Consider the following 55597-nt stretch of genomic DNA (forward strand, 5'->3'; position numbering starts at 1 on the left):
CGTCAACCGTCCGAACCTGAACTTCCGTGGCTTCGCCGGCACCCTGGCCAGCGGCATCGTCAAGAAAGGCGACGAAGTCGTCGTTCTGCCATCAGGCAAGAGCAGCCGCGTGAAATCCATCGTCACCTTCGAGGGTGAGCTGGAACACGCCGGCCCTGGTCAGGCAGTGACGCTGACCATGGAAGACGAGATCGACATTTCCCGTGGCGACCTGCTGGTCCACGCCGACAACGTGCCGCCGGTGACCGACAGTTTCGAAGCCATGCTGGTATGGATGGCTGAGGAGCCGATGCTCCCGGGCAAGAAATACGACATCAAGCGCGCCACCAGCTACGTGCCGGGTTCGATTGCCAGCATCGTCAACAAGGTCGACGTCAATACCCTGGAAGAAGGTCCGGCCAGTGCCTTGCAATTGAACGAAATCGGCAAGGTCAAGATCGCGCTCGACGCGCCGATTGCCCTCGACGGTTACGACAGCAACCGCACCACTGGCGCCTTCATCATCATTGACCGCCTGACCAACGGCACCGTCGGCGCCGGCATGATCGTCGCCCAGCCACTGGCCCACGGCAACGCCACGCACCACGGCAAGTTGGCCCACGTGGCCACCGAAGAACGTGCCCAGCGCTTCGGCCAGCAACCGGCCACCGTGCTGTTCAGCGGCTTGTCCGGCGCTGGCAAAAGCACCCTGGCCTATGCGGTCGAGCGCAAGCTGTTCGACCTCGGTCGTGCGGTGTTCGTGCTGGATGGCCAAAACCTGCGTCACGACCTCAACAAAGGTCTGCCACAGGATCGCGCCGGACGTACCGAGAACTGGCGTCGTGCTGCCCACGTGGCGCGTCAGTTCAACGAAGCGGGCCTGCTGACCCTGGCCGCGTTCGTTGCGCCAAGCGCAGAAGGTCGCGAGCAAGCCCGTGACTTGATCGGCAAGGAGCGTCTGTTGACGGTCTACGTCCAGGCCTCGCCAGCGGTCTGCGCGCAACGTGACCCGCAAGGCCTGTACGCGGCAGCCGGGGATAACATCCCGGGCGAATCCTTCCCGTACGACGTGCCGCTGGATGCCGATCTGGTGATCGACACCCAGTCCGTGTCACTGGAAGAGGGCGTCAAGCAAGTGCTGGATCTGCTGCGCCAGCGTGGGGCGATCTAAGCCTTAGCGGTTAAAGAAAAACCCGCCGATGAGTGATCATCGGCGGGTTTTTTTGTGTCTCTTGGCTTGCCCGCGATTGGGCCGGTACCGGCGCCTCAGGACTTTGCCGGATATTCTCGATGCATCTGCGCGAGCAGAGCATCCTTGTCCTGCCACAACTGGTTAATCCAGCCCTGGAACTGCAGGCGGTAGTCGCCGTCCTGGTCGTAGTTCTTGCCGATGAACTGCGGAGGGATCTCCAGTTCTTCGAGGTGCACCACCACGTCTTCAACATTGCCGCACAGCAGGTCCCAGAAGCCGGGGCGGCCGGCCGGGTAGTGGATGGTCACGTTGACGATGGATTCCAGTTGCTCGCCCATGGCATCGAGAACGAAGGCAATGCCGCCGGCCTTGGGTTTGAGCAGGTATTTGAATGGCGATTGTTGTTGCCTGTGCTTGCCCTCGGTGAAGCGTGTGCCTTCGACGAAGTTGAAAATACCCACGGGACTGTTGCGAAACTTCGCACAGGTCTTGCGGGTGGTTTCCAGGTCCTTGCCTTTCTTTTCCGGGTGCTTCTCCAGGTAGGCCTTGGAGTAGCGCTTCATGAACGGAAAGCCCAAGGCCCACCAGGCCAGGCCGATCACCGGGACCCAGATCAATTCCTGCTTGAGGAAGAACTTCAGCGGCTGAATGCGCCGGTTGAGTACGTATTGCAGCACCAGAATGTCGACCCAGCTCTGGTGGTTGCTGGTGATCAGGTAGGAGTGCTGGTAGTCCAGGCCTTGCAGGCCGCTGACGTGCCAGCGGGTGCGCCGGACCAGATTCATCCAGCCCTTGTTGAGGCTGATCCAGGCTTCGTGGGTGTGACTCATCAGCCAGCCGGCAATGCGCTGGGTGAATGCGAACGGCAAGGCCTTGACCAGCGCCACGCAGAACAGGAACGAGCACAGCAGGATAGTGTTGAGTGCCAGTAACAGCGCCGCAATCACGCCGCGGACAGGAGCAGGGAGAAAATCCAGCATTTAGACATCCACAGGTCGGTTGGCGGCTTGAATCGCGGTCAGGGCGATGGTGTAGACGATGTCGTCGACCTGGGCGCCGCGCGGCAAGTCATTCACCGGTTTGCGCAGGCCTTGCAGCATCGGGCCAAGGCTGACGCAATCGGCGCTGCGCTGCACGGCCTTGTGGGTGGTGTTGCCGGTGTTCAGGTCCGGGAAGATGAACACTGTGGCGCGACCGGCCACCTGGCTGTTGGGCGCCAGTTGCCGGGCCACGTCGGCATTGGCGGCGGCGTCGTACTGCAGCGGGCCATCGATCAGCAGGGTACGTTGCGCCTCATGGGCCAGCAGGGTCGCTTCGCGGACCTTCTCGACTTCCTCGCCACTGGCGGAATCGCCGCTGGAATAGCTGAGCATCGCCACCCGTGGGCTGATGCCGAACGCGGCTGCAGAGTCGGCGCTTTGCAGGGCAATTTCCGCCAGTTCGCTGGCGCTCGGGTGCGGGTTCATGATGCAGTCGCCGTAGACCAGCACTTCTTCCGGAAACAGCATGAAGAACACCGACGACACCAGGGTACAGCCGGGCGCGGTCTTGATCAGTTGCAGCGCCGGGCGAATGGTATTGGCGGTGGAGTGGATGACCCCCGAGACCAGGCCGTCGACCTCATCCAGCGCCAGCATCATGGTGCCGATCACTACCGGATCTTCAAGCTGCTGTTCGGCCATCGGGGCGTTGAGGCTCTTGGTCTTGCGCAGGGCCACCATCGGCTCGACATAGCGCTCGCGGATCAGGTCCGGGTCGAGGATTTCCAGCCCAGGTGGCAATTCGATGCCCTGGGCGCGGGCCACCGCTTCAACGTCGGCCGGCTTGGCCAGCAACACGCAGCGGGCAATGCCTCGGGCCTGACAGATCGCCGCCGCTTGCACGGTCAGTGGTTCGCTGCCTTCAGGCAGGACGATTCGTTTGTTCGCCGCCTGGGCGCGCTGGATCAACTGGTAGCGGAACACCGCTGGCGACAGACGCATCTCCCGCGGCGTGCCGCAGCGCTGGTGCAGCCAGTTGGCGTCGAGGTGACTGGCGACGAAATCGGTGATGATTTCCGCCCGCTCGCGGTCGTCGATCGGGATTTCCTTGTTCAGGCCGTTCAACTGGTTGGCGGTGTCGTAGGAACCCGTGCTCACCGACAACACCGGCAAACCGGCCTGCAGGGCTCCACGGCACAGCTCCATGATGCGCGGATCGGGCAGGGTGTCGCTGGTCAGCAACAGGCCGGCCAGGGGTACCCCGTTGAGTGCAGCCAAGCTGACAGCCAGGATAATGTCGTCGCGATCGCCCGGGGTCACCACCAGCACGCCGGGCTTGAGCAGCTCCACGGTGTTGCGCATGGTTCGAGCGCAAATGATGATCTTGGTCATGCGCCGTGTTTCGTAGTCGCCGGCATTTAGCACTTGCGCGCCCATCAGGTCGGCCACGTCGCGGGTGCGCGGGGCATTCAGTTCCGGCTGGAACGGAATGCACCCGAGCAGGCGGAAATCACCACTGCGCAGCAGGGGCGAGTGTTCTTTCAGGCGTGCGGCGAAGGCTTCCATGCTTTCATCGGTCTTCACCTTGTTGAGGATCACGCCGAGGACTTTCGGGTCTTTCGGCCCGCCGAACAGTTGCGCCTGCAATTCAACCCTGCCGGACAGCTCGGTGAGCACTTCGTTTTCCGGGGCCGAGACCAGGATCACCTCGGCATCCAGGCTTTTCGCCAGGTGCAGGTTGACCCGCGCGGCGTAACTGGCGCTGCGGGTGGGCACCATGCCTTCGACGATCAGCACGTCTTTGCCGATCGCGGCTTGCTGGTACAGGGTGACGATTTCTTCCAGCAACTCATCGAGCTGGCCGTCGCCGAGCATCCGCTCGACGTGCGCCAGGCCCAGGGGTTGCGGTGGTTTCAAACCGTGGGTACGAGCCACCAGTTCGGTGGAGCGTTCCGGGCCAGTGTCGCCGGGGTGCGGCTGGGCAATCGGTTTGAAGAAGCCGACTTTGAGGCCCGCCCGTTCGAGGGTGCGCACCAGTCCGAGGCTGATGGAGGTCAGGCCCACACCAAAGTCGGTGGGTGCAATAAAAAAAGTTTGCATGCGAATTCTCTGCGGGTGCATGGCAAGGTGTCGGCCCAAGCCTGGCCGACGACCGAAATTCAGACGACAAGGTTAGCGCTAACCGCGCCTTGAGCGCACCAACCGCACGCGAAGGGCTGGCCAATTTTTTCCTGGCGTTGCAGCGGGTCTTCGACCCAGGCCCGGGATTGCCAGGGTGGCTGGTGCCGAAGGTGCTGGGTGTGGCCGCAGGATAGCTCGGCCACCCAGTGGCCTTCTTCGTCCTGATGGAAACCGGTGATCATCGATAGGGTCGACGCGGGCCGTTGGTCCGGGTTCCGTTCGCTTTCGGGCGATTGCTTCGCTAAACTTGTCCATTCTTTATTCTTCTGCAAAAGGTCTCGCCCCATGCTGATCGCCGCCAATAAGGCTGTCTCCATCGACTATACCCTGACCAACGACGCTGGTGAGGTCATCGACAGCTCCGCCGGCGGCGCACCGCTGGTCTACCTGCAAGGCGCAGGCAACATCATTCCAGGCCTGGAAAAAGCCCTGGAAGGTAAAGCAGTCGGCGACGAGCTGAAAGTGTCCGTTGAGCCTGAAGACGCTTACGGCGAGTACGCTGCTGAACTGGTCAGCACCCTGAGCCGCAGCATGTTCGAAGGCGTCGACGAACTGGAAGTGGGCATGCAGTTCCACGCTTCCGCGCCGGACGGCCAGATGCAAATCGTCACTATCCGTGACCTGGACGGCGACGACGTCACCGTTGACGGCAACCACCCATTGGCTGGCCAGCGCCTGACGTTCGAAGTCAAGATCGTGGCTATCCGTGACGCCAGCCAGGAAGAAGTGGCTCACGGCCACGTTCATGGCGAAGGTGGTCACCACCACTGATATCTGCGCTAAGCTCAGATATCTGGAGAGGCGCCCGAGGGGCGCCTTTTTAGTCGGCGACGTTCAACGGACGCCGGAGCATAGCGTGCTAAGGGCTTTTCGAGAAAAACACGGGATATCTGGAGTTTGCCATGAGTGCTTTTCACGACCTTACATTGAAAACTCTGGACGGTGCGGCATTGCCGCTGGCGCCTTTCAAAGGCCATGTCGTACTGGTGGTCAACGTCGCGTCCAAGTGTGGTCTGACCCCACAATATGCTGCTCTGGAAAACCTCTATCAGCAATATAAGGGGCAGGGTTTCAGCGTCCTCGGTTTGCCGTGCAACCAGTTTGCCGGGCAGGAGCCGGGCACTGAGAGCGAGATCAAGGATTTTTGCAGCCTCAACTATGGCGTGAGCTTCCCGTTGTCGAGCAAGCTGGAGGTCAACGGTCACGAGCGTCACCAACTGTATCGGCTGTTGGCCGGCGAAGGAGCGGAATTTCCCGGGGACATCACCTGGAACTTCGAAAAATTCCTGCTGGGTAAAGACGGCCGCGTTCTGGCGCGTTTCTCACCGCGCACTGCTCCGGATGATCCTACGGTGGTGCAAGCTATCGAGAAGGCGTTGCGCTAGTTTGCCTTTGCTGGCGCCGGGATCCCGGCCCAGCAAATTCTCCCTTCGTTTTAAACCTTAATCATTCAAATCAATAGTGCTACCCAAAGCATTCATCGCTCCATATTATGCTCGTCATAAACCTCGCGTCCCTGTGGAGTGCCGCATGCCTGTTCAAGCCTTGTTCAAACCTTTCCACCTCGCCAATCTTGAGCTGCCTACCCGTGTGGTCATGGCGCCGATGACCCGTTCGTTTTCCCCGGGTGGCGTGCCGAATTCCAAAGTGATCGAGTATTACCGTCGTCGTGCGGCGGCTGGCGTGGGTTTGATCATCACTGAAGGCACTACGGTGGGTCACAAGGCAGCCAATGGCTACCCGAACGTTCCGCAGTTCTATGGCGAAGCGGCTCTGGCCGGCTGGAAGAAAGTCGTCGACGCGGTGCATGCCGAAGGCGGCAAGATCGTCCCGCAACTCTGGCATGTCGGTAATGTGCGACGCATAGGCACTGAGCCGGACGCCAGCGTTCCAGGCTACGGCCCGTCGGAAAAACTCAAGGACGGGCAGGTCGTGGTGCACGGCATGACCCATCAGGATATCCAGGACGTCATCGCGGCCTTCGCCCAGGCGGCCAAGGATGCGCAAAGCGTCGGCATGGACGGCGTGGAAATCCACGGTGCCCACGGTTATTTGATTGACCAGTTTTTCTGGGAGCAGAGCAACCAGCGTACCGATGAATACGGCGGCAGCCTGGCCAACCGCTCGCGCTTTGCCATTGAGCTGATCCAGGCGGTGCGCGCTGCGGTGGGCGAAGGTTTCCCGATCATTTTCCGTTTCTCACAGTGGAAGCAGCAGGACTACAGCGCGCGACTGGTGCAGACGTCCGAGGCACTGGGTGAATTCCTCAAGCCGTTGTCCGACGCCGGTGTGGACATTTTCCATTGCTCGACACGGCGTTTCTGGGAGCCGGAATTCGAAGGATCTGACCTCAACCTCGCTGGCTGGACTCGCGTGCTGACCGGCAAACCGACCATCACCGTTGGTAGCGTTGGTCTGGACGGCGAGTTCCTGCAGTTCATGGTCAACACCGACAAAGTCGCGCAACCGGCTAGCCTGGAAAACCTGCTGGAGCGCCTGAACAAGGACGAGTTCGATCTGGTGGCGGTGGGGCGTGCGCTGCTGGTCGACCCGGATTGGGCACAGAAAGTCCGTGACGGACGCGAAGGCGAGATTCTGCCATTCAGTCGCGAAGCGTTGATGACACTGGTGTAAGCGGCGTCTCAACGGACGTTGGCGCGGGGCCCTGGCAGGCGCCGCGCAACTGCCCCTCGAACTGCTCGATGATCGCCGCCCAGCCCTGACGGCTGGCGTGCTGGCGGGCATTGAGGCGGATGCAGCGCAGGGTTTCCGCTTGTTCCAGCATCCAACTGGCGGCGTCGCAAAAAGCTTCTTCATCACCCGGCATCGCCAACACCCCGTTGTAGCCATGGCGGATGTGCTGCGCGGCGGCGGCCTGATCGTAGGCCACCACGCCCAAGCCTGAGGCCAGCGCCTCAAGCACCACATTGCCAAAAGTTTCGGTCAGGCTGGGGAACACAAACACATCCCCCGAGGCGTAGTGGCAAGCCAGCGCTTCGCCACGTTGTGAACCACAGAAGATTGCCTCTGGCAGTTCTTCCTCCAGCGCCGCCCGTTGCGGACCATCGCCCACCACAATCAGCTTCATCCGCCGTTGTGGATAACTCGCGAGCAGGTGCTCGTAACAGCGTTTGAGCAACCCCAGATTCTTCTCCGGTGCCAGTCTGCCGACGTGGATCACTGCGATATCGTCAGCGCCAAGCCCCCAACTTTCCCGCAACGACGCCAGCCGTTTGGCCGGATGGAACAACTGACTATCGACACCTCGGGACAGCAGCGACAGGCGCTCGAAATGCCGCCGTTCCAGTTCCAGTTGCTGGCTCGCGCTGGGCACCAGGGTCAGGGCCGAGCGATTGTGGAACCAGCGCAAATAGTGGGTCAGCAGGCGCGTCAGCAAACCGAAGCCATATTGACTGGAGTACTGCTGGAAGTTGGTGTGAAAGCCGCTGACCACGGCGATTCCCAGGCGCCGTGCGGCGCGCAACGCAGACAGGCCCAATGGCCCTTCAGTGGCGATGTACAGCACGTCCGGACGCTGACGTTTCCAGCGCCGCAGCAACTTGTGCATCGACGACTGGCCCCACTGCAGACCGGGGTAGCCCGGCAGTGGCCAGCCTCGGCACAGCAAAACGGCATCGTCGCTGGTGGCTTGTTGGTCGCAATCCTGGCGCGGGCGGACCAACTCTACCTGGTGTCCCCGCGCGCGCAAGCCATCGCACAGGCGGCCCAGAGTGTTGGCCACGCCGTTGATTTCCGGTGGAAAGGTTTCTGTGATCAGGGTGATATGCAGGGCTGTCGTCATGACCTCAGTGTCGGCTGAGGCCATGTCGTCATTGTGACGAGGTGATGACGAATAGGTGACCGACTCAGCGCTGGCGAGCGACCAGATTCTCCGCCCCACGCTCACGCACCCAGAACAGCGTGGCCCCGGCCACGGCCGCCGGCATCATCAGGATGTTCACCACCGGAATCAGCAGCACCAGGTACACGCTGCCGCCAAAGCTCATGCTCTGCCAGCGTTTTTCCCGCAGCCAGGCGAGCATCTCGTTCCAGCCCAGTTTGTGGTTGTCTGCCGGGTAGTCGATGTACTGGATCGCCATCATCCACACGCCGAAGATCAGCCACAGCGGCGCGGCGATCAGGTTGACCACCGGGATGAACGACAGGATGAACAGCGCCAGCGCCCTGGGCAGAAAGTACCCCAGTTTGCGCATCTCGCGAGCCAAGGTGCGTGGGACCATGGCCACCAGTTCACCCCAGCTGAAGGCGGGGAAGTCATCGGTGCCACGCACCACCACTTCGACTTTTTCCGCGAGAAAGCCGTTGAACGGTGCAGCGATGATGTTGGCGAGCATGGTGAACGTGAAGAACACCATCAGCAGCACCAGCACCACGAACAGTGGCCACAGCACATAACTGAGGAAGCTCAGCCAGTCAGGCAGCGATGGCATCAGCGTATCGACCCACAGGCTGAACTGATGACCGGCCAGGTAGATCAATCCGACGAACAGCAACAGGTTGATGACCAGCGGCAATAGCACGAACAGACGCAGGCCGGGACTCAGGACCAGCTTCAGGCCTTCGCGCAGATATTGCGGGCCGGACAGAACAGGGGCGGGCATAGGGTGCTCCGGGCAATGGGAAAACGCGCCGACCTTACCGGCTTTGCCCAGCAGGCGAAAGCACGGCAGCGGGATCGACATTAACTGTAACAAAGGCGCCGTGAATTCGACCTCCAGCACATAGAGACCGCCTATGAGCTGGATTGTTAATCCGTATTTCCTTAATCTTCGCCTCCTCGATACGCTGCACCCATTATTTTTCAGGGCTGTCCTACTACAGCGCTTCCCCAAGTGCAGGCACGGTCCTTTTTTATTCCAGCCGGCAATCCGGCAATCCGCGCCCGTTAACAGCGGCCGGTCGACAGGAGTGAGTCATGTCTGATGTACGTCATTCGCGTGTAATTATTCTCGGTTCCGGCCCTGCCGGTTACAGCGCTGCGGTCTATGCTGCCCGCGCCAACCTCAAGCCGCTGCTGATCACCGGCATGCAGGCAGGCGGTCAGCTGACCACCACCACCGAAGTCGATAACTGGCCGGGCGACGTCCATGGCTTGACCGGCCCGGCGCTGATGGAGCGGATGAAAGAGCACGCCGAGCGCTTCGAGACTGAAATCGTCTTCGACCACATCAACGCCGTCGACTTCGCTGCCAAGCCTTACACCTTGACCGGTGACAGCGGCACTTACACCTGCGACGCACTGATCATCGCCACCGGCGCCAGCGCGCGTTATCTGGGCCTGCCGTCGGAAGAGGCCTTCATGGGCAAGGGCGTTTCCGCCTGCGCCACCTGCGACGGTTTCTTCTATCGCAACAAGCCAGTGGCCGTGGTCGGTGGTGGCAACACCGCGGTGGAAGAGGCGCTGTACCTGGCCAACATCGCTAGCACCGTGACCCTGGTTCATCGCCGTGAAACCTTCCGCGCCGAGAAGATCCTGATCGACAAGCTCAACGCTCGTGTGGCTGAAGGCAAGATCATCCTCAAGCTCAACGCCAATTTGGATGAAGTGCTGGGCGACAACATGGGTGTGACCGGTGCGCGCCTGAAAAACAACGATGGCAGCTTCGACGAGCTGAAAGTCGACGGCGTGTTCATCGCCATCGGCCACACGCCGAACACTTCGCTGTTTGAAGGTCAGTTGACTTTGAAAGACGGTTATCTGGTTGTGCAGGGCGGCCGTGATGGCAATGCTACTGCCACCAGCATCGAAGGTATCTTTGCTGCCGGTGACGTGGCTGACCACGTTTACCGTCAGGCAATCACCTCGGCTGGCGCCGGCTGCATGGCCGCACTGGATGCCGAGCGTTATCTGGATAACCTGAAGAACGCTTGAGTCTGAGCGAAAGAAAAAACCGGCCTTGGCCGGTTTTTTCTTGTCCGCGATTCAGGGCTCAGCGGCGAGTCAGGGGCTGGGTGGTGAACTTCACACCGGCCAGTCCGTGGGCAATCAGCGCGCGGATGTTGCCGTGGTCGGTGCCTTCTGGCGTCGCCAGTACCGAGCGGTAGTGTTCGCCGAACGCCAGCAGGGCCTCTTTATCGCTCAGGCCTTCGAGCAGGGCCAGGCCCAGAGTCTTGCATGAGCCTTCGTTCTGGCCGGCGGCGTTTTCCACGCCGCCGTTGTTGAAGGCTTGTGGCTGGTAATCGTAGCCTGCAGCGATAAACGCCAAGGTATCGGCAAATGCATGTTCGCCGTTGTTGAGGCTGGCGCGCAGGGTGTTCAGGTCAGTCATGGGTTTTTCCTTTGGCGAACGCCGCCTGTTGTTCGGCGCTGGCTTCTTGCTGGTATTGGGCTTTCCACTCGGCGTACGGCATGCCATAGACGACTTCGCGGGCATCATCGAGGCTGACCTCGATCTGGCGCTCGTCAGCTGCGGCCTTGTACCACTTGGACAGGCAGTTGCGGCAGAAGCCGGAGAGGTTCATCAGGTCGATATTCTGCACATCCTTGCGGCTGTCCAGGTGGGCGACCAGCCGGCGAAAGGCGGCGGCTTCGAGTTCCAGTTGTTCTTGGGGTGTCATGGGGAGTCCCTGGGACAGCGGCAAGCTTCAAGCTTGAAGCTGCAAGATGGGTGGCGGTGGCTACTAGCTTAAAGCTTGAGGGCTATAGCTCCAAGCTCAGCGGCTCGCCGCGAGCGTAATCGAAACCGACTCGGCAAAGCGCAAGGCGTGAGGTTTGTCGACTTCAACTTCGGCGTACAACACGCTCTGGTTGGCCATGACCAGGTCGAGCAATTCCTGGGTCATGCGTTCGAGCAGGGCAAAACGGTTGCCCTCGACATGGGCGATGATTGCCTTGGTGATGGTGCGATAGTTCAGCGCGTGGTCGATGTCATTATCGCGCACTGCTTCCTGGGCTGCGTAGAGGATGGTCAGGTTGATCAGCACATCCTGCTTGTTGAGGATTTCGTCCTCATTGATGCCAATGAAGGTCCGCAAACACAGGTCTTTTACCCGGATCCGGGCCATTCCCGGTTGAAGTTGTGGCATTGCTACTTGCTCCGTCCAATCAATTGCAGGAACTCCTGGCGCGTGTTGCTCGAGTCGCGGAAGGCGCCGAGCATCACCGAGGTGTTCATGGTCGAATTCTGTTTCTCGACGCCGCGCATCATCATGCACATGTGCCGGGCCTCGATCACTACGGCTACGCCGGCGGCGTTGGTGACACCTTGCACCGCCTCGGCGATCTGCCGGGTGAGGTTTTCCTGGATCTGCAGGCGCCGCGCGAACATGTCGACGATTCTGGCGATCTTCGACAGGCCCAGCACCTTGCCTGTAGGAATATAAGCTACATGGGCCTTGCCGATGAAGGGCAGCAGGTGATGTTCGCAGAGTGAGTAGAGTTCGATGTTGTCGACGATCACCATTTCATCGTTGTCAGAGGCGAACAATGCACCGTTGACGATCTCTTCGACGCTTTGCCCATAACCATGACACAGGTACTGCATGGCCTTCGCCGCGCGTACTGGCGTGTCGAGCAGCCCCTCGCGATCGGGGTTCTCACCCAGGCCAATGAGGATCTCGCGGTACTGCTGGGGCAGGGTCGAGCTCATGCTGTTTCCTCGCGAGTCGGCTTACTTGACGTGCCGGCCGCCGTTGACGGTGAGGGTGGTGCCCGTGACATAGGGGTTGTCCAGCAGATAGCGCAGGCTCTGGTAGACGACCTCGCTGCCGGGCTCGAAGCCCAGCGCCGACTTGGCCAGGGCCTTGGCGCGGTAGGCCGCGTCGTCGTCAGCATTGAACAGTAGCAGGGCCGGGGCGATGCCGTTGACCTTGATTGCCGGCGCATAACGAGCGGCGAACGACAGGGTCAGGCTGTCTAACCCGGCTTTGCTGGCGCAGTAAGCAATGTGCTTGCTGCTGCCCTTGCGGGTCACATCGTCGCTGATGTGAACGATGTCGGCCGGGCTTGAGCGCTGCAGCAGCGCGGCGCAGTGCAAATTGATCAGGTAGGGCGCGAGCATGTGGACGTTGACCATCTGTGCGAAGGCGGCTGCTTCGTTGTCAGGTGTTTCCGCAATCCATGCCGAAGCGTTATGCACAATGGCGCGCAGGCAGGGTGTATGGCGCTTGAGTTCATCGATGAACGCGATAATTCCGGTTTCGCAGGAAAAATCCGCATACAAGGTGATGGCCCCCTGTTCACGCAAGGTCTGCACGCCCGGGCGCTCGGTGCGATAGCTGATGATCACCGAATGGCCGTCTTCCAGCAGGCGCTGCGCGCAGTGCAGGCCGACGCGCTGGCTGGCGCCGGTGATCAGGATCGGGGCAGGGGAGGAGGTCATGGACGGCTCGCTTCGCAGGTAGGGCAAAACTATACCAGTGCCGCGAGCCGGTTACCTCAAAGGCTGGAGTCAGTGATTTTGCGGTGCAACTTCGGCCGGCATTGACCGTGCAGGTGCACGGTGCAGCCAGTTGGCCAGCAAGCGGGTCGACAGTGGAATGAAAAAATAGACCATCAGCGGTGTCAGGGCCAGGGTGCTGATTAACACCCGTGCGAGCATGTCCAGTTCACCGAGCAGCGGACCCAGGACAAAGTTGAATAGCAGCGACACCGGGAAGAACGCCAGCCAGATCGCCACGGCCTGCTTCCAGCGTGGAGGGCGTTGATCTGCCGCGCCGAACCAACCGTCGATGCCGCTGACCCGGTGCTCCGAGGGATGGGCAAACAAGTCGCTGCCGCGTTCCAGCCATGCGGTACGCGAGGCGGAGTGCTCCCAGGCATGCAGGGTGTGCTCATCAGCGAAGCGGAAGATAATCTGGAATTCGTCATCACCGGGCGGCGGGGCCAGCACGCCGGAACCGAGATAACCGCTGAAGTCGGTGGCCAGTTGTTCGCCTTCGCGTAACCAGGCGATCAGGTCTTGATAGCGCCCGCTGGCAACGCGGCGCGCCACCATCAGGGTGACGGGGGAGGTCGACATTTTATATCTCCGTAGGACTCGCACGTGATTCCGGGTAGGAAGCGTGCACAGCGCAGCGCCGGGGTAGTGGGCTGCACCTTGGGACAAGCAAGGAATATTCCAGATTTTAGCAAAAAATAGCGTCGATATTCGTCGGACGTGCTGCCTACTTGTGTAGGAGGTAGCATTGCCCGCTAAAATAGGATCCAAATCGCTCCAGAGTTTTTCTCTCATGCCTGAAATCATTGAGCCTGCCGGATTGTCGCTCGAAGATCGCGCAGCCAGACAAGTGAATCTGGTTCCCATCCGAGATGTCGCGCGCTTGACCGGTGTTAACCCGGTGACCTTGCGTGCCTGGGAGCGACGTTACGGCTTGATTCAGCCGACACGCACCGAAAGTGGTCACCGGCTCTATAGCGAGAGCGATATCCGTGCGATTCGCAGCATTCTCGGCTGGATTGCGCGGGGTGTACCCGTCGGCAAGGTGGGCCAGATCCTGGCGCGGACTCAGGTCAATGAGGCGTTGTCGGACTTTATTCCCGATGAGTTGGTTCAGGCGGATTACGCGCAGTGGCAAGGACAGATTCGCACAGCAATGGTCAATTATGACGACCTTGAACTGACACGCATCTACGGTCAGGTGTTCTCTACCTATGCTGCGCCTGTGGTGTTCCAGAACATTTTCATGCCGGTCTGGAGTCAGGCTCTGCAGCACAAGGATCATTTTGCTCGAGCCAGTGAGTGGGTGATGCTTGATGCGTTCCTGCGTTCCCGGGTGATGCAGCGCCTGATGATAGCGCGGGGACCGAAAACCGCGCAGGTGGCAGTGGCCGGGATTGAAGGGCATTGTCTTGAGTTGGAGTTGTTGCTGGCCGGCTTGTATTTGAGCAGTGAGGATATTACGGTCAGGGTCCTGGCGCTCGGTAACCCCATTGATGAGTTGACGCTGATCTGTGAAAAAATCCAGCCGCAGGCGTTGGTGCTGGTTTCCAATCGCGCACCCGCTTCCGATTTCATGCGGCGCTTGAACCGCCTGGCAATGAGTGTGGATTGCCAAACGCTGTTGGCGGGGTCGGCTTCGGAATTGGCGCAAGACAAGCTGGCCGGTTCGTCGATCGGCTGCCTGGGTAATGAAGGGATGGGGATGCGCCAGCGTCTGCAGCACTTTCTCGGCGGAACGCTGGATACTTGATGCTCAGAGGTGCAGGGCGGGATGGCTCAGGCGATGCTGCTGGAGAATGTACTGGCGTAACCGCTCGGTTTCGCCGGTATTGCCCTGATTGAGTCGGTACGCATAAAAGCCTTGCTCGTTCTGCCGTTCGAAGGTCCCGCGCAACGCAATGCGCTCATACCCTGAAGGACTGAACCACAGCGAAAAGCCTTTCGGCGGCTTGGTGCGATTGCGCACTTCCAACAAGACACCCTTGAACGAAATTTCGTGCACCCACAATGCGCTTGGCTGACCTTTGGCATTTTCCAGGGCGACCGGCTCTTCAAGTGCCAGGCGCCAGGGTCGCACCATCGGCCCACCTTCATAAATGCTGGGCACGCCCAAGCGTAAATGCAGCGCATGAAATTCATCTTCTTCCAGGTGCAGGGGGAAGGTGATCTGCTGGTTTTCGAATTGCGCCTGGATAGTGACTTGTTCATTTGCCGCCAGACGGGTGAGCAGATCCCGGATTTGCGAACCGCCATTAACCAGCAGGCTCGACGTCGCATCACGCACGTTGAGCTGCGGGTTGTGTTGCATGGTTCGGATGAAGTCCAGCTCATCCTGGGTCAGGAGGGCGTCGCGCTGCATGGCTAGCTCGAAGGATATAGTTACAAAGTTATTGGTGATTGTAGTTAGTGACCATTAATTCGCTAACTGGTTCTGACCGCTGGTCGCCTTCAGTGCGCGAATTTCCGCCTGGGCTTCAGCCAGTTGTGCTTCCAACTGAGCAACACGTAACTGGGCCTTCACCTGCACGGTCACATCTTTTTGAACGCCGACAAAATATGTCTGACCGTCGCTCTCGTTGTAAACCGAGGAAAGCGACAGCTCATTCCAGAATGGTGTGCCGTCCTTGCGGTAATTGCGCAGGATTTCGCGGCACGAGCCATTGCTCTTAAGGGTTTCACGAACCGTATCGAGCGCCCCTTGCTCACGATCACCTGACTGTAGAAAACGACAGTCCTGGTAAAGAATTTCTTCAGCGCTGTAACCCGTAAGCTTTTCGAACGCCGGATTCACGTAAATCAGAATGGCGTCTTCGCCTTCCTTTTCAGAAATCACTATCCCGTCGTTCGAAGCATTAATCACCATTTGCAGCAATTGCGCATTGATCATCGGGGCATCCACTGGGGGTTGAAGGGTGCCATTTATTTTAAGGCATGGCCGACGGCTGTCCACATGCCATCAGTGCTCGTTGAGACTCAATCGCAGTTTTTTTTTGCCAGCTGTTAAGATCGCCGGTCTTTGACTCAGCTTCAGGATCAGATTGATGAAAGTCGCCATCCTTTCCGGCTCGGTGTACGGCACAGCAGAAGAAGTTGCCCGGCACGCGTGCAAGTTACTCAATGATGCAGGTTTTGAGGGCTGGCATAACCCGCGCGCCAGCCTTGCCGATGTGCAGGCGTTTGCCCCCGAGGCTTTGCTTGCCGTGACCTCTACCACCGGCATGGGCGAGTTGCCTGACAATTTGCAGCCACTGTACTCGACGCTGCGTGACCAACTGCCGGGCGCCTTGCGTGGGCTGCCCGGGGCGGTGATCGGTCTGGGTGATGCCAGCTATGGCGATACCTTCTGCGGTGGCGGCGAACAGATGCGTGAGTTGTTCGGCGAATTGGGCGTGCGCGAGATCCTGCCGATGTTGCGTCTGGATGCCAGCGAAAGCGTGACCCCGGAAAGCGATGCCGAGCCGTGGCTCAATGAGCTGATCACGGCATTACGCGACTGACCGGGTATTCGCGCAGCAGCGCGAGCCAGGCCTGGGCGGCTTTCGACAGATAGGCGCCCTGCCGCCAGATAAAGGTAATGTCCCAGCGCAGATAGTCAGGCGCCTGCAGGGCCAGGCGCGCGACACCTGGACGTTGCAGTGCGCGTGCAACCACCCTGGGCAGCAACACTACGCCCTGACCGGCCGCCACCAGGGCCACGAGAAAATCCGCCTGGCCGCTGCGGCCGCCTTCCTTGGGCGTGAAGCCGACCTGCTGGCAGGCCTGGAGCAAGCGTTCATTAAGCACGAAACTGCGCTGATAAAGCAGAAAGGGAGTCTCTGCCAACTCTTCCAGTCGCACGCTGGTATTGCTGGCCAATGGGTGTTCAGTCGCTGGCTCTATAAACGCAGCGGACGTTACCTGCTGTCACCCTTGATTCTGGTGCCCGCCATCCTGCTGCTCACGGCTATTGCGCTGCACGCGACCTATAGCGAATACGCAAAAAATATCCATTGGCTGATGGCCGTGCTGGGTCCCGTCACCGTGGCCTTTGCGGTGCCGATCTGGCAGCAGCGACAGAGGTTGATTCGCCATTGGCCAGCATTGCTCCTGGGCATGCTGGCGGGCAGCGCTGCTTCAATGGGCAGTTCGTTTGCCCTGGCTCGTGCACTGGCGCTGGACAGCTCGGTGACCCTGTCGTTGCTGCCGCGCTCGATCACTACGCCCTTCGCCATGCCCCTGGCCCATGACCTGGGCGGCGTGCCGGAGTTGACCGCGGTGTTCGTGATGTTCACCGGGGTGTTTGGGGCCATGCTCGGTGGGATCCTGCTCAAGTGGCTGCCGCTGCGCAGTGCGCTGGCGCGTGGCGCGTTGTTCGGCGTCGGCGCCCACGGTGCTGGCGTCAGCCGTGCCCATGAAGTGGGTGGCGAAGAAGGTTCGGTGGCGGGTCTGGTGATGGTTCTGACCGGCTTGCTCAATCTGTTCGCGGCGCCGCTTTTAACCCATTGGTTGTGATCCGCATCACGTCATATGAGACTTATCAGCTGACTGACTCGTTGGGTCAGTAAGCTGGCTGCCAATGCAACTACCCTAATCAACACTCCTGACTAGACTGCGATCACTGCCAGAAAATAATAAGAATCTCGAGGTCCTTGCCGTGAGCGTAGCCCCCGTCCAGAGCGTGAAAGACCAGGTCAGCGCCGCTGAATGGCAAGCCCGTGTGGACTTGGCTGCCTGTTACCGGCTGGTGGCCGCCCATGGCTGGGACGATCTGATCTTTACGCACATCTCGGCCAAGGTGCCAGGCACGGAAGATTTCCTGATCAACCCCTACGGCATGATGTTTCACGAAATCACTGCCTCGAGCCTGGTCAAGGTCGATCAGGCCGGCAACAAACTGATGGACAGTCCCTACGAAATCAACCCAGCCGGCTACACCATCCATAGCGCGGTTCACGAAGTGCGGCACGACGTGGTCTGCGTGCTGCACACCCACACTGCAGCCGGCGTGGCGGTGTCCACGCAGAAGCAGGGCGTATTGCCGATCAGCCAACAGGCGCTGTTTGTGCTGTCGAGCCTGGCCTATCACGGTTACGAGGGGGTTGCGCTGAATCATGAGGAAAAGGCCCGGCTGCAGGCCGACCTCGGTGACAACAACTTCCTCATGCTGCACAACCACGGCCTGTTGACCTGCGGTGCCAGCATCGCCGACACCTTTCTGATGATGTTCACCTTCCAGCGTGCCTGCGACATCCAGGTCCTGGCCCAGAACGGCGGGGCTGAACTGATTGCCATCGAGCCGCAGATCCTTGCGGGCGCCAAGGCGATGATCGCTGGTGTGACCCGCAGCGCACAAGGCATGGGCGGCGCACTGGCCTGGCCGGCATTGCTACGCAAGCTGGATAAACAAGACCCGGGGTACAGACTCTAATGCCACTCACCGAGATACCGCTATGCGTCTGGCGCAAACGCAGCCAGAGTCTGGTCTTCCGTGGTCATACCATTCGCTATTGGGTGGCCGGGCAGGGTGAGCCCCTGCTGTTGATCCACGGCTTTCCTACCGCCAGTTGGGATTGGCACTACTTGTGGCAGCCCTTGGCCCAGCACTATCGGGTGATCGCCTGCGACATGCTCGGTTTTGGCGATTCGGCCAAGCCCCAGGATCATGACTACTGCCTGCTGGAACAGGCCGACTTGCAACAGGCATTGCTGGCGCACCTGGGAATAGACCAGGGGGTGCACGTGCTGGCACATGACTACGGCGACAGTGTCGCTCAAGAATTGCTCGCCCGGCATGTCGAGGCGCGTGCAGAGATTGCCAGCTGCGTGTTCCTCAACGGCGGCCTGTTCCCCGAAACCCATCGGCCGGTGTTGATGCAAAAACTGCTGCTCAGCCCCTTGGGCTGGATGATCGGGCGCGCCTTTTCGCGTGATGCGCTGGTCAAGAGCTTCCGCCAGATCTTCGGCCCGCAGACTCGCCCCAGCGAAAGTGAGCTGGATGATTTCTGGAGTTTGATCGACAGCAATCGCGGCACGCGGGTGCTGCACAAGTTGATCAACTACGTGCCGCAACGCCGTGCCCAGCGCGACCGCTGGATCAGTGCAATGCAGTCGGGAGGCGTGCCGATGCGGGTGATTGACGGTGAAGTGGATCCGGTATCCGGCAGTCATATGGTCGAGCGTTATCGGGAATTGATCCCCAAAGCCGACAGCGTGCTGTTACCCGGTATCGGTCATTACCCGCAGATCGAAGCACCGGCGCAGGTGCTCCGGCATTACCTGGCGTTTCGTGATCAATTGGACTCGCCGTCGCTGAAAATCGCCTGCTCTTGATCGTCAGTCGCGGCCGCAACGGCCGCGACGGCGCAATCATCCCTGTACCTTATTGCCCACCATTCAGCCCCCGCCCAGTTGATTGTCGGCCCCCGTCCGGTGCCTGACACTGAGGTCACTGTCCCTTGGCCTGCTGGAGTTGGGTAATGAATGAGTCTGTGCGCTTTGAAGATAAAGTCGTGATCGTCACCGGTGCCGGTGGTGGCCTGGGACGGGCCCATGCCTTGTTATTCGCCAAACAGGGGGCCAGGGTGTTGGTCAACGACCTCGGCGGTTCCACCCAGGGCGAGGGCGCCAACGCCTCGGCGGCTGACCGGGTGGTCGCCGAAATCCGTGAGGCGGGCGGCACCGCCGTGGCCAACCATGACTCGGTGACTGATGGCGAGAAAATCGTCCAGCACGCCCTCGACGCTTTCGGCCGTATCGACGTAGTGGTCAACAACGCCGGCATCCTGCGGGACAAGACGTTCCACAAGATGGACGACAGTGATTGGGATCTGGTTTACCGGGTCCATGTCGAAGGCGCCTACAAAGTCACCCGCGCCGCCTGGCCGCACATGCGCGAGCAGAACTACGGGCGGGTGATCTTCACCGCGTCCACTTCGGGCATCTACGGCAACTTCGGCCAGTCCAACTACGGCATGGCCAAACTCGGCCTGTACGGTCTGACTCGCACCCTGGCCCTCGAAGGCCGCAAGAACAACATCCTGGTCAACGCCATCGCCCCCACCGGCGGCACGCGCATGACCGAAGGCCTGATCCCGCCGCAAGTCTTCGAACAACTGAAACCGGAACTGGTCAGCCCGCTGGTGGTGTACCTGGCCAGCGAAAACTGCCAGGAAACCTCGGGTCTGTTCGAGGTCGGCGGCGGCTGGATGGGCAAAGTGCGCTGGGAGCGCAGCCTCGGCGCCGGCTTCGATCCACGCGAAGGCTTCTCCCCGGAAGACGTCGCCGCCCACTGGCAACAGATCTGCGACTTTGAGGGCGCGGCGCATCCAAAGGACAACATTGAAGCGTTGAAAGAGATGATGGGTAATTTGCAGAAGTATGCGTTGTAAGCGGGGGCCTGGATCGAGCGCAAGGGAGGGCTTGCGCTCGATGTTTTTTACGATAGATCGTCGGCTTTGAAGCCCGGTTTGTTGTTGGCTGCACGCCAGGTTTTTATCGCGTTGAGTACGCCGGCGGGACTGTCTTCTACGCCTTCTTCCGGGTAGTACAAAACGCCGTTTCCGTAAGGGTGCTCGGAAGTTCTCGCGATGTTTTCAACAAATGAGTCGCGCTCTTCTTCGGACGAAAAGCCCCCCTGGAACAAGCGTTCTATAAGGCCCAGGTATTCGGCTTCTGTGTACTCTTCAAGTTTCTGTTTGAATTGCATTTCACTGCCCTCCCTTGTTTGAGTGGGTTTCGATGTGCTGCTTGGGTGTTAGCAGGCGAAGATTGTCCATATCGTAAACCTGGCCCCCTCCACTGATCTGTTCGACGTGATGGATCTCGAATTTTGTCCGCCTTCCCACTTGCTCAGACGGAGGGGCAAAAGGAGAGTGCCCCTCACTCATACCGATTTTGTTAAGCCTAGTAAATTGGTCTCTCAGTAATGCATCTTCAGCTATCGCTTTCCAAAAAGCCTCTCGAAAAGCCCGAAACGTTTTGAACTCCCGCCCTTTTAGCTGAGCTGCAATCTGCGATGGCACCGCCGCGCCTGCCGGCTGTGATGCTGTTCCCAACCATGCGCCGGACACCTCCTGTCCACTGCCGCTTGCGACACCCGGCTCGTTCCGTCGGTCCCTGAACATTGTGTAGATCGGCGGGATACCGGAATCGCTTGGGAATACGGTGATGAATCCGCCGAAGTTGTATAGATCCAGTTGCGGGAACTCATCGACCTGTCCTTGTGCCGGGGTGGCGATGGCGCCTTGGTAAATCTGCGGGTCTGTTTCGGCGACAGGAAAGGCAGTCACTACCCCCGGCACGTCGACCAGAGGTGTCCAGGTCAGCGTGATGGACTGCGGACCGGTACCGGTCGAAACGTAGAGGTTTTTCTCCGAATCAAACTGCGCAAGTCGCACCGGCACATCGGCAGGCACGGATACACCGTCGGTAGTCGCGACAACGAACTGGGTTTGATTGCCCGTTGTGCTCGAACCCAGTGCCACCTTCAATGTGATGTGCCCTTGAGCTGCCGCAGCTTCGTGCAGGTTGTTGGGCAGTCCGGGGTTCAGGTCGGACAGCGGAACACTCAGCGAGTAAAGGTCGCTATTACCCAATGGCGAAGGCGCGAGGAGTGCGGCGAAGCCGGCGATAATCGGCGTTGCCGAGGTGGCAAGTGCGGTGAGTGCACCGGACACTGCGGTGCGCAGTGCATTTTGCAGTGCGAGGGTCGTAACAGGGTTGGCAAGGACGCTGCCTGCCGTGGTGGTAAAAACCGGACCCACTGCCGACATCGCGCCCGATTGAGCGAAGGTGGGTGATTGCTGATGAGTCTGCTCCTGTAGGCGTTTTTGCGCTTCCTGATGCTCTCTTTCCAGGCGCAGTGTCTCGGCTTGGCGTTGCGCTTGTGCCAGCAGTTCAAGGCGAGCCTGTTCTGCGGCTAACTGCTGCGCGGCGGCTGCAGCGGCTAATTCGGCCTGTTCGTTGGCCAGTCGCTGAGTCTCTGCCAGCGCTGCAAGTCGAGCTTGCTCCCGGGCTTGGGCTTCTGCCTGTTCAGCGGCAAGGCGCTGTTCGTTGGCCACCTGCTGTTCAACGACGATGCGCCGTGCTTCAGCCTCTGCTGCCATACGCGCCAACTCCGCAGCCACCCGTTGAGCTTCCTGCTCCGAAATCAGTCGCGCCTGTTCGTCCGTTTGTACGGCTGCAAGAAAGTTCTGTACCGCAATCTGCTGCTGATTCAAACGTTGGATGGTTTCTTGAAGCAGGCGTGCTGACCATGCTGCTTTGTACGATCGAGTCCATTGCTCGACAGCTTGTCCATTAGGTGTCTGTACAGCGGCGAATCTTTTGGCTTTGGCGAAAAAGTCCGTTCGACCTATAGGGTCTGCGCCGTAAAACGCGTTGGCAAGGGCGGTTTGAACGTGGTATTCGGCGGTTTTGCGCAGCAGCAGGGTATTGCGAACCTGTAGCTCCCGTTGAATCGCTTGAACGGGAGGCAAGGGGTGGGTTGTGCCTTCGGTGCGAACCGCCGCAAGGTCATCTTCGATTGTTTGGGCGAGGGTTTGGAGTTTGACCTCGTGCTCCTGAAGGACCGTTTCAACCGTTGCATCCAGTGCGTCAGCTGTCAGCTTCGTCAGATGCTTGTGGAGAGGTTCCATGGCGCCTGGCGACGGCGAAAATCTGGGGCCAGAGTTGTTGCCGAAGCCTCCCCCTATTTCATCCTTGCCCGGGGAGGGTTGGGCTCCGATATAAGTAGCGGGCAGATACAACGTTCCTTGTTGATAACTCATGTATTCATTTCTCTCGTTCGAGCTATTTGCGGTGTGCTCAGTCACGGTTTAGTGGGGCGGCTTTTTCGTTTTTAAGGTTACAGAGAATTTCATGTTGCTTGGGCGCAGAGAGTTGTGCGAAATATCAATGAATTTCGTATGTTTTCGGGAATGGTTAGAGATATTTCGTAATTTGTTCGCGGGTTCTTACAATAGGTTTTGCTGAATATAACTAAAACTTAATCACTGAGTTTGCAGTGATTAAGTTTGTTTTTTTGCGGCAAATAGTGCGTCGTGCTCAACTCACGTATTTGCTCACCAACGCCTCCAGACGCGCCGCCGTTTCCGCATCCATTACCCCGTCATATTTCTCCGCGCGAAAGTGCAATTGAAACCCGCGCACCAACTGTTTGAACCCAGCCTCGGTAGTCGCCCCTGACGTGTCATAGCCATAGTCCTTGAAGCGCTTGAGCAAAGTCGCTCGATCCGGCAAGCCGGATTGCCGGTATTGCGCCAGGTAGCGGTCGCGGCAGGCGTCGTCGAACCAGGCACCGATGCCCTTGAGGTACAGCGCATGCCAGGGGAAGGCGGCGCCGGGGTCACTTTTACGCCCGATGGAAATGTCCGAGTGGCCGACGACGTTGCGTGGGCCGATGTCCGGGTAGCGTTTGAGAATGTCCTTCGCCAGTTGCTCGATGGCGGCGATCTGATTGGGTTCATAGCGCGGGAAGGTAAATTGGCCGCCATTGTCGATGGCCACATTGACGATCTCGATACCAATGGACGTGTCGTTGAGATTACTGCGTCCAGCCCACTGGCTGACGCCGGCATGCCAGGTGCGTTGTTGTTCATCAGCCAGTTTGAAAATTTCCAGGTCACGAAATCCGGCTTGCCGATAGCTATCGTCTCCGGTGTCCGGAATCAGATAGTGAGCGCTGACGGCAGGGCCGGTGAGGGCGATGATCGAACTGGAAAAGTTGGCGGCGGTGTAATGGAAGACCAGGAAGCGGATACGTTGATTGACGGCCTTGGCACGATACTGAGCGTTGATTGCGAACATGGTTGAATTCCCTTTCGTTAGTTGAGTGGTGAGTGGCACGTCACCAACTATCGGAAGGTAGCAACCCGGTCAGTATTGAGTTGTCGTGTCTTTCTGCAAGTTATGTAGGACAACATCGCCGCGTAACTGAGTAAATTTTTCCATAAAAAAGGCCGCTGCACAGGCAGCGGCCAAAGTAAGACGTTGGATCAAGGAGCTACAAATCAACGTCAGTGAACAGCGGGAGACGAATTGAACAATCAGCGTGCAACCCATCGAAATCGGCTGGCGGGGCAACTTGCCGCGACCACCAGTAAAGCTTAAGTCCTTATCGCCAAAGGAAAAATAGCGATTCGCGACATGCACTGTTACGTCATCGGCAACAGTCGGCCGGATCATCGGTTTGATTGATGCCCCTCCATCCAGCCAATCCATACCCGGCGCAAAGCCACGCCCGCTACGGGCATTCACTCTTTGGAGCGACACCGCGAATACCTCCTTGGTGCGCTTATCGACCCTGATGGGCGGCAGTAGGGTGTGGCCTTCAGTCACTCACCGGGGAAGACGCATGACAAAAACAACAATGCGCGCCATCTTCACGCCGCACGCGCTCGCCGTGGCGGTGGCCTTGGGCTTCTGCGCCCAGGCGCAGGCGGTTGATTTCAATCTGGGGGAAATCGAGGGCACGTTCGACTCCTCGCTGTCGATCGGCGCGAGCTGGGGCATGCGCGACGCCGACAACGCGCTGGTGGGCACGGTCAACGGCGGCTCCGGGCAGTCATCGACGGGTGACGACGGCCGCCTGAACTTCAGCAAGGGTGAAACTTTTTCGAAGATCTTCAAGGGGGTCCATGACCTGCAACTGAAGTACGGCGACAGCGGTGTATTTGTCCGCGGCAAATACTGGTACGACTTCGAACTCAAGGACGAGAGCCGGCCATTCAAAGACATCAGCGACCACAATCGCAAGGAAGGCGCGAAATCTTCCGGTGGGCAGATCCTCGACGCGTTCGTTTATCACAACTACTCGATTGCCGACCTGCCAGGCACCGTGCGCGCCGGCAAGCAAGTGGTCAGTTGGGGGGAAAGTACCTTCATCGGCAACTCGATCAACAGCATCAACCCGATAGACGTGTCCGCGTTCCGCCGTCCGGGCTCCGAGATCAAGGAAGGCCTGATTCCGGTCAACATGCTGTTCGCCACCCAGAGCCTGACTGACCGCTTGACGGTCGAGGGCTTCTATCAGTTGGAGTGGGACCAGACCGTTGTGGATAACTGTGGGACCTTCTTCGGCAACGACGTGGTCGCCGACGGCTGCGTCAACAATTACACGGTCGCCAGCCCGGCGATCCGTCCGCTGCAGCCGATTGCCGCAGCCTTTGGCCAGGGTTTCGAAGTGACCTCGGAAGGCGTGGTGGTACCCCGTGGTGGCGACCGTGACGCGCGCGATTCGGGGCAGTGGGGCACCGCGTTGCGCTGGCTTGGCGATGACACCGAGTACGGCCTGTACTTCATGAATTACCACAGTCGTACGCCCACGGTCGGCACGGTGACCGCAGGGCTGTCGACGCTCTCGGCGTTGCCTGGCATCGTCGGCACGGCCAACGCGATTGCCCCCGGCACCGGCTCGGCGCTGGCGCAGAGCGTGATGCTCGGTCGCGGCCAGTACTACCTCGACTACCCGGAGGACATTCGCCTGTATGGCGCGAGCTTCTCCACCACCTTGCCCACCGGCACCGCCTGGACCGGTGAAATCAGCTACCGGCCCAATGCCCCGGTTCAGGTCAGCACCAATGACTTGACTCTGGCCCTGCTCAACCCGATTGCCGGCGGCGCCTTGTCGCCGATCAGCACCACGCCAGGAGCCGACAACAAGGGCTACCGCCGCAAGGAAGTGACCCAGGTGCAAAGCACCCTGACGCACTTTTTCGACCAGGTCATGGGTGCCCAGCGCCTGACCCTGGTGGGTGAGGCGGCGGTGGTGCGGGTCGGTGGTCTGGAGTCGCGCAGCAAACTGCGTTACGGGCGTGACTCGGTTTACGGCCAGTACGGTTTTGGTGGCGACACCGATGGCTTCGTGACCTCCACCTCCTGGGGCTACCGCGCCCGGGCGATCCTCGATTACGCCAACGTGATCGGCGGGATCAACCTCAAGCCCAACCTGTCCTCGTCCCACGACGTCGCCGGTTATGGCCCCAACGGTTTGTTCAACGAAGGCTCCAAGGCGGTCAGCGTCGGCGTCGATGCCGACTACCGCAACACCTACACCGCGAGCCTCAGCTACACCGACTTTTTTGGTGGCGACTACAACACCCTTGAAGACCGCGATTTCCTGGCCCTGAGCTTCGGCGTGAACTTCTGATCTGGCTGAAAAGGATGACCTTATGCGCAAGATGATTCTGCAATGCGGTGCCCTGGCCTTGACCCTGCTGGCGGCCAACGTGATGGCGGCAGTGTCGCCGGAAGAAGCCAACAAGCTCGGCACCAGCCTGACCCCACTGGGTGCGGAAAAGGCCGGCAACGCTGACGGCTCGATCCCGGCCTGGACGGGTGGTCTGCCGAAAAATGCCGGGGCGGTGGACAGCAAGGGCTTCCTCGCCGATCCGTTCGCCAGCGAGAAACCCCTGTTTACCATCACCGCGGCCAACGTCAACCAATACAAGGACAAGCTTTCCGAGGGCCAGGTGGCGATGTTCAAGCGCTACCCCGAGACCTACAAAATCCCGGTCTACCCGACTCACCGCAGTGTGGCGCTGCCGCCGGAAATCTACGAGTCGGCCAAGCGCAGCGCGCTGAATGTAACCAGCATCAACGACGGTAACGGCCTGGCCAACTTCACCGGCAATCGCTACTACGCCTTCCCGATTCCGAAGAACGGCGTCGAGGTGTTGTGGAACCACATCACCCGTTATCACGGCGGCAACCTCAAGCGCATCATCACCCAGGTGACCCCGCAGACTAACGGCGCCTACACGCCGATCCGCTTCGAAGAAGAAATCGCCGTGCCGCAACTGATCAAGGACCTGGATCCGGAAAAAGCCGCCAACGTACTGACCTTCTTCAAGCAGTCGGTGACCGCCCCGGCGCGCCTGGCCGGTAATGTGCTGCTGGTCCATGAGACCCTTGACCAGGTCAAGGAACCGCGCCTGGCCTGGATCTACAACGCCGGCCAACGCCGGGTGCGTCGCGCGCCACAAGTGGCCTATGACGGGCCGGGCACGGCGGCGGACGGACTGCGCACCTCAGACAACTTCGACATGTTTTCCGGTGCGCCGGATCGCTATGACTGGAAGCTGATCGGCAAGAAGGAAATGTACATCCCGTACAACAGCTACAAGCTCGATTCGCCGAGCCTGAAGTACGACGACGTGGTCAAGGCCGGGCACATCAACCAGGACCTGACCCGCTATGAACTGCACCGGGTCTGGGAAGTGATTGGCACGGTCAAGCCGAGCGAGCGGCACATCTATGCCAAGCGGCACATGTACCTCGACGAGGACAGCTGGCAAGTGGCGCTGGCCGATCACTACGACGGGCGCGGGCAACTGTGGCGCGTCGCCGAAGGTCACGCGCAGTTCTACTACGACCACCAGAACCCGGCCTACACCCTGGAAGCGCTGTACGACATCATTGCCGGCCGCTACATCGCCCTGGGGATGAAAAACGAAGAGAAGCGCAGTTTCATATACGGCTTCGAGGCCAGGGCTGCGGATTACACGCCGGCGGCGCTGCGGGCGGAGGGGGTGCGTTAAGCCTCGTGTTCCCGGTTCAGGCCGGGATATTTGTGGCTAGCTTTAAACCCCTGTGGGAGCGCCGCCCGGGCTGCTCCCACAGATTCAACAGTGGCATCGCTCACGTGGCTGGCAGGACAAATGGCGACCCACCGGTCGCCATTTTTTATGGCACTCGATCAGCCTGCTGAATCTTTCTCAACAAGGCCACGGTTGAGGGCTAGGGTGGCGGCACAACTATAAAAAGGTCCGCTGCAATGACTGCCATGACACGCTGTCTGGATCGCCCGGGATCGGTGCCACGTTTGTCGGCCTTGCACGTCAATCGCGCGCGCCTGGCGCAGCCGCTGCTGAACTCGTCGGCGCGGGTGAAATTACTCTGTGCCCCGGCAGGCAGCGGCAAGAGCGCGCTGTTCGCCGAGTGCCTGGCGCAAGCTCCCGCAGGGTGCACGGTGCTCTGGCTGGCGCTGCATGGCATTGCGCAAAGTCCGGAGCAATTGTGTAGCGCGCTGGCCCAGACGCTGGGGCTGGAGGCACAGGACGAAGTACAGTTGCTGGCCAGCCTGGCGCAGCTGACGACCCCGGCCTGGTTGTTTATCGACGACTACTGCCGAGTTCCGGCACCTGAACTGGACGCCTTGCTCGATCGCCTGTTGAGCGCCAGCAGCCCGGCGCTCACCTGGTGGCTGGCTGGTCGGCGGCGACCACACTGCAATTGGCCCCGCCTGTTGCTCGACGACGACTTGTACGAGGGGGCGGCGAGCGAGCTGGCCTTCAATCGTGGCGAGATCCAGCAGTTGATCGCGCAACTGCCCCATGACCTGTGTGCCAATGCCTGCGAGCGGATCTTCCAGCGCAGCGGTGGCTGGTGCGCGTGCGTCAGGGTGGCCTTGCAGGACAGCAATGGCCGCAGTGCCGATGAACTGAAGAGCGGTCGCTCGGCAATCATGCTCGATTATCTGCACCATGAATTGTTCAGCAGTCTGTCGCCGGAACTGGCCCAGGCCTGGCGCGTGCTGGCGCACCTGCCGCGATTCAACCTGGGCCTGTGCGAGCACTTGTTCGGCGCGGGCGAGGGCGGGCAATGGCTGCGCGCCTTGCAGGAACGGGGGTGTTTCATCGAACCCTGGGAGCAATCGGATGACTGGTTGCAAGTATTCCCGCCACTGGCGCAACTGGTCCGCGACGATGGTTGGGAAGCCGGACGCTCCTGGCATCGACGGGCTTGCCAGTGGTTCGTCGCCCAGCAGGATTGGCAGGCAGCGTTCGACCAGGCGCTGCAGGCCGAAGCGTTCGAGATGGCGATCAGTCTGCTGCAGCATTTCGGCTTCGAGCAGCTATTCGAGCAGCGCAACGCTGTCCTGCTGTTGCATCTGTACGAACAGCAGGGCGCCGATCTGTTGCTGTGCAGTGCCCACCTGATCGGCCTGGTGACCGCCGCCTTGTTGTTTGCCGGACGCTTCGAGGAAGCCGCGGCGTGCATCGAGCACATGGCCCGATTTTCCCCGCAACCCACGGCTGATACCCAGCACGAACTGGTTGCACGCTGGCAGGCGCAACAGGGCTGGCTGCTGCACCTGCAAGGGCGGATGGCGCCGGCGCGTGAGCACTTCATCGAGGCGCTGGAGGCGTTGCCGACTCACGCCTGGCCGGCGCGCTTGCTGTGTTTGTCGGGGCTGACTCAACAAGCCTTGCTGTGTGGCGAACTGGAGGTTGCCCAAGGCTTGAACCGGGATGCACTGTGCCTGGCGCGCGCCCAGGGGGCGTTGTTGTTCGAAGGGCTGCTGGAGCTCGACCACGCGCAAATCCTCGAGCAGCGTGGTGCCCCCCATCGAGCGCAAAACCTGCTGGATGGGATCCAGCAGTTGCTGGCCCGCCAGGCCGGTTCAGCGACGCCGCTGCTGGGACGGATCGCCCTGCGCCGCGGCCGGTTGGCCTTGAGTCTGGGGCAGGACGACGAGGCCGCCGAGTTTTTCGAGGCGGGACTTCAAGAGTGTCTGCGCAGCCATGACAAGCGGGTGCTGTACGGCTATCTGGGGCTGGCAGAAGTTGCGGCCAATCGCAGCGATTTCGCCCAGGCTTTCGTTTACCTGCGTGATGCCGAGCGGATGATGCAGCGCCGGCATATTCCCGAAACGGTCTACCGTGGCGTCCTGTTACAGGTCAGCAGCGACTTCTGGCTGCAGCAAGGGCGTGCCGAACTGGCCCTCGAGGCGCTGACCCGAGTGCTGCGTCACTTCCACGGGGCACAGGCCCGGCAAGCCCCGCCGGCGACTCTCGAACTGATCCCGCGCCTGCGCTATCTGCGGGTGTTGGCCGAGGTGCAGCTCAAGCAGGCGAGCCAACCTTTGGCCCAGCTTCAGACGCTGCTGCAAGAAGCCCGGCAATCGGCAATGCTCGGGCTGGAGGTGGAATTGCTGCTGATCATCGCGCAGGTGACCTGGCTGCTGGAGCGTCCACTTGAGGCACGGCAAGCGTTGCAGGAGGCTCGACAACTGGCCGAGCGCTGTCACCTGCAGCAACCGCTGAACGCCTTGCAGCGGCAAGTGCCGGGTTTATTCGCGGCCGTTCAGCCGGTGCCGGCATCGAACCAGGCCTGTCGCGGCGACAACCCGCTGAGTCAGCGCGAGATGGAGGTGCTGCAGTTGATTGCCCAGGGCAACTCCAATCTGCAGATCGCCGAGCACTTGTTCATTTCCCTGCATACCGTCAAGACCCACGCCCGGCGCATCAACGGCAAGCTCGCGGTGGAGCGGCGTACCCAGGCGGTGGCCAAGGCCAAGGCGCTCGGGTTCTTCGCCTGAGATCAGCCCTGGCTGGCGATGCCGTCGTGGCCCATGCGCCAGCTCACTGCCCGGGCCGCCGCCAGCAGGCGCCGGGCTGCCGGACCGTTTTCGTCGGCGTGAAACAACGAGGCCGGGCCGACGATGGTCAGCACTGCAGCGATCTGTCCGACGGCGTTGAACACCGGCGCCGACAGCGCATCCACGCCGGGCATCAGCAAACCATGCACATGGTGCAGGCCGCGTTCACGAATCTGTTCACACAGGCTCGCGTAGGCCTGTGCACTGGCCAATGGATGGGGCGCTGAAGCGGCGACTTCCTGTTCCCGCAGTTCGTCGGTTTCGCGATGCGGCAGGTAGGCGCCGAACACCAGTCCGGTGGATGAGCTGAGCAGTGGCAGCACCGAGCCCAACTGAGTGACCACCGTCACGGCGCGCACCGCCGGTTCGATGTGCACCACGGTGGCGCCCTGATTGCCCCAGACCGCAAGGAAGCAGGTTTCATTCAGTTCGTCGCGCAACTCCGAGAGGGGCAGGGTGGCGACTTTCAGCACGTCCATGCTGTTCAGCGCAGCCAGGCCGACGCGCAACGCCTCACGACCGAGGCCGTAGTGGTTGGTCGCCGCGTTCTGCTCGGCAAAGCCGCTGGCAATCAGCGCCTGCAGGTAGCGGTGGACCTTGCTCGCGGGCATCTGCACATGTTCGGCCAGGCGCGACAGCGAGGTCGACGGTGACAACTCGGCAAGCGCCTTGAGGATGTCGGTGCCGACCTCGGCCGAGCGGACTTTCTGTTTGCCGGTGCTGTCGGCGGTAGGGCGCGGCTTTTCCATGGTTCGGTCATGTCTGCAGATGAATGGGCGTCTTTATAGCTTGACGGTCAATACCAATCAAATTACGTTATGCGTAATTGGATTACGACAAAAATAACCGGGACGTGCCGAAACCCTGATCAGTGGGCGCGAAGGCCACGGTCCTCTCCCTGTTCAGGAGGCTCCATGAACCCCGATTCAACGACGCCAGCGCTGGCCTATCAGTCAGGCTTCGGCAACGAATTCAGCAGCGAGGCCTTGCCCGGTGCATTGCCGGTCGGCCAGAACTCGCCGCAGAAAGCCCCATACGGTCTGTACACCGAGCTGTTCTCTGGCACCGCGTTCACCATGGTCCGCAGCGAAGCACGGCGCACCTGGATGTACCGCATCCAGCCGTCGGCCAACCACCCGGCGTTCGTCAAGCTGGAGCGTCAGTTGGCCGGTGGCCCGCTGGGCGAAGTCACGCCCAATCGCCTGCGCTGGAACCCGTTGGATATCCCTGGCGAGCCGACCGATTTCATCGATGGCCTAGTGAGCATGGCGGCCAACTCGGGCGCGGAAAAACCGTCCGGGATCAGCATTTATCACTACGCTGCCAACCGCTCGATGGAGCGCGTGTTCTTCAACGCCGATGGCGAGTGGTTGCTGGTGCCGCAACTGGGGCGCCTGCGTATCGCCACTGAACTGGGGGTTCTGGAGCTGGAGCCGCTGGAAATCGCCGTGCTGCCCCGAGGCTTGAAATTCCGCATCGAATTGCTCGACCCGCAGGCCCGTGGCTACCTCGCGGAAAACCATGGCGCGCCACTGCGCCTGCCGGACCTGGGGCCGATTGGCAGTAACGGCCTGGCCAATCCGCGGGACTTCCTGACGCCAGTCGCGCACTACGAAAACCTGCAGCAACCGACCACCCTGGTGCAGAAATTCCTCGGTGAATTGTGGGCCTGCGAGCTGGACCATTCGCCGCTGAACGTGGTCGCCTGGCACGGCAACAACGTGCCGTACAAATATGACCTGCGTCGCTTCAACACCATCGGCACCGTCAGCTTCGATCACCCGGATCCATCGATCTTCACCGTGCTGACCTCGCCGACCAGCGTGCATGGCCTGGCCAACCTCGACTTCGTGATCTTCCCGCCGCGCTGGATGGTGGCCGAGAACACCTTCCGTCCACCGTGGTTCCACCGCAACCTGATGAATGAATTCATGGGCTTGATCCGTGGCGAATACGACGCCAAGGCCGAAGGCTTCCTGCCCGGCGGCGCCTCGCTGCACAGCTGCATGAGCGCCCATGGCCCGGATGGCGAGACCTGCACCAAGGCGATCAACGCCGAGCTGGCACCGGCCAAGATCGATAACACCATGGCCTTCATGTTCGAGACCAGCCAGGTGCTGCGCCCAACGCGCTTCGCCCTGGACTGCCCTCAATTGCAAAACACTTATGACGCTTGCTGGGCTTCGCTGCCCGCCACTTTCAACCCGAATCGGAGATAACCCATGACCCAGATCACCCCCACTCGTAGCTGGGTTGCCTCCGCCAACGGCCACGCCGATTTCCCCCTGCAGAACCTGCCGCTGGGCGTGTTCAGCACCCAGGGTTCGGCCCCGCGCAGCGGCGTAGCGATTGGCGAGCACATCTTCGACCTCGAGGCGGCGCTGGCGGCCGGCCTGTTTGAAGGCGCGGCCCGCACTGCCGTGGAAGCCACCCGTGGCGGCCAGTTGAACGCCTTCTTCGAGCTCGGCCGCAGCGCCCGCGTGGCCCTGCGCGAGCGTCTGCTGGAACTGCTGGCCGAAGGCAGCAGCCTGCACGGCAAGCTCGAAGCCCAGGGCGCGAAACTGCTGCCGTTGGCGGCCAATTGCCAGATGCACCTGCCGGCCCGCATCAACGACTACACCGACTTCTACGTCGGCATCGAGCACGCGCAGAACGTCGGCAAACTGTTCCGTCCGGACAACCCGCTGCTGCCGAACTACAAATATGTGCCGATCGGCTACCACGGCCGCGCCTCGACCATTCGCCCATCGGGCACCGAAGTGCGCCGCCCGAAAGGCCAGACCCTGCCGGCTGGCCAGACCGAGCCAAGTTTCGGCCCTTGCGCGCGTCTGGACTACGAACTGGAGCTGGGCATCTGGATCGGCCAGGGCAACGCCATGGGCGACTCGATCGCCATTGGCGATGCGGCTGAACACATTGCCGGTTACTGCCTGCTCAACGACTGGTCGGCGCGTGACATTCAGGCCTGGGAATACCAGCCACTGGGGCCGTTCCTGTCGAAAAGCTTCATCACCAGCATCTCGCCCTGGGTCGTGACCGCCGAAGCCCTGGAGCCGTTCCGCCGTGCACAACCGCCGCGTCCGCAGGGCGATCCGCAGCCGCTGCCGTACCTGCTGGACACGCGTGACCAGGCCGCCGGTGCCTTCGACATCGAGCTGGAAGTGTTGCTGCTCACCGAAACCATGCGCGAGCAGAACCTGCCGGCCCACCGCCTGACCCTGAGCAACACCCAACACATGTACTGGACCGTGGCGCAGATGGTCGCGCACCACAGCGTCAACGGCTGCCAGTTGCAGGCCGGCGATCTGTTCGGTTCGGGCACCTTGTCCGGCCCCGAGAATGGTCAGTTCGGCAGCCTGCTGGAAATCACCGAAGGCGGGAAAAAGCCGATCGAACTGGCGTCCGGCGAAGTACGCAAGTTCCTTGAAGATGGCGATGAAATCATCCTGCGCGCCCGTTGCAGCCGCGAGGGGTTCGCCTCCATCGGCTTCGGCGAGTGCCGTGGCAAGATTCTGCCGGCACGCTAAGGGGGCAGGGGCATGGAACTCTTTACCTACTACCGCTCGACCTCGTCGTTTCGGGTGCGGATTGCCCTGGCACTCAAGGGCCTGGATTACCAGGCACTGCCAGTCAATCTGATTGCTCCGGCCGGCGGCGAACACCGTCAGCCGGCGTACCTGCAGATCAATCCACAAGGCCGGGTGCCGGCCCTGCGCACCGACGACGGCGAGTTGCTGATCCAGTCGCCGGCGATCATCGAGTACCTGGAAGAACGTTATCCACAGGTGCCGCTGCTCGCCGAGGACCTCGCCCAGCGTGCCCATGAGCGGGCCGTGGCGGCGTTGATCGGTTGCGACATCCATCCGCTGCACAACGTCAGCGTGCTCAATCAGTTGCGCCAGTTGGGTCATGACGAAACCCAGGTGGTGCAGTGGATCGGGCACTGGATCAGCCAGGGGCTGGCGGCGGTCGAGCAGCTTATTCGTGACGAGGGCTACTGCTTCGGCAGCGCGCCCGGGCTGGCGGATGTCTATCTGATACCGCAGCTTTATGCAGCTGAGCGCTTCAACGTCGATCTGCAGGCCTATCCACGAATTCGTCGGGTAGCAGCGCTGGCGGCGGAGCATCCAGCGTTCGTCAAGGCGCATCCGGGCAATCAGCCGGATACGCCGTGAACCTCAGTGGACGATCGAGTTGGGCGGCAAATGGCCCAGGCGTTCGGTCAGGCGTATGCGCTGGATCGGATCGTCACTGAGCAGCAGGGCGTGCTCCAGGTCGAAGCGTTCGGCATTGGGGCACTCCAGCCGCTGGTAAATGCTGGCGCGGGCGAGATAGTCGCTGGCGCTGCCATTGCCCAGTTCAAGGACTCGCTCGGCATCGATCAAGGCGCCGATGCAGTCGTCGTTGGCCAGGTGTAACTGGCGCAGGTTGCGGGACAGGCGCTGGAGCATCTGCAGCGGTTCGCTGGTCTGCAGATGTTCGGCGTTGAGTGACATCTGTGCGCCGTACTGGCGATGCAGCAGTTCGCGGCAATCAGCAGGATACAAGCGGCGACCGCCGCAGGGGTCGAGCAGATGGTCGGCGCCCGGTACGCGCAGCAGAAAGTGGCCGGGGAAATTCACCCCGACCATGGGAATTTCCAGGCGCCGCGCCAGTTCCAGAGTAATCAGACCCAGGGCCAACGGCTGTCCTCGCCGTCGTTCCAGTACCTTGTTCAGCAGCGCCGCCTGCGGGCGCAACGGTGTCGCTTCGTCCTGTTGATAACCCAGGTCGTTGAGCCGACGCAGCAACGGCTGTCCCAACTCGTTGACCGGCAACATCGGCAGGCCACTGCTGACACGCTGCTCAAGTTCCTTGAATTGTGCGAGCACGGCCTCTGGCCTGACCTCGGTATCGTGCTCGACAGCAATCCACAGCGCCGCCTCGAAGAGCGCCGGTGGCGAGTGTTGCAGGCAGGCGAAAAAGGCTTGGCGCGGCTTCATCGAAATCTCCGGTGAATGCCTCGTTTTAGCCCTGTCGCAAGCGTTCGTCCAGTGCCGCAAGCAGCGCCGTTGAAGATATGTCACAAAGCGTTGGCGGCGGCCTTTGCTTATTCCGGTGCGCTTCAGCAATTTTCAGCCGCACGCCTATACTGGCGACTACTGGAAGTGATTCGGGAGCCTTACGATGTTCGCTCTCATGCAAAGCACCCGCCTTGAATCGCTGCACTTGAGCGTTGACCCGGCAACCGGGTTGAAGGCGGTGATCGCCATTCATTGCAGCCGCCTGGGACCTGCCCTCGGCGGATGTCGTTACCTTGCTTATCCCGACGATGAAAGCGCCGTGACCGATGCTGTGCGCCTGGCGCAAGGCATGAGTTACAAGGCGGCCCTGGCCGGCTTGCCCCAGGGCGGCGGGGTGGCGGTGATCGTGCGCCCGGCCCATGTCGAAAGTCGCAGCGCATTGTTTGAAGCGTTTGGCCGTTGTATCGAGCAACTCGACGGTCGCTACATCACGGCAATCGACAGCGGCACTTCGGTGGCCGACATGGACTGCATTGCCCAGCATACCCAGCACGTCACCAGCACCACCGTCTCGGGTGATCCATCGCCGCATTCGGCCATGGGCGTGTTCACGGGTATTCGCGCCACCGCGATGGCGCGCCTGGGCAGCGATAATCTCGAGGGCTTGCGGGTCGCGATCCAGGGCCTGGGCAATGTGGGTTTTGCCCTGGCCGAGCAACTGCATGCCGCCGGAGCGGAGTTGCTGGTCAGTGACATCGACCCGGGCAAGGTGCAGTTGGCGATGGAGCAGTTGGGAGCGCACCCGATTGCCAACGAAGCGCTGCTCAGCACGCCTTGCGACATCCTCGCGCCCTGCGGCCTGGGGGGCGTGCTCAACAGCCACAGTGTTGCGCAACTGCGGTGTGCCGCAGTGGCCGGCTCGGCCAACAATCAACTGACCCACCTCAGCGTGGCTGATCAACTGGAGGGGCGCGGCATTCTCTACGCGCCTGACTATGTGATCAATTCCGGCGGGCTGATCTATGTGGTGCTCAAACATCGCGGAGACGAGTTGTCGAGCATCACCGGGCACCTGTCGAAAATCGGCTCGCGCCTGACCGAAGTCTTCGCCCACGCCCAGGCGGAAAAACGCTCCCCGGCTCGAGTGGCCGACGAGTTGGCGGAACGCCTGCTGTACCGTTGAACCCCTGTGTATGAAAAAGGCCCTGACTCAATGAGCCAGGGCCTTTTCATATCAACTGCCGTTTACTTCGCAGCCTTGACCGTCTTGGTCGGCTTGATGGCCTTGACCGGTTCGGCAGGCTCGTCTTCAGTCGCCGGTTCAGCCACTTCGACCTCGGGTTCAACCGGCGCCGGCGCACTGAGCAGCTCGGACAGGGCGTCCGGCTGGCTCTTGAAGGCCTTGGCGAAGACATCGCGGTTCTTCGCCATGTAGATGCCGGCCTCTTCTACTTGCTGCTCGGTCAGCGACGGCACCGCTTTTTGCAGCACTTCAGCCAGCAATTCGGCCAGCTCGAGCATTTTGTCATGACGGTCAGCTTCGGCTTTATCCATGAACAAGCGCTCCAGATCTCGGCTGCTGCGGTATACCACTTCGACGGCCATTTACCACCTCATATGCCTTCACAATAGTTGTCTTTTGCGACCACTGTATTTATATACAGCAAAAAGGATAAGCGAATCTTGTCGCTTTGGGTAGTCGCTTTTTAATCTAGACCGGTTTCGGGGTTTGTCAGCCGTCAGGCAGTGGCAACGTGCCTCATCGACGCCGGCCATCATCTCAATCGATGATCACTGGCCTTTTTTCTGCATGCAGAACAACCGTCACGTCCAACTCGCATTATTCGGTCGAATCGACCTAAGGAAGAACCACCGTGAAAATCCATTGGGCGGAGCGTCTTCGCCAGAACGTGCATGAGCTGGCCGAATCCCTGGGCAACCTGTTCGTCGAATCCTTCCACTACCTCGCCCTGTTCGCCATTGGCGCTGTCACGGCCTGGGCAGCGGTGATGGAATTTCTCGGCATGCTCGAGAAGGGCCACATAAAGATCGACGACATTCTGCTGTTGTTCATCTACCTGGAACTGGGGGCGATGGTCGGGATTTACTTCAAGACCAACCACATGCCGGTACGGTTTCTGATCTACGTGGCGATCACCGCATTGACCCGCCTGCTGATCTCCAACGTCTCGCACCACAATCCGCCGGACGTGGGGATCATTTACTTGTGCGGCGGGATCCTGCTGCTGGCGTTCGCGATTCTGGTGGTGCGCTATGCCTCTTCGCAGTTCCCGTCGGTGAAGATCGAAAACCCGCAGCGCAAGGTGGGTGCGGGTTCGGCGGAACATCCGGAAGTCGAGAAAGGCGAGCTCTAAGGCCGGGCTGACAGGGCGTTCGGGCGCTTGCGGATCGGCGGTGGCAACTCGAGGTTGGCACTGTCGGTCATGGCTTCGAGGATCGCCATGGCACTGTGGCCTTGCTCGATGGCAATGCCGAACTGGATGCTTTGCACCAGCCGTTTCAGGCGCTGCGGATCGTTGCGTTGCTGGGCGCTGATCATGCGCTTGGCAACCACCCGGCCGGCGTTGGACAGGGTCAGCATGATGCCGCCGTCGAGTCCCTGGATGCTCAGGTTGATCTGATAATCCTCGGCGAAGGCGTCGGTAATCAGTTGGAAAGGATTGTCCATGATGCGTCACCGCTTGATTGGCTCGTGCATGCATTGACCGGCCGTGGCCGGGATTGGTTCGCTTTTCCAGACCGTCGGCGGCTGGTGGGCTGCACACAGGACAAAGCAAAGGACATGCCGGGATGCCACCTGCCGCAGGCGCAGGCGTGGCAGCACCTGCGGCGGGTGGTTGACTGAGCTATTTCAGGGCATCACGGAATAGATGATCGCAGACAGTGCGATCAGTCCGACCAATACCACGAACACGTTCGACGCCTGACCCGAGTACTGGCGCAGAGCTGGCACGCGTCGAATGGCATACATCGGCATCAGGAACAGCAGGCAGGCGATCACCGGCCCACCGAGGGTTTCGATCATGCCCAGGATGCTTGGGTTGAAGGTCGCCACGGCCCAGCAGCTCAGAATCATGAACAGCGCCGTGGCCCGGTTCAGCCAACGGTTGGACACCACTCGGCCACGGCCGCGCAAGCTTTTCACAATCAAGCCCTGGAAGCCTTCGCTGGCACCGATGTAGTGGCCGAGGAAAGACTTGGTGATCGCCACCAACGCAATCAGTGGCGCGGCGTAGGCAATGACCGGGGTCTGGAAGTGGTTGGCCAGGTACGACAGGATCGAGATGTTCTGTGCCTTGGCCGCTGCCAGGTCGGTGGGCGACAGCGCCAGCACGCAACTGAAGCAGAAGAACATCACCGTCACCACCATCATGCCGTGGGCAGCCGCGAGGATGCCGCTGCTCTTCGCCTCGGCCTGGGCGCCATAGCGTTGTTTCTGATCGACCGCAAAGGCCGAGATGATCGGCGAGTGGTTGAACGAGAATACCATCACCGGGATCGCCAGCCACAGGGTCTTGAGGAACACCGGCATGGCCATGCCCTCACTGGCGGAGGCGAAGAATGCGCCGTTCCAGTTGGGGATCAGGCTGAGCGCCAGCAACAGCAAGGCCGCGACGAACGGGTAGACCAGCACGCTCATGGCCTTGACGATCACGCCCTGGCCGCAGCGCACAATGGCCATCAGACCAAGGATCAACGCCAGCGACAATACCGCGCGTGGTGGCGGGGTGATGTGCAACTGGTGCTCCATGAAGGAGCCGAGGGTGTTGGTCAGCGCTACGCTGTAGACCAGCAGGATCGGGAAGATCGCAAAGAAGTACAGCAGGGTGATCAGCTTGCCGGCGCCGACGCCAAAGTGTTCTTCCACCACTTCGGTGATGTCGCCGGAACGTCCGGACAGCACAAAACGGGTCAGGCCACGGTGGGCAAAGAAGGTCATCGGGAAGGCCAGCAGCGCCAGGATCAGCAACGGCCAGAAGCCGCCGACGCCAGCGTTGATCGGCAGGAACAGGGTGCCCGCGCCGATGGCCGTGCCATAGAGGCCGAGCATCCAGGTGCTGTCGTGCTTGCTCCAGCCTTTGTGGCTGATGTCGGTGGTACGGGTCAGATCTACAGCAGGGTTTTCGGCAGCAGGTGTACGTGCATCGGTCATCGTAAAGGCCTCGTTATTATTGTTGCTCGGGCTCACGTGGGACAGGTTGGTGCGGTTTAACCACACCGACCTATCAGGGACAATCAGGCAGTGCTCCTCAGCACTCCACCCAGCTCACAGCCAGGCCGCCCCGTGAAGTTTCTTTGTATTTGTCGTGCATGTCGGCGCCGGTATCGCGCATGGTGCGGATCACCCGGTCGAGGGAAATGAAGTGCTTGCCGTCGCCGCGCAAGGCCATCTGGGTGGCGTTGATCGCCTTCACCGCAGCAATTGCGTTGCGCTCGATGCACGGGACCTGCACCAGCCCGCCGACCGGATCGCAGGTCAGGCCGAGGTTGTGTTCCAGGCCGATTTCGGCAGCGTTTTCCAACTGCTCGGGAGTGGCGCCGAGGACCTCGGCCAAGCCGGCAGCGGCCATGGCGCAAGCGGAACCGACCTCGCCCTGGCAGCCGACTTCGGCGCCGGAGATCGAAGCGTTCTTTTTGCACAGGATGCCCACGGCCGCAGCGCCGAGGAAAAACGCCACGACGTCGTCCTCCGACGCCTCTGGGTTGAACTTCATGTAGTAATGCAGCACCGCCGGAATGATCCCGGCGGCACCGTTGGTCGGCGCAGTCACCATGCGCCCGCCGGCAGCGTTTTCTTCGTTCACCGCGAGGGCGTAGAGGTTCACCCACTCCATCGCCGACAGGGTAGAACTGATGACGTTCGGCTTGCCGATTTCCAGCAGGCTGCGGTGCAGTTTCGCCGCGCGTCGTGGCACATCCAGGCCACCGGGCAAGATGCCTTCATGGCGCAGGCCTTGCTCTACGCACTCGCGCATCACCGACCAGATATGCAGCAGACCCTGGCGGATCTCGGCGTCGCTGCGCCAGGCCCGCTCATTGGCCATCATCAGTTCGCCCACCCGCAGGCCGTGCTGCTTGCACAGCGACAACAGTTCGGCGGCGCTGGAAAAGTCGTACGGCAGTTGCACCTCCGCTGTAGCCGGCGCACCCGCTTCGACTTCGGCGGCTTCGACGATGAACCCGCCGCCCACCGAGTAGTAGGTTTGCTCGAACAGTAGGCCGTTTTCGCCAAAAGCACTCAGTGCCATAGCGTTGGGGTGGTAAGGCAGGCTCTCGTCGAGCAGCAGGACATCTCGCTGCCAGTCGAAGGCAATGCTCAAGCGTCCACCGAGCAGCAATTCGCCACTGTCGCGCAACTGTTGGATGCGCGGGTTGATGCTGGTGGGGTCGATGCTGTCGGGCCATTCACCCATCAGGCCCATGACGCTGGCGCGGTCGGTGGCGTGGCCGACGCCGGTGGCAGACATCGAGCCGTACAGGCGGACTTCGACGCGCTTTACCTGGCCCGCCAAATCCTGGTCGAACAGGGCCTGGACGAAGGTCGCGGCGGCGCGCATCGGGCCGACGGTGTGAGAACTGGACGGACCGATGCCGACTTTGAAGAGATCAAAAACACTGATAGCCATGCTAAAGCCTTACAAGCAATGGAGTAGGAATCGCTGCCATTTTTTGTAGGACAAGCGCAATGTCGGCGATACTGCCTACCATGGTCCGCGGTGACCAACGAAACTTCCTAAGACAGGCTTTAGCAGGACTAAACGATGAGTCGTCAATTTCACGCCCAGACTTATGTTTGGCTGCATGTGTTTTCCTGCGCGGCGCGGCATCTGTCATTCACTCGCTGTGCCGAAGAGCTGCACATCACCCCGGGGGCGGTGAGCCAGCAGATTCGCCAGTTGGAGGAGCGCCTGGGTTTTCGCCTGTTCCATCGCCGCGCGCGCGGGGTAGAACTGAGTGCCGAAGGCCAGCGCCTGGCCCTTACCGTCAGCGAAGCCTACGGCAGCATCGACGCCGAATTGCGTCGGCTGGACGCCGGGATGATCAGCGGCATTTTGCGTCTGCGCTCGATTCCGTCGTTCCTCGGTAAATGGCTGACCCCGCGCTTGCCGCGCCTGCAACAGCGTTACCCGGATATCCAGTTGCGCCTGGTGGCCGAAGACAGCAGCGTGGCTTTGCACGAAGGCGACTTTGACCTGGCCATTGACCTGAACGACGGCAGCTACCCTGGCCTGTTATCCACAGCCTTGCTCGATGAGCAGATCTTTCCGGTGTGCGCGCCGAGCCTGTTGCGCGGCCGTCCGCCGCTGCACGGCCCGGCCGACCTCGGGCACTTTGCGTTGTTGCACGACATCACCGCCTGGCGGGGCAGCTACGAATACGCGGAGTGGGAGTTTTATCTGAATGCCATCGGCTTCGACGGTGCCGATGTACGGCGTGGGCACACCTTCAATCGCAACCACCTGACCATCGAGGCGGCGATTGCCGGCATGGGCGTGGCGATTGCCCGGCGTACCTTGCTCAACGATGAACTGGAGCGTGGCACTTTGATAGTGCCGTTCGGGGTCGCGGTGCCGAATCACAAACGCTACGTATTGCTGTATGCCCCCGGTGCTTTAAGCCACCCGGGCGTGCGTGCGGTGCATGATTGGCTGGTGGAAGAGGCGGAAATCTTTCGTGGATTGCACCCCTTGGGTGAGGGGCAGTTGTGAGCAATTGTTGCAGTATTACAAGCCGACCCAACTCCCGACCTTACCAGCGCTTTTACCCTTTGTCCGGCTTTTTCGCCGTCGAAAATTTATCTTTTTTTAGGGGTTGAATTGTTTCCGGATCTGCCCAACTCTGTAAGTAAGAGGTCACGGTAACTGGGTTTTTCGAGACCACCCCGGACCTCTCGCGAGCTAGCTGAAATAAGGGATGAACTATGCAAATCCAAGTCAACAGCGATAACCATATTGAAAGCAGCATCCGACTGGAGGAGTGGGTACGTACTACCATTGAGAGCACGCTCGAACGTTATGAAGAAGATCTGACCCGTGTTGAGGTCTACCTGCGGGATGAGAACGGCGACAAGCCCGGTCCCCACGATTTAAGTTGCCGCCTGGAAGCACGGCCAAAAGGCCATCAACCACTGTCGGTGTCCGCCAAGGGCGATACCCTGGAACAGGCGATTGACAGCGCGGCCACCAAACTGGAACACGCGTTGGAACATCTGTTTGGTCGACTGCAAGGCAAGCCACGCGCTGCCGGGAAAAACCAGCCAATCAACAAAGTGAATGAAGACGCACTGGAGCAGGAATTCCTGGAAAACGAAAATGCTGTGATCAACGGCTGACCGGTTTTTCATCCTCTACAAGCGGGCCTGCATTTGCAGGCCCGCTTTCATTTAGCTGCGTCGGAAAAAATACCGACTCAGCAGCGCCAGCCCACACGCACCCAACCCTGCAAACAACATCGCCCAACCGGCGCCATGGCGCAGTGCTGCCTGGGCATCGTTGAGTGCCAGCCCCGGCGAATCCAACTTACCCGCTGCAATGTTTTGGCTGATGGCCGGCCAGTCCAGTGCAGTGCTCGCAGGCAACACCTCAGCCAGTTGATGGCTGATGCCCAGCAACAGCACCAGGCCCATCAGCGCGATGTTGATTGCCAAGGTAATTAATCGTGCGCTCAGGTCGATGCCCGACGCCATGCCCGCGCGGTCGGCGGACACCGAGCCCGTGGTGGTGTTGGTAGTGGGCGAGTTGGTCAGCGCCAGGCCCACGCCCGTCAGCACGCAGCTAGCCAGTATCAGCCTGATATCCGGGTGTTCGGCCATGTTGATGGCGGCCATGGCCAGAAACCCAATAGCCATCAGTCCCAGACCCAAAGGGATGACGCCTTCGGCGCCATAGCGCAGGGCGAGGCGCTCGGCCAGCGGCGGAACCAGCAGGGTCGGCAAGGTGTAGGCAAGCAGGGCCGCGCCAGTGGTCAGGGTGTCGTAACCCAGGCCGGCCTGGAAGTACAACGGCAGGTAGATCATGAAAGGCCAGAAGCTGAAGTTCATGCCGATCGAGCCCATCAGCGCACCGTTGAAACGGTGGATGCGAAATACCGCGAAGTCGAACATCGGGTGCGCGCTGCGGCGCTCAATCACGATAAACAACAGTAACGCAGCCAGCGCCAGGCCGGCCCAACCCGTTACAAAGCCATTTTCGCTGCCTTGGGTGATGAAGTAGACCAGTGCAAACACCGACAGCGTCAACGTCAGCATGCCGGCGATATCGAGGCGATGAGTGGCCGGGTCGCGGGATTCTTCCACGCTGACGCGCAGCAGTACCAAGGTGAACAATGTCAGTGGCACATGCACCAGGAACACCCAGCGCCAATCCGCCACGGCCAGGATCAACGCGCCGACCATCGGCCCGAAGCCGAGACCCACGCCGGCAATCACGCCCCATATGGCAAATGCCCGCGCCCGCGCTGCCGGGTCGCGGAACAGGTGCGAGAGGATGGCGAACTGACAAATCATCATCGCCCCACCGCCAATGCCCTGGACAAACCGCGCGACAATCAATGTGGAGGCGCTGTCGGTCAGCCCACACACCAGCGAAGCCACGGCAAATACCCATAGGCACAACACCAGCATGCGTCGACGGCCAAAGCGGTCGGCCAATGTGCCTGCCGCCATCAGCACGCTGGTGCAGGCCAGGGTGTAGGCGTTCATGATCCATTGGGCGTCCTGGAAACCGGTGCCCAGTTGCTGTTCCAAGGTGGGCAGGATGATCGGCACGCTGGAAATTTCCAGGCCGAACATCAGTGCCACCAGGCACACGGCGGTGAGGGCCAGGTTGTTTCTGGCGGTGCTGGGTGTGCTGGCGCCCGATAAGGTGGCGGCGGGTGGCATGGGATTCTCCTGTGGATAAACGATGGGAGTCATTCTCGCGGGAACCTGGTTCTTTATTCGTGATAAGTTTTCTTTGCATAGGGGACTCAAGGGCGACAATTGCACCATGGCCACACCACGTTTTGATGGCGTTGAACTCTTTCTGCAGATCGTCGAAAGCGGCAACCTGACCGAGGCCGCCGAACGGCTCAATCTCACGCGCTCGGCGGTGGGCAAGGGTTTGGCGCGGCTGGAGGCGCGGCTTGGCACGTGCCTGTTACAGCGTTCGACCCGTCGCCAACGGCTCACCGAAGACGGCCAGGTCTATTACGAACATTGCCTGCGCGCACTGGCGGAACTGGAGGCAGCGCAATCCGTCCTGGAAAGTGGTCGCCAACAACCGCGGGGACGCTTAAGGGTGAGTTTGCCGCTGGCATTCGGGCATCACTACGCGGCGCCCGCACTGTGGGGCTTGATGGCGCGTTATCCAGAGCTGGAAATCGAGATTTGCTTCGCCGACCGGCTGGTGGATCTGGCCCAGGAAGGCTTCGACGTGGCCGTGCGAATCGGCCCGCTGCCCGACACCGACCGCCTCAGCGCGCGCCGCCTGGGTGAGCAGTCCGTGTGCCTGGCGGCTGCGCCGGCGTATTTGCAACGTGTGGGGCCAATTGAATCGATCGACGACCTCGCCGGCCACCGAGGTATCGCCTATCGCAGCAACACCCCACACCGTTCCCGGGTGGTTTCGCTGCTGCTGATGGACGACCTCCAGGCCGTGGCCGATGCCGCTATCGCGGGCGTGGGCCTGGCCAGATTGCCGAGTTGGCTGGTGGCGCACTATGTGCTGCGTGGACAACTGGAAGCCGTGTTGCCCAGCTACCGTGAGCAGCCGTCACCGATCCATGTGATCTGGCCCACGGCGGCCCATATGCCGGCCAAGACGCGCTGTGCCATCGACGCGTTGGTGGCCGGCACGCCGTCGTGCCTGGCGGGCAGTTGATCAGAACGCGATGGACGTCTGCACATACACCGTACGCGGCTCACCCACGTATTTGCCCTTGTTGTTGTCGTCGAACGAGCGCGTGAAGTACTGGGTGTTGAAGACGTTTTTCACGCCGACCGCGACCGTCAGATCCGACAGCTGTGGGCCGAAATCGTAGGCGGCGCGGCTGCTGAACAGCATGTAGCCGGGGATCTTGCCAGTGCTGCCGTCGGCGCTTTCGGTGCCGGTGTTGGCGTTGTCGGCGTACTGATTGCTCTGGAAGCTGCTATCGACATTCAGCTGCCACGGACCTTCGGTGTAGCCGACACCCAGGGTGCCCTTGTGTTTGGAAGAGAAGGGCACGCGGTTGCCCTTGTTCGGGCCATCTTCGCGAATGGTTGCATCGACGTAGGCGTAGGTGGCATAGACATCGAAGCCGGCCAGTGCCGGATTGAGGCCCTCAAGCGCATAGTTGACGCTGGTCTCGATGCCTTGGTGGCGGGTCTCGCCACGGGCAATCACCGAATCGTTGGTCTGGTTGCTTTCGTACTGGTTGTCGAAGTTGATCAGGAAGGCGCCAATTTCTGCCCGCAGGTTGCCGCCGTCATAGCGGGTGCCGAGTTCCCAGGTCCGGGCTTTCTCCGGTTTCACTTCGCCGCTGGTTACCCGGTTGGGCATCTGGCTGTACTGCACGCTGCCGAAAGAGCCTTCGGTATTGGCGTACAGGTTCCACTCGTCGGTCAGGTGATACAGCACATTCAAGGCCGGCAGCGTGGTGCTGTAGTCGCCCTTGTACTTCACATCGGTCAGGTTGTTGGATTGCTGCGAATCGATCATCTCGTAGCGCACGCCCGGGGTAATGGTCCACTTGCCGATATCGATGCGGTCGTCGACGAAGAATGCATTGGCCTCGGTGCCGCCACGGGTATCGCGGTCGTTGCGGCTGTCGGTGGTGGGCAATTGCTGGTTGGCGCTGATCGGCGTGCGGTAGCGCAGTTCGTGACCGGCTTCGTTGATGTAGCGGTAGCCGACGCCGACCTCATGGCTGCTCTGGCCAAGGTCGAAACCCTGGGCAAAACGGGTTTCCAGGCCACGCACCCAATACTCGCGGGGTGACAGCGAGAGGAACGAGCCCTGATCCAGATAACCGCTGCGCAGGGTCTTGGTGAAGAAGCTGTTGACGGTGAATTCGCGGCGATCCTGCTCATAGCGGTAGCCGACGTTGAACATCGTGCGGCGGCCCCAGAACTTGTCGTAGGGACGGGTCGACTGGTACGGATCGGCATCGTAGTCCGCAACGTTGAGGCCGCCGGGCATGTCGGCGTTGCCTTCGTAGTACTGGGCCATCGCATTGAAGCTGTTGGCGTCGTCGAGCTGGTATTTGCCCTTGAGGATCAGGTCGTCGATTTGCGTGTCGCTGTGCTCGCGCCAGTCGCCGCCACGGGTGCCGGAGTACAGGAGCGCGCCGCCCAGGCCGTTATCCGCGGTACCGCCGGCCAATAGATTGCCAGTGCTTTTGAAGCCATCATGGCTGGAGGACGGACTGGTCTCGGTCTGCAACCCGCCTTTGACGGTCGGTTCGTCGGGAATCGCCCGGGTCACGAAGTTGACGATGCCGCCGACGTTCTGCGGGCCATAACGTACCGCGCCGCCGCCACGCACCACGTCCACCGCGTCCATGTTGCCCATGCTGATCGGCGCGAAGGACAGTTGTGGCTGGCCGTAGGGGGCGAACGGCACGGGAATGCCGTCCATCAGTACCGTCGAGCGCGAGGCCAGGCGCGGGTTCAGGCCACGGATGCCGAAGTTCAGCGCCATGTCGTGACTGCCGGTGCCGTTGTTGTCCGGGGCATTGACGCCGGGGACGCGGTTCAGCACGTCGCGGGCCTGGGTCGCGCCCTGGCGTTCGAATTCTTCACGGCGCACCACATCCCGCGCACCGGGGTGTTCAAAGACGTTGATCGCCGCCGCATCCCCCAGCCAGTCGCCGACCACACTCGACTCACCGAGCTCCAGAGTCTGGGGCGCGACCGGGTCAGCGGCAGGCTGCAGGCTGAACGCGTTATTGCCCTCGGCGCGGGCTTGCAGGCCGGTGCCTTCGAGCAGTTCGTGCAAGCCGTTTTCGGCGTCATAGCTGCCGCGCAGGCCCTGACTCTGCAAGCCGCTGGTGACCTGGGAACCGAATGAGATCAGCACCCCGGCTTCACGACCGAACTGATTCAGCGCGCTTTCCAGCGACGTCGGGGCGATCTGATAAACCTTTGTCTCACTGGCCAGTGCCATCGGCAGGGCGGCGAAGCTGAGGCTGGCGCCCAGAACAAGCTGGCGCAACGAGCGGGCGAGGGGAGTCAGGCGAGTAGCAGGGGTGGACATGGGGACGATCCTGAGAAGGGGCAATCAAGGTGGCTTTCCTTCTCTGTCACGCCAGATCTGAAAAACAGCTCACACAGATTCAAAATAATGTTGCGAGGCGAGGGTTACGCTCGCGCCTGCACCGTCACCCAGTAGCGGGTAAAGCGCTGCACTTTCACCGGCAGGCTGATTTCCAGCAGTTCGAGGACGCGCTCACTGTCGTCCAGTGGGTAGCTGCCGGAGATCAGCAGGTCGGCGACTTGTGGATCGCAGTTGAGCTGGCCGCGTCGATAGCGGCCCAACTCGTCGAGAAAGTCCGCCAGGCGCATGTGAGCCGCCACCAGCATGCCGTCGGTCCAGGCGCCGCTGTTGGCATCCAGGGCGCGTGGCGCGTCCCAGTGCTGGTCGGTGAATGCCAATTGCTGGTTGGGCCCGATCGACAGCGAAGCACCGCTGTTGGCAGTGAGCTCGACACGCCCGGCGAATACCGCTACCTGGGTGCTGTTGCGCAGCTGGCGCACGTTCAGTCGCGCCGAATCGCTGCGTAACAGGCCCTGGGCGGTTTGCAGGTGCAGGCTTTTGCTTGCGGTCAGCATGATTTCGCCGTCGAGCAGGCGAATCAGCCGCTGTCCGGCCTCGCTACGCACGTCCACCGAAGTATTGGTGTTGAGTTGCAACTGGCTGCCATCTTCCAGTTGCAGCTTGCGCCGCTGGCCGATCGGGCTGCGGTAGTCGGCCAGCATCGGCATCAGCGGCTCGCGCAGGCCCCAGGTCGCGGCACAACCGGCGCCAAGGATCAGCAGCAACTTGAGCGCCTGGCGCCGGCTGCCGGACTTCGGCGCATTGAGGGCCGTGTGCGCCAACGGCGACGATAAGCCACGCAGGCGCTGATTGACCCGTTGCATATGATCCCAGGCACGCTGATGTTCGCTGTGGGCGTTCAGCCACTGTTGAAAGGCGTGCTGTTGGCGCGGGCTGAGGGGGCCGTTCTGGATTTCCAGGAGCCAGTGGACCGCCTGCTCGGCGACCTGTGCAGAGAAGTCAGCAGCGCTATTTATACCCGCCATCATTGGGCGAAGTAGCAGCGCATGGCTGCCATGGTCAGGTGGCGTTTTACCGTGGCGATGGAAATCCCCAGCTCCTGGGCAATTTCGCGATGCTTCAGGCCATCGACCTGGGCCAGCAGGAACGCACGTTTGACCGGGCGCGGCAGGCCGTCGAGCAGTTGGTCGAGTTCGACCAGGGTTTGCAGGATGATCGCTTTTTCTTCTTCGCTGGGAATGACCTGCTCCGGCATCTGCGCCAGCGCATCGAGATAGGCGCGCTCAAGGTCCTGACGGCGGTAGTAATTGAACAGCACGCGCTTGGCGACAGTAGTGAGGAATGCACGAGGCTCGATGATGGGGCTGGCCTCGCGAGCGGTCAGAACCCGGATGAAGGTGTCCTGCGCCAGGTCGGCGGCGTTGTGCGGGCAGCCGAGCTTGCGCCGCAACCAGCCGGTGAGCCAGTTGTGATGGGCGTGGTAGAGGCTTTCAACGGTATTGGCTGGAGGCAACGCGACCACTCCGCAAACATGCAGATGCTTTAGAGAACAAGAATTGTTCGCATTGTAGAGGGCGATGCTGTCATTCGGCAATCAGCGCTGACCGAAGGCGGTGGGCTTTTTCATCGGAGTATTTTGCACATGAGAATATTTATCATTATTATCGCCGTCTGTTGACCCTGCGCTGGCACGGACCGCGCGCAGATTCCCTTCCGTTTCAAGGTCGAAACATGAAAAGCCTTCCCATGTCCTATCGCCTGGCTGTCACTTCACGAGTGCTGGCCGCCTTGTTTGGCGGCTATCTGCTTGCGGCACTGGCCAGCATCTGCCTGAGCCTTTGGCTGCCGATGCCCCGTGCCGAAGCGGTGGTCAGCGGCATGATGACCTCGTTCCTGGTGTACCTGGTCGCGGTGCTCTGGTGCTTCGCCAGTCGCAGTGCCTGGCAGGCCTGGTTTGGATTGGCGGTGCCGGGCCTGGTGCTGGCCGCATTCGGCGGTTTGGGTTACTGGCTGGGGCAATCATGAAAGAGGGCTTTCGTCAGGCAATGGCCTGGCTGCACACCTGGACCGGCTTGATCTTCGGCTGGATTCTGTTCGCGATTTTCCTCACGGGTACCCTGTCGTATTTCAAGGACGAGATCAGCCACTGGATGCAGCCGGAAGTGCCGCTGCGCTCGGTCAGCAGTGAGGCCAGCCTGACGTTGGCCCAGCACTATCTACAGCAACACGCCGCCGATGCCGGGCGTTGGGTGATCAGCCTGCCGAGCGCGCGCGATCCGGGGCTGTCGGTGTCCTGGCAGATGCCCGGTAACGAGGGCCGGCGTGGCCCACGGGAGAATCGCCAACTCGACCCGCTGAGCGGCGAAGAGATTCAGGTCCGCGATACCCGTGCCGGCGATTTCTTTTACCGCTTCCACTACCAGTTGCAGATGCCTCATCCCTGGGGACGCTGGTTGGCCACAAGCGCCGCGATGCTGATGCTGGTGGCGCTGATCACCGGGATCATTACCCATAAGAAGATCTTCAAGGACTTCTTCACCTTCCGTCCGCGCAAGGGCCAGCGCTCCTGGCTCGACGGGCACAACGCGGTGGGGGTACTGGTGTTGCCGTTTCACTTGATGATCACCTACAGCAGCCTGGTGATCTTCATGTACATGGTGATGCCGGCGAGCATTCTGGTGGCCTACAAGGGCGACACCGACAGCTTTTTCAGCGAACTGTTTCCGGCGTCCACCGATGCGCCAGTGGCGGCGGGTCAGCCCGGTCAATTGCTGGCGCTGGCGCCGTTCATTGAAAAGGCCCAGGCGCATTGGGGCGGTGGACAGGTCAGCCTGGTGACCGTGAGCCAACCGGGCGACCTCAAGGCCACAGTGAATCTCATGCGCAGCAGCGCCGACCGGGTGGCCTACGAGTTTGGCAGCGCGGTGGCCTTCGATGGAGTCAACGGCCAGTTCCTCGGCGCCGACCCGCAACGTTCGGCACCGATGGTGCTGGCCGGCAGTGTTTACGGTCTGCATCTGGGGCACTTTGCCGGTACGGCTCTGCGCTGGCTGTACTTCATCTGTGGCCTGGCCGGCACCGCGATGATCGGCACCGGGCTGGTGATCTGGCTCGGCAAGCGCCAGTTGAAGCATGCAAAAAGCGCGGTGATGCCGTTTGAGTTGCGCCTGGTGGAAGTGGCGAATATCGCCAGCATGTCCGGTCTGGTGATTGCCGTGGCCGTTTACTTCTGGGCCAACCGTCTGTTGCCAGTGGGCTTTGCCGAGCGCGCCGAATGGGAAGTGAACAGCTTTTTCATCGCCTGGGGGCTGAGCCTGGTGCATGCGGCCCTGCGTCCGGGGCGCGCTGCCTGGGTTGAGCAATTGACGCTGGCGGCGCTGTTGTTCTGCGGCGTGCCGCTGCTCAACGCCCTGACCACCGCGAATGGCCTGATCATCTCGTTGATCCTGGGCGATCGAGCCATGCTCGGCTTTGACCTGACGTGCCTGGGCAGCGGCCTGTTCCTGGCCTGGGCTGCGTGGAAAATGCAGCGTGCCACGGCGCTTGCGCCCAAAGGTGCCGAGCGTGCGCGAAAAGTCCCCCTTGCGCAGAAGGTGATCTGAATGTTGCTCGCCCTGTTGCTGTGTTACGGCGGTTTCAGCGCCCTGTGTGTGTCGATGGATCGGCACCACCGTGACTTGTTGGGACGCACACCGACTACGCGCCAGCGTCATCTGCTCAAAGCCTTGGGTTGGAGCTTGTTGGCGTTGTCGATGTGGCCGGCAGTAGCGGCGGCCGGCTGGAGCCTGGGGCTGGTGGACTGGTGTGCAGCGCTGATGGCCAGCGCGCTGCTGCTGGTCTGGTTGCTGCCGTATCGGCCGCGCCTGGCGCTGTCTCTGGCGGTCGCCGGGCTGCTCGGCAGTCCGCTGGCGCTGTTGTAGTCGAGTCGAATCTGCAATGAACCTCACGCCTCCTGAATCGCAGACCACTGACGGCCCGGACAACCCGGGTGGCCGGGCGCATTTCCTGCAGGTGTTTTTGTCCCAGCGTTCGCAGATGGAGGCGCTGGTCAATCGGCGGGTGGGCTGTCGGGCGACGGCGGCCGATCTGGTGCAGGACCTGTTCCTGCGCTTCTGGCGCCGGCCACTGGTTCAGGTGGAAGAGCTCAGCACGTATTTGCTGCGCTGTGCCGGCAATATCGCCATCGATCATTTGCGCAGCGAAGACGCGCGCGGACGGCTGAGTGAGGCCTGGTTGCCGGAGCAACAGGATCAGTTCGGCGTGGAGCCGCAAGCGGCGCTGGAAGCCGGTAATGATCTGCGCCATGTAGAGGCGGCCTTGCGCAGTCTGCCCGAGCGCAGCCGACAGATTTTCCTGCTCAATCGCATCCACGGTCGCACCTACGCGGACATCGCCAGGGCCATGGGGCTTTCCCAGAGTGCCGTGGAAAAACATATGATGCGTGCGCTCGAAGCCTGCAAGGCCAGCCTGCGAGACCCCCAACCGCGCACGCCAGGGAAAGCCCCGTGAACCCCAGTACCCCCCTCAGTCCGACGCCCGCCCAGGAACAGGCCGCGCTGGCCTGGTTGAGCCTGTTGCACGACCAGCCCAGCAGCGGCGATCAGGCGACCTTCAGCCAGTGGCTGCTGGCCGATCCGGCCCATGCCCAGGCTTATGCCCAGGCCCAGGTGCTCTGGGAGTTGAGTGAGGGGCCGGCGCGAGTCCTCGCTGCTGAGGAGGCGCTGGCGTTGCAAGGTTATCTGGATGCCATGGAGCGCTCCCGTTATTCCCGCGTGCGGCGCTGGTCGGCGGGGTTGGCGATGGCCGCTTGTCTGCTGTTGATGGTCTCGATGGGCGCGGGCTGGCAGCCGGCGCGCTGGTTCAACGACCTCGGCGCCGATTACGTCTCGGCGCCCGGTCAGGTGCGCAGCGTGACCCTGGCCGACCAGTCGCAGGTGACGCTGGATGCCGACAGTGCGATTGCGGTGGATTTCAGCGGCGGCGAGCGGCACGTCGAAGTGCGCCGCGGCGCGGCGTTTTTCAGGGTGACTCACACTGGCGAACCGTTCGTGGTCGAGGCCGAACAGGGGCGGGCGCGGGTACTGGGGACGCAGTTCGAGGTGCGGTTGCAACCGCAGGGGGCGCAGGTGACCGTGCTGTCGGGACGAGTCGGGGTGACCGCGCAGGCGGGTGCCGAACAGCAGGTGCTGGGCGCGGGCCAACAAGTGGCGTATCACGCCGGCCGCGCCGAGCCGCTGCACGCTGTCGACAGTGAGGCGCAACTGGCCTGGCGCCAGGGTTGGCTCAACTACGCCAGGGCACCCCTGGCCGATGTGATCGCCGATCTGCAGCGCTATTACCCCGGACGGATCATTCTGCTCAACGATGAACTGGCCGCCCGCCGCATCAGTGGCAGCTTTCCCAGCAAAGACCCGCGTGCGGTGCTGGCTTCATTGCAAGGCGTGCTGGGGTTTGAGCAGCATGAGTTGGGTAGTCTGATTTTTGTGCGGTGAGTCGAAGGTGCGGTGTCAGGTGGACCGCTGCTGTATCTCCCATCGCCTGCGCCGGCAAGGATTGTGGCAGGCCGCACATAGCGCGAACACCGCAGATTCCCGGTACACCCAGGCTACTTGAAATCAAAAAAATCCCCCCTTTGAAAATTATTTGCAAATCCCCATGAGGTAAACCCGCCCCCCATCCGTGTAGTTGATGAAAGTGCGATTGATTCGCATCGGTGCGTTACTCCACACGGGTCCAAGCAATGAAGTCCAGGTCAGGTTCGGTAGTGTTCAAGCAGCAGTGGTTCGGTGTTTCAGTGTTGGCCGTGTCGGCGTTGGCACTGTTGCCGCAAAGTGTCGCCCAGGCCGCTCAGGTCGGTGCGCAGCACAGCACGCAGTTCAGTTTCAGTATCGCCGCCAAACCCTTGTCTCAGGCCCTGAGCGATTTCAGCCGGGTCACCGGCCTCAGCGTGGTCTACACCGATGAAGCCCCTTACGGCCTGACCGCGCCGGCGATTAACGGCCAGATGAGCGCCGAGCAGGCCATGCAGCGGTTGTTGAGCCAGTCGGGACTGACCTTCCGCCAGACCGATGCCCACACGCTGGCCCTTGAACCGCTGCCGACCACGGGCGCCTTGAACCTCGGCGCGACCACCATCACCTCGACGCTTGATCAGTCGACCAGCTACCAGCCGCCTTCCACCACCTCGATTGCCCGCTCCTCGGCCTCGCTGCAGGAAATTCCCCAGACCATCAACGTGGTCGCCGCTCAGGTCCTGCGCGATCAGGCGCCGCGCAATCTTGACGATGCCTTGGCGAACGTCAGCGGCATCACCCAGGGCAACACCCTGGGCGGAACCCAGGACTCGGTGATGACCCGAGGCTTCGGCGACAACCGCAATGGTTCGATCATGCGCGACGGCATGCCGATCGTGCAGGGCCGGGGCCTGAACGCCTCGGTGGAGCGGGTGGAAGTGCTCAAGGGGCCAGCGTCTCTGCTGTACGGCATCCAGGATCCGGGCGGGGTGGTCAACATGGTCAGCAAGAAACCCCAGTTGCAGAGCTATAACGCCCTGACGGCGCGCGGCTCGACCTATGGTGACGGCAAGAACGGCAGCGGTGGCAGCCTCGACAGCACCGGTGCCCTGGGCGAATCCGGGCTGGCTTACCGGCTGGTGTTGGACCACGAGGACGAAGACTACTGGCGCAATTTCGGCACCCACCGCGAAACCCTGATCGCACCGTCGCTGGCCTGGTACGGCGACAGTACCTCGCTGTTGTTTGCGTACGAGCACCGTGAATTCCTCTCGCCCTTTGATCGTGGCACGGCGATCAATCCGCGGACCAATCACCCGCTGGATATTCCCGCCTCGCGGCGCCTCGACGAGCCGTTCAACAACATGGAAGGGCGCTCGGACCTTTACCACTTCGAAGCCGACCATCAGCTCGACGACAACTGGAACGCCCACTTCGGCTACAGCTGGAACCGCGAAACCTACGATGCCAGCCAGGTGCGCATCACCGCCATCGATCCTGTGAAGGGCACCCTGACCCGCAACATGGACGGTACCCAAGACGCGCTGACGACCGATCGCTTCACCACCCTCAGCCTCGAAGGCAAGGTTGAGCTGGCAGGTATGCAGCATGATTTGGTGATGGGTGTGGACGACGAGTACCGCAAGATTTACCGCGCCGATCTGATCCGCCAGAAGAGCCTGTCACCGAGCTTCAGCTACCTCGATCCGGTGTACGGCCGTGAAGTGGCCGGCACTACAGTGAGCGCCCCGGACAGCGAACAGACCGACCTGCTGCGCAGCGACTCGGTGTTCCTCCAGGATTCGATTCACCTCACCGATCAATGGATCCTGGTGGCTGGTGCACGTTTCCAGGAGTACGACCAGTACGCCGGGAAGGGCCGTCCATTCAAGGCCAATACCGACAGCAACGGACAGAAATGGGTGCCCCGCGCTGGCCTGGTGTATCGCTACACCGATGAACTGTCGTTCTACGGCAGCTACACCGAATCCTTCAAACCCAACTCGACCATCGCCCCGCTGAGCGGCAGCAGCACGGTGCTCGATGGCAGCGTGGCACCCGAAGAAGCCAAGTCGTGGGAATTGGGGGCCAAGCTGGATATGCCGGGCCGGATCACCGGCAACATCGCCCTGTTCGACATCAAGAAGCGCAACGTGCTGGTGGCCAACTCCGAAGGCCCGGTGACGATTTACAGTGCGGCGGGCGAGGTGCGCTCGCGCGGATTGGAAGTCGACCTCAGCGGTCAGTTGAGCGAGCGCTGGAACCTGATCGGCAGCTACGCCTATACCGATGCCGAGGTCACTGAAGACCCGACTTACCAGGGCAAGAAACTGCAAAACGTGGCGCGCAACAGCGGCTCGTTGTCGGCGGTTTATGACTTTGGCAGCCTGATCGGCGGTGACCAGTTGCGGGTCGGCGCGGGGGCGCGTTATGTCGGCGAACGGGCCGGTAACGCGGTGAACGACTTTGACTTGCCGGCCTACACCGTGGCCGATGCCTTCGCCACCTACGACACTCGCCTGGACGGGCAAAAGGTCAAGTTCCAGCTCAACGTCAAGAACCTGTTCGACCAGACCTACTACACCTCGGCGGCGAGCCGGTTCTTCGTGTCGATGGGCGATGCGCGGCAGCTGTCGTTGTCCAGTACCCTGGAGTTCTGACGACTGCGCTCAGGCGCAGAACGCCTGGCGGAATTCGCCGGGCGTGCCGTGCATGGTTTGCCGAAAGCGGT

At 61.2% G+C, this 55597-nt stretch carries 55 protein-coding genes and 2 pseudogenes (2 of these 57 only partly in view); 28 read left to right on the top strand and 29 right to left on the bottom strand.

From position 1 onward, the window contains the following. Positions 1 to 1150, top strand: partial view of a sulfate adenylyltransferase subunit CysN gene (cysN, locus tag KW062_RS04925; protein WP_027618543.1) — the 3' portion only. Its footprint begins 749 nt before the window's first position; 1150 of the gene's 1899 nt are visible here — the last part of the coding sequence; the start codon falls outside the window, past its left edge; the stop codon is at positions 1148 to 1150. A 95-nt stretch (positions 1151 to 1245) separates the two neighbouring features. Here the strand turns inward: cysN and KW062_RS04930 are convergent, their stop codons facing one another. From KW062_RS04930 to KW062_RS04940, 3 genes are read right to left on the bottom strand one after another with little or no spacing between them, the layout of a single operon-like run. Further along, positions 1246 to 2151 (bottom strand): acyltransferase, encoded by a 906-nt coding sequence (locus KW062_RS04930; protein ID WP_105755076.1) that lies wholly within the window; start codon positions 2149 to 2151, stop codon positions 1246 to 1248. After that, the gene (gene pta, locus KW062_RS04935; RefSeq protein ID WP_027618545.1) at positions 2152 to 4251 is read right to left on the bottom strand and encodes a phosphate acetyltransferase; all 2100 of its coding nucleotides are present in this window, start codon (positions 4249 to 4251) and stop codon (positions 2152 to 2154) included. 59 nt (positions 4252 to 4310) lie between these two features. Continuing rightward, positions 4311 to 4649 carry a DUF3565 domain-containing protein gene (locus KW062_RS04940; RefSeq protein ID WP_027618546.1) on the bottom strand — a complete coding sequence of 113 codons (339 nt, stop codon included), beginning with the start codon at positions 4647 to 4649 and terminating at the stop codon, positions 4311 to 4313. Here KW062_RS04940 and KW062_RS04945 point away from each other — a divergent pair. The 3 genes from KW062_RS04945 to KW062_RS04955 all read left to right on the top strand — a co-directional run bounded on the left by KW062_RS04945 (position 4618) and on the right by KW062_RS04955 (position 6966). Continuing rightward, on the top strand, positions 4618 to 5103 hold the full coding sequence (locus tag KW062_RS04945) for an FKBP-type peptidyl-prolyl cis-trans isomerase (protein ID WP_027618547.1): 486 nt from the start codon (positions 4618 to 4620) through the stop codon (positions 5101 to 5103). The genes KW062_RS04940 and KW062_RS04945 overlap by 32 nt on opposite strands. 131 nt (positions 5104 to 5234) lie before the next feature. Further along, positions 5235 to 5717: a glutathione peroxidase gene (locus KW062_RS04950; protein WP_027618548.1), complete on the top strand. Its 483-nt coding sequence runs from the start codon at positions 5235 to 5237 to the stop codon at positions 5715 to 5717. Positions 5718 to 5862: 145 nt separating this feature from the next. Beyond that, entirely contained in the window at positions 5863 to 6966 is a 1104-nt protein-coding gene (locus KW062_RS04955; protein WP_027618549.1) for an NADH:flavin oxidoreductase, read from the top strand. Here the strand turns inward: KW062_RS04955 and KW062_RS04960 are convergent. Together KW062_RS04960 and cysZ are read right to left on the bottom strand one after the other, a co-directional pair. Then, the gene (locus tag KW062_RS04960; RefSeq protein WP_105755077.1) at positions 6935 to 8158 is read right to left on the bottom strand and encodes a glycosyltransferase family 4 protein; all 1224 of its coding nucleotides are present in this window, start codon (positions 8156 to 8158) and stop codon (positions 6935 to 6937) included. The two genes, KW062_RS04955 and KW062_RS04960, sit on opposite strands and share 32 nt — an antisense overlap. A 40-nt stretch (positions 8159 to 8198) precedes the next feature. After that, complete coding sequence (gene cysZ / locus KW062_RS04965) at positions 8199 to 8954, bottom strand: sulfate transporter CysZ (protein WP_105755102.1); 756 nt, start codon at positions 8952 to 8954, stop codon at positions 8199 to 8201. Positions 8955 to 9268: 314 nt separating this feature from the next. Between cysZ and trxB the strand changes: the two genes are divergently transcribed. Further along, the gene (trxB, locus tag KW062_RS04970; protein ID WP_027618551.1) at positions 9269 to 10225 is read left to right on the top strand and encodes a thioredoxin-disulfide reductase; all 957 of its coding nucleotides are present in this window, start codon (positions 9269 to 9271) and stop codon (positions 10223 to 10225) included. Positions 10226 to 10283: 58 nt separating this feature from the next. Here trxB and KW062_RS04975 read toward each other — a convergent pair whose 3' ends face one another. The 6 genes from KW062_RS04975 to KW062_RS05000 all read right to left on the bottom strand — a co-directional run bounded on the left by KW062_RS04975 (position 10284) and on the right by KW062_RS05000 (position 13313). Continuing rightward, entirely contained in the window at positions 10284 to 10622 is a 339-nt protein-coding gene (locus tag KW062_RS04975) for a HopJ type III effector protein (RefSeq protein WP_027618553.1), read from the bottom strand. Then, complete coding sequence (locus KW062_RS04980; protein WP_027618554.1) at positions 10615 to 10911, bottom strand: DUF1244 domain-containing protein; 297 nt, start codon at positions 10909 to 10911, stop codon at positions 10615 to 10617. The genes KW062_RS04975 and KW062_RS04980 overlap by 8 nt, the downstream gene beginning before the upstream one ends. 96 nt (positions 10912 to 11007) lie before the next feature. Continuing rightward, positions 11008 to 11379, bottom strand: a complete 372-nt coding sequence (gene folX / locus KW062_RS04985) for a dihydroneopterin triphosphate 2'-epimerase (protein ID WP_027618555.1) — start codon at positions 11377 to 11379, stop codon at positions 11008 to 11010. Positions 11380 to 11381: 2 nt separating this feature from the next. After that, positions 11382 to 11942 (bottom strand): GTP cyclohydrolase I FolE, encoded by a 561-nt coding sequence (folE, locus tag KW062_RS04990; protein WP_027618556.1) that lies wholly within the window; start codon positions 11940 to 11942, stop codon positions 11382 to 11384. 21 nt (positions 11943 to 11963) lie between these two features. Beyond that, complete coding sequence (folM, locus tag KW062_RS04995) at positions 11964 to 12674, bottom strand: dihydromonapterin reductase (protein ID WP_105755078.1); 711 nt, start codon at positions 12672 to 12674, stop codon at positions 11964 to 11966. Positions 12675 to 12743: 69 nt separating this feature from the next. Then, positions 12744 to 13313, bottom strand: coding sequence for an antibiotic biosynthesis monooxygenase (locus tag KW062_RS05000; protein WP_027618558.1), 570 nt, complete (start codon positions 13311 to 13313; stop codon positions 12744 to 12746). 211 nt (positions 13314 to 13524) lie between these two features. On the opposite strand from KW062_RS05000, the gene KW062_RS05005 reads away from it, so the two are divergent. Then, positions 13525 to 14484, top strand: coding sequence for a MerR family transcriptional regulator (locus KW062_RS05005; protein WP_105755079.1), 960 nt, complete (start codon positions 13525 to 13527; stop codon positions 14482 to 14484). Positions 14485 to 14487: 3 nt separating this feature from the next. Here the strand turns inward: KW062_RS05005 and KW062_RS05010 are convergent, their stop codons facing one another. Together KW062_RS05010 and KW062_RS05015 are read right to left on the bottom strand one after the other, a co-directional pair. Continuing rightward, positions 14488 to 15093 carry a hypothetical protein gene (locus KW062_RS05010; RefSeq protein WP_027618560.1) on the bottom strand — a complete coding sequence of 202 codons (606 nt, stop codon included), beginning with the start codon at positions 15091 to 15093 and terminating at the stop codon, positions 14488 to 14490. Between the two features lie 54 nt (positions 15094 to 15147). Further along, on the bottom strand, positions 15148 to 15621 hold the full coding sequence (locus KW062_RS05015) for a PAS domain-containing protein (protein WP_027618561.1): 474 nt from the start codon (positions 15619 to 15621) through the stop codon (positions 15148 to 15150). A 154-nt stretch (positions 15622 to 15775) separates the two neighbouring features. Here KW062_RS05015 and KW062_RS05020 point away from each other — a divergent pair, with 154 nt between their 5' ends. Next, on the top strand, positions 15776 to 16231 hold the full coding sequence (locus tag KW062_RS05020) for a flavodoxin (protein WP_105755080.1): 456 nt from the start codon (positions 15776 to 15778) through the stop codon (positions 16229 to 16231). Here the strand turns inward: KW062_RS05020 and KW062_RS05025 are convergent. Continuing rightward, a pseudogene (locus KW062_RS05025) lies at positions 16212 to 16598 on the bottom strand (LysR substrate-binding domain-containing protein); the annotation flags it as partial. The gene KW062_RS05020 and the pseudogene KW062_RS05025 overlap by 20 nt on opposite strands. On the opposite strand from KW062_RS05025, the gene KW062_RS05030 reads away from it, so the two are divergent. The 4 genes from KW062_RS05030 (at position 16578) to KW062_RS05045 (ending at position 20101) form a co-directional block, all read left to right on the top strand. After that, positions 16578 to 17225: an LrgB family protein gene (locus KW062_RS05030; RefSeq protein ID WP_105755103.1), complete on the top strand. Its 648-nt coding sequence runs from the start codon at positions 16578 to 16580 to the stop codon at positions 17223 to 17225. The pseudogene KW062_RS05025 and the gene KW062_RS05030 overlap by 21 nt on opposite strands. 142 nt (positions 17226 to 17367) lie before the next feature. After that, on the top strand, positions 17368 to 18141 hold the full coding sequence (locus tag KW062_RS05035) for a class II aldolase/adducin family protein (protein ID WP_105755081.1): 774 nt from the start codon (positions 17368 to 17370) through the stop codon (positions 18139 to 18141). Continuing rightward, positions 18141 to 19043, top strand: a complete 903-nt coding sequence (locus tag KW062_RS05040) for an alpha/beta fold hydrolase (RefSeq protein WP_027618565.1) — start codon at positions 18141 to 18143, stop codon at positions 19041 to 19043. Before KW062_RS05035 ends, KW062_RS05040 begins: the two co-directional genes overlap by 1 nt. Before the next feature lie 146 nt (positions 19044 to 19189). Further along, positions 19190 to 20101, top strand: coding sequence for an SDR family oxidoreductase (locus KW062_RS05045; RefSeq protein WP_105755082.1), 912 nt, complete (start codon positions 19190 to 19192; stop codon positions 20099 to 20101). Between the two features lie 47 nt (positions 20102 to 20148). On the opposite strand, the gene KW062_RS05050 is transcribed toward KW062_RS05045, so the two are convergent. The 4 genes from KW062_RS05050 to KW062_RS05065 all read right to left on the bottom strand — a co-directional run bounded on the left by KW062_RS05050 (position 20149) and on the right by KW062_RS05065 (position 23984). Beyond that, positions 20149 to 20418, bottom strand: a complete 270-nt coding sequence (locus tag KW062_RS05050) for a bacteriocin immunity protein (RefSeq protein ID WP_105755083.1) — start codon at positions 20416 to 20418, stop codon at positions 20149 to 20151. Between the two features lies 1 nt (position 20419). Next, on the bottom strand, positions 20420 to 22480 hold the full coding sequence (locus KW062_RS05055) for an S-type pyocin domain-containing protein (RefSeq protein ID WP_256350889.1): 2061 nt from the start codon (positions 22478 to 22480) through the stop codon (positions 20420 to 20422). Between the two features lie 277 nt (positions 22481 to 22757). Then, on the bottom strand, positions 22758 to 23519 hold the full coding sequence (locus KW062_RS05060; RefSeq protein WP_027618568.1) for an N-acetylmuramoyl-L-alanine amidase: 762 nt from the start codon (positions 23517 to 23519) through the stop codon (positions 22758 to 22760). 69 nt (positions 23520 to 23588) lie between these two features. Further along, positions 23589 to 23984: a hypothetical protein gene (locus KW062_RS05065; RefSeq protein ID WP_105755084.1), complete on the bottom strand. Its 396-nt coding sequence runs from the start codon at positions 23982 to 23984 to the stop codon at positions 23589 to 23591. An 82-nt stretch (positions 23985 to 24066) separates the two neighbouring features. Between KW062_RS05065 and KW062_RS05070 the strand changes: the two genes are divergently transcribed. From KW062_RS05070 to KW062_RS05080, 3 genes are all read left to right on the top strand, one after another. Further along, entirely contained in the window at positions 24067 to 25860 is a 1794-nt protein-coding gene (locus tag KW062_RS05070) for a DUF1302 domain-containing protein (protein ID WP_105755085.1), read from the top strand. Positions 25861 to 25882: 22 nt separating this feature from the next. Next, complete coding sequence (locus tag KW062_RS05075; RefSeq protein WP_105755086.1) at positions 25883 to 27250, top strand: DUF1329 domain-containing protein; 1368 nt, start codon at positions 25883 to 25885, stop codon at positions 27248 to 27250. Positions 27251 to 27486: 236 nt separating this feature from the next. Next, positions 27487 to 30033 carry a LuxR C-terminal-related transcriptional regulator gene (locus KW062_RS05080; RefSeq protein ID WP_105755087.1) on the top strand — a complete coding sequence of 849 codons (2547 nt, stop codon included), beginning with the start codon at positions 27487 to 27489 and terminating at the stop codon, positions 30031 to 30033. Positions 30034 to 30035: 2 nt separating this feature from the next. On the opposite strand, the gene KW062_RS05085 is transcribed toward KW062_RS05080, so the two are convergent. Next, positions 30036 to 30842, bottom strand: a complete 807-nt coding sequence (locus KW062_RS05085) for an IclR family transcriptional regulator (RefSeq protein WP_027618573.1) — start codon at positions 30840 to 30842, stop codon at positions 30036 to 30038. A 165-nt stretch (positions 30843 to 31007) separates the two neighbouring features. Between KW062_RS05085 and hmgA the strand changes: the two genes are divergently transcribed. Genes hmgA through maiA form a run of 3 tightly spaced genes read left to right on the top strand, consistent with a single transcriptional unit; the run spans position 31008 to position 34268 of the window. Further along, positions 31008 to 32312 (top strand): homogentisate 1,2-dioxygenase, encoded by a 1305-nt coding sequence (gene hmgA, locus KW062_RS05090; protein WP_105755088.1) that lies wholly within the window; start codon positions 31008 to 31010, stop codon positions 32310 to 32312. A 3-nt stretch (positions 32313 to 32315) separates the two neighbouring features. Next, entirely contained in the window at positions 32316 to 33620 is a 1305-nt protein-coding gene (gene fahA / locus KW062_RS05095) for a fumarylacetoacetase (protein WP_027618575.1), read from the top strand. Between the two features lie 12 nt (positions 33621 to 33632). Beyond that, the gene (gene maiA / locus KW062_RS05100; RefSeq protein WP_027618576.1) at positions 33633 to 34268 is read left to right on the top strand and encodes a maleylacetoacetate isomerase; all 636 of its coding nucleotides are present in this window, start codon (positions 33633 to 33635) and stop codon (positions 34266 to 34268) included. A 3-nt stretch (positions 34269 to 34271) separates the two neighbouring features. On the opposite strand, the gene KW062_RS05105 is transcribed toward maiA, so the two are convergent. Beyond that, positions 34272 to 35075, bottom strand: coding sequence for a SirB1 family protein (locus KW062_RS05105; RefSeq protein ID WP_027618577.1), 804 nt, complete (start codon positions 35073 to 35075; stop codon positions 34272 to 34274). Positions 35076 to 35259: 184 nt separating this feature from the next. On the opposite strand from KW062_RS05105, the gene KW062_RS05110 reads away from it, so the two are divergent. Continuing rightward, complete coding sequence (locus tag KW062_RS05110) at positions 35260 to 36279, top strand: Glu/Leu/Phe/Val dehydrogenase family protein (protein WP_027618578.1); 1020 nt, start codon at positions 35260 to 35262, stop codon at positions 36277 to 36279. A gap of 158 nt (positions 36280 to 36437) precedes the next feature. On the opposite strand, the pseudogene KW062_RS05115 reads toward KW062_RS05110, so the two are convergent. Next, a pseudogene (locus tag KW062_RS05115) lies at positions 36438 to 36701 on the bottom strand (YebG family protein); the annotation flags it as partial. Positions 36702 to 36970: 269 nt separating this feature from the next. Between KW062_RS05115 and KW062_RS05120 the strand changes: the two are divergent. Beyond that, on the top strand, positions 36971 to 37471 hold the full coding sequence (locus KW062_RS05120) for a phosphate-starvation-inducible protein PsiE (protein WP_027618580.1): 501 nt from the start codon (positions 36971 to 36973) through the stop codon (positions 37469 to 37471). On the opposite strand, the gene KW062_RS05125 is transcribed toward KW062_RS05120, so the two are convergent. From KW062_RS05125 to KW062_RS05135, 3 genes are all read right to left on the bottom strand, one after another. Beyond that, positions 37468 to 37785: a DUF3509 domain-containing protein gene (locus tag KW062_RS05125; protein WP_027618581.1), complete on the bottom strand. Its 318-nt coding sequence runs from the start codon at positions 37783 to 37785 to the stop codon at positions 37468 to 37470. The two genes, KW062_RS05120 and KW062_RS05125, sit on opposite strands and share 4 nt — an antisense overlap. A 183-nt stretch (positions 37786 to 37968) precedes the next feature. Further along, positions 37969 to 39270, bottom strand: coding sequence for a serine/threonine transporter (locus KW062_RS05130; RefSeq protein WP_027618582.1), 1302 nt, complete (start codon positions 39268 to 39270; stop codon positions 37969 to 37971). Positions 39271 to 39367: 97 nt separating this feature from the next. Further along, positions 39368 to 40744 carry an L-serine ammonia-lyase gene (locus KW062_RS05135; RefSeq protein WP_105755089.1) on the bottom strand — a complete coding sequence of 459 codons (1377 nt, stop codon included), beginning with the start codon at positions 40742 to 40744 and terminating at the stop codon, positions 39368 to 39370. Positions 40745 to 40879: 135 nt separating this feature from the next. Here KW062_RS05135 and KW062_RS05140 point away from each other — a divergent pair, with 135 nt between their 5' ends. Continuing rightward, positions 40880 to 41827 (top strand): LysR substrate-binding domain-containing protein, encoded by a 948-nt coding sequence (locus KW062_RS05140; RefSeq protein WP_027618584.1) that lies wholly within the window; start codon positions 40880 to 40882, stop codon positions 41825 to 41827. A gap of 212 nt (positions 41828 to 42039) precedes the next feature. After that, the gene (locus tag KW062_RS05145) at positions 42040 to 42450 is read left to right on the top strand and encodes an HPF/RaiA family ribosome-associated protein (protein ID WP_027618585.1); all 411 of its coding nucleotides are present in this window, start codon (positions 42040 to 42042) and stop codon (positions 42448 to 42450) included. Between the two features lie 51 nt (positions 42451 to 42501). Here the strand turns inward: KW062_RS05145 and KW062_RS05150 are convergent, their stop codons facing one another. After that, positions 42502 to 43998: an MFS transporter gene (locus tag KW062_RS05150; protein WP_105755090.1), complete on the bottom strand. Its 1497-nt coding sequence runs from the start codon at positions 43996 to 43998 to the stop codon at positions 42502 to 42504. 106 nt (positions 43999 to 44104) lie between these two features. Between KW062_RS05150 and KW062_RS05155 the strand changes: the two genes are divergently transcribed. Then, positions 44105 to 44977 (top strand): LysR family transcriptional regulator, encoded by an 873-nt coding sequence (locus tag KW062_RS05155; RefSeq protein WP_105755091.1) that lies wholly within the window; start codon positions 44105 to 44107, stop codon positions 44975 to 44977. Here KW062_RS05155 and fecA read toward each other — a convergent pair whose 3' ends face one another. From fecA to KW062_RS05170, 3 genes are all read right to left on the bottom strand, one after another. Further along, entirely contained in the window at positions 44978 to 47332 is a 2355-nt protein-coding gene (fecA, locus tag KW062_RS05160; RefSeq protein ID WP_105755092.1) for a TonB-dependent Fe(3+) dicitrate receptor FecA, read from the bottom strand. It lies immediately after the preceding gene. 104 nt (positions 47333 to 47436) lie between these two features. Beyond that, positions 47437 to 48381 carry a FecR domain-containing protein gene (locus KW062_RS05165; protein WP_105755093.1) on the bottom strand — a complete coding sequence of 315 codons (945 nt, stop codon included), beginning with the start codon at positions 48379 to 48381 and terminating at the stop codon, positions 47437 to 47439. After that, positions 48378 to 48866: a sigma-70 family RNA polymerase sigma factor gene (locus KW062_RS05170; protein WP_027618590.1), complete on the bottom strand. Its 489-nt coding sequence runs from the start codon at positions 48864 to 48866 to the stop codon at positions 48378 to 48380. The genes KW062_RS05165 and KW062_RS05170 overlap by 4 nt, the downstream gene beginning before the upstream one ends. A 218-nt stretch (positions 48867 to 49084) precedes the next feature. On the opposite strand from KW062_RS05170, the gene KW062_RS05175 reads away from it, so the two are divergent. The 6 genes from KW062_RS05175 (at position 49085) to KW062_RS05200 (ending at position 55526) form a co-directional block, all read left to right on the top strand. Beyond that, a complete protein-coding gene (locus KW062_RS05175; protein ID WP_027618591.1) occupies positions 49085 to 49378 on the top strand; it encodes a DUF3649 domain-containing protein in 294 nt (97 codons plus the stop codon). Then, entirely contained in the window at positions 49375 to 50955 is a 1581-nt protein-coding gene (locus KW062_RS05180; RefSeq protein WP_105755094.1) for a PepSY-associated TM helix domain-containing protein, read from the top strand. The genes KW062_RS05175 and KW062_RS05180 overlap by 4 nt, the downstream gene beginning before the upstream one ends. Continuing rightward, positions 50956 to 51273: a DUF3325 domain-containing protein gene (locus tag KW062_RS05185; RefSeq protein ID WP_105755095.1), complete on the top strand. Its 318-nt coding sequence runs from the start codon at positions 50956 to 50958 to the stop codon at positions 51271 to 51273. Positions 51274 to 51289: 16 nt separating this feature from the next. After that, positions 51290 to 51862 (top strand): RNA polymerase sigma factor, encoded by a 573-nt coding sequence (locus KW062_RS05190; protein ID WP_105755096.1) that lies wholly within the window; start codon positions 51290 to 51292, stop codon positions 51860 to 51862. Next, the gene (locus KW062_RS05195) at positions 51859 to 52845 is read left to right on the top strand and encodes a FecR family protein (RefSeq protein ID WP_105755097.1); all 987 of its coding nucleotides are present in this window, start codon (positions 51859 to 51861) and stop codon (positions 52843 to 52845) included. Before KW062_RS05190 ends, KW062_RS05195 begins: the two co-directional genes overlap by 4 nt. A gap of 248 nt (positions 52846 to 53093) precedes the next feature. Beyond that, positions 53094 to 55526: a TonB-dependent siderophore receptor gene (locus tag KW062_RS05200; RefSeq protein WP_027618596.1), complete on the top strand. Its 2433-nt coding sequence runs from the start codon at positions 53094 to 53096 to the stop codon at positions 55524 to 55526. Positions 55527 to 55535: 9 nt separating this feature from the next. Here the strand turns inward: KW062_RS05200 and KW062_RS05205 are convergent, their stop codons facing one another. Then, positions 55536 to 55597: the 3' portion of a helix-turn-helix domain-containing protein gene (locus KW062_RS05205; RefSeq protein WP_105755098.1), read on the bottom strand. The gene runs 814 nt beyond the window's last position; 62 of the gene's 876 nt are visible here — the last part of the coding sequence; its start codon lies beyond the right edge, outside the window — the gene reads right to left on this strand; its stop codon occupies positions 55536 to 55538.

It is taken from the genome of Pseudomonas fluorescens, assembly GCF_019212185.1.
In the GTDB taxonomy this organism is placed as follows: domain Bacteria; phylum Pseudomonadota; class Gammaproteobacteria; order Pseudomonadales; family Pseudomonadaceae; genus Aquipseudomonas.

Excerpts from the sequence above, each read along its gene's own strand:
- KW062_RS05075 (WP_105755086.1), top strand. The coding sequence starts at position 25,883 with ATGCGCAAGATGATTCTGCAATGCGGTGCCCTGGCCTTGACCCTGCTG.
- KW062_RS04930 (WP_105755076.1), bottom strand. The coding sequence starts at position 2,151 with ATGCTGGATTTTCTCCCTGCTCCTGTCCGCGGCGTGATTGCGGCGCTG.
- KW062_RS05005 (WP_105755079.1), top strand. The coding sequence starts at position 13,525 with ATGCCTGAAATCATTGAGCCTGCCGGATTGTCGCTCGAAGATCGCGCA.
- KW062_RS05150 (WP_105755090.1), bottom strand. The coding sequence starts at position 43,998 with ATGCCACCCGCCGCCACCTTATCGGGCGCCAGCACACCCAGCACCGCC.
- KW062_RS05050 (WP_105755083.1), bottom strand. The coding sequence starts at position 20,418 with ATGCAATTCAAACAGAAACTTGAAGAGTACACAGAAGCCGAATACCTG.
- maiA (WP_027618576.1), top strand. The coding sequence starts at position 33,633 with ATGGAACTCTTTACCTACTACCGCTCGACCTCGTCGTTTCGGGTGCGG.
- KW062_RS05045 (WP_105755082.1), top strand. The coding sequence starts at position 19,190 with ATGAATGAGTCTGTGCGCTTTGAAGATAAAGTCGTGATCGTCACCGGT.
- KW062_RS05040 (WP_027618565.1), top strand. The coding sequence starts at position 18,141 with ATGCCACTCACCGAGATACCGCTATGCGTCTGGCGCAAACGCAGCCAG.
- KW062_RS05105 (WP_027618577.1), bottom strand. The coding sequence starts at position 35,075 with ATGAAGCCGCGCCAAGCCTTTTTCGCCTGCCTGCAACACTCGCCACCG.
- KW062_RS05020 (WP_105755080.1), top strand. The coding sequence starts at position 15,776 with ATGAAAGTCGCCATCCTTTCCGGCTCGGTGTACGGCACAGCAGAAGAA.
- KW062_RS05135 (WP_105755089.1), bottom strand. The coding sequence starts at position 40,744 with ATGGCTATCAGTGTTTTTGATCTCTTCAAAGTCGGCATCGGTCCGTCC.
- KW062_RS05000 (WP_027618558.1), bottom strand. The coding sequence starts at position 13,313 with ATGTCGACCTCCCCCGTCACCCTGATGGTGGCGCGCCGCGTTGCCAGC.
- KW062_RS04950 (WP_027618548.1), top strand. The coding sequence starts at position 5,235 with ATGAGTGCTTTTCACGACCTTACATTGAAAACTCTGGACGGTGCGGCA.
- KW062_RS05190 (WP_105755096.1), top strand. The coding sequence starts at position 51,290 with ATGAACCTCACGCCTCCTGAATCGCAGACCACTGACGGCCCGGACAAC.
- cysZ (WP_105755102.1), bottom strand. The coding sequence starts at position 8,954 with ATGCCCGCCCCTGTTCTGTCCGGCCCGCAATATCTGCGCGAAGGCCTG.
- KW062_RS05130 (WP_027618582.1), bottom strand. The coding sequence starts at position 39,270 with ATGACCGATGCACGTACACCTGCTGCCGAAAACCCTGCTGTAGATCTG.
- KW062_RS04980 (WP_027618554.1), bottom strand. The coding sequence starts at position 10,911 with ATGACACCCCAAGAACAACTGGAACTCGAAGCCGCCGCCTTTCGCCGG.
- KW062_RS05155 (WP_105755091.1), top strand. The coding sequence starts at position 44,105 with ATGGCCACACCACGTTTTGATGGCGTTGAACTCTTTCTGCAGATCGTC.
- fahA (WP_027618575.1), top strand. The coding sequence starts at position 32,316 with ATGACCCAGATCACCCCCACTCGTAGCTGGGTTGCCTCCGCCAACGGC.
- folE (WP_027618556.1), bottom strand. The coding sequence starts at position 11,942 with ATGAGCTCGACCCTGCCCCAGCAGTACCGCGAGATCCTCATTGGCCTG.
- KW062_RS05180 (WP_105755094.1), top strand. The coding sequence starts at position 49,375 with ATGAAAGAGGGCTTTCGTCAGGCAATGGCCTGGCTGCACACCTGGACC.
- KW062_RS05125 (WP_027618581.1), bottom strand. The coding sequence starts at position 37,785 with ATGGACAATCCTTTCCAACTGATTACCGACGCCTTCGCCGAGGATTAT.
- KW062_RS05080 (WP_105755087.1), top strand. The coding sequence starts at position 27,487 with ATGACTGCCATGACACGCTGTCTGGATCGCCCGGGATCGGTGCCACGT.
- KW062_RS04975 (WP_027618553.1), bottom strand. The coding sequence starts at position 10,622 with ATGACTGACCTGAACACCCTGCGCGCCAGCCTCAACAACGGCGAACAT.
- KW062_RS04955 (WP_027618549.1), top strand. The coding sequence starts at position 5,863 with ATGCCTGTTCAAGCCTTGTTCAAACCTTTCCACCTCGCCAATCTTGAG.
- KW062_RS05185 (WP_105755095.1), top strand. The coding sequence starts at position 50,956 with ATGTTGCTCGCCCTGTTGCTGTGTTACGGCGGTTTCAGCGCCCTGTGT.
- hmgA (WP_105755088.1), top strand. The coding sequence starts at position 31,008 with ATGAACCCCGATTCAACGACGCCAGCGCTGGCCTATCAGTCAGGCTTC.
- KW062_RS05145 (WP_027618585.1), top strand. The coding sequence starts at position 42,040 with ATGCAAATCCAAGTCAACAGCGATAACCATATTGAAAGCAGCATCCGA.
- KW062_RS05200 (WP_027618596.1), top strand. The coding sequence starts at position 53,094 with ATGAAGTCCAGGTCAGGTTCGGTAGTGTTCAAGCAGCAGTGGTTCGGT.
- trxB (WP_027618551.1), top strand. The coding sequence starts at position 9,269 with ATGTCTGATGTACGTCATTCGCGTGTAATTATTCTCGGTTCCGGCCCT.
- KW062_RS04940 (WP_027618546.1), bottom strand. The coding sequence starts at position 4,649 with ATGGAGACAGCCTTATTGGCGGCGATCAGCATGGGGCGAGACCTTTTG.
- KW062_RS05010 (WP_027618560.1), bottom strand. The coding sequence starts at position 15,093 with ATGCAGCGCGACGCCCTCCTGACCCAGGATGAGCTGGACTTCATCCGA.
- KW062_RS04960 (WP_105755077.1), bottom strand. The coding sequence starts at position 8,158 with ATGGCCTCAGCCGACACTGAGGTCATGACGACAGCCCTGCATATCACC.
- fecA (WP_105755092.1), bottom strand. The coding sequence starts at position 47,332 with ATGTCCACCCCTGCTACTCGCCTGACTCCCCTCGCCCGCTCGTTGCGC.
- pta (WP_027618545.1), bottom strand. The coding sequence starts at position 4,251 with ATGCAAACTTTTTTTATTGCACCCACCGACTTTGGTGTGGGCCTGACC.
- folX (WP_027618555.1), bottom strand. The coding sequence starts at position 11,379 with ATGCCACAACTTCAACCGGGAATGGCCCGGATCCGGGTAAAAGACCTG.
- KW062_RS05140 (WP_027618584.1), top strand. The coding sequence starts at position 40,880 with ATGAGTCGTCAATTTCACGCCCAGACTTATGTTTGGCTGCATGTGTTT.
- KW062_RS05055 (WP_256350889.1), bottom strand. The coding sequence starts at position 22,480 with ATGAGTTATCAACAAGGAACGTTGTATCTGCCCGCTACTTATATCGGA.
- KW062_RS05110 (WP_027618578.1), top strand. The coding sequence starts at position 35,260 with ATGTTCGCTCTCATGCAAAGCACCCGCCTTGAATCGCTGCACTTGAGC.
- KW062_RS05015 (WP_027618561.1), bottom strand. The coding sequence starts at position 15,621 with ATGATCAATGCGCAATTGCTGCAAATGGTGATTAATGCTTCGAACGAC.
- KW062_RS04945 (WP_027618547.1), top strand. The coding sequence starts at position 4,618 with ATGCTGATCGCCGCCAATAAGGCTGTCTCCATCGACTATACCCTGACC.
- folM (WP_105755078.1), bottom strand. The coding sequence starts at position 12,674 with ATGACCTCCTCCCCTGCCCCGATCCTGATCACCGGCGCCAGCCAGCGC.
- KW062_RS05085 (WP_027618573.1), bottom strand. The coding sequence starts at position 30,842 with ATGGAAAAGCCGCGCCCTACCGCCGACAGCACCGGCAAACAGAAAGTC.
- KW062_RS05060 (WP_027618568.1), bottom strand. The coding sequence starts at position 23,519 with ATGTTCGCAATCAACGCTCAGTATCGTGCCAAGGCCGTCAATCAACGT.
- KW062_RS05175 (WP_027618591.1), top strand. The coding sequence starts at position 49,085 with ATGAAAAGCCTTCCCATGTCCTATCGCCTGGCTGTCACTTCACGAGTG.
- KW062_RS05070 (WP_105755085.1), top strand. The coding sequence starts at position 24,067 with ATGACAAAAACAACAATGCGCGCCATCTTCACGCCGCACGCGCTCGCC.
- KW062_RS05165 (WP_105755093.1), bottom strand. The coding sequence starts at position 48,381 with ATGATGGCGGGTATAAATAGCGCTGCTGACTTCTCTGCACAGGTCGCC.